This window comes from Micromonospora sp. NPDC007230, assembly GCF_042869115.1.
Classification (GTDB): Bacteria; Actinomycetota; Actinomycetes; order Mycobacteriales; family Micromonosporaceae; genus Micromonospora.
Map to the genome: position 1 here is coordinate 461,372 of NZ_JBIAFE010000002.1, position 43,018 is coordinate 504,389.

Annotated in this window: 43 protein-coding genes, 5 tRNA genes and 1 pseudogene (1 of these 49 only partly in view); 21 read left to right on the forward strand and 28 right to left on the reverse strand. The window is 74.1% G+C overall.

Annotated elements, in window-relative coordinates; all coding sequences use genetic code 11:
* The 4 genes in view from ACFYML_RS04945 to ACFYML_RS04960 are tightly spaced (each overlapping or abutting the next) and all read left to right on the forward strand, a layout consistent with a single transcriptional unit that may run on beyond the window.
* Positions 1–1,001, forward strand: partial view of an NAD-dependent epimerase/dehydratase family protein gene (locus tag ACFYML_RS04945; RefSeq protein WP_387419358.1) — the 3' portion only. It extends 43 nt beyond the left edge of the window; the window shows 1,001 of its 1,044 coding nt (coding positions 44–1,044); its start codon lies off the left edge, out of view; its stop codon occupies positions 999–1,001.
* Positions 1,001–1,954, forward strand: coding sequence for a UbiA prenyltransferase family protein (locus tag ACFYML_RS04950; protein WP_387419359.1), 954 nt, complete (start codon positions 1,001–1,003; stop codon positions 1,952–1,954). The genes ACFYML_RS04945 and ACFYML_RS04950 overlap by 1 nt, the downstream gene beginning before the upstream one ends.
* Positions 1,951–3,189, forward strand: a complete 1,239-nt coding sequence (locus ACFYML_RS04955; RefSeq protein WP_387419360.1) for an endonuclease/exonuclease/phosphatase family protein — start codon at positions 1,951–1,953, stop codon at positions 3,187–3,189. The genes ACFYML_RS04950 and ACFYML_RS04955 overlap by 4 nt, the downstream gene beginning before the upstream one ends.
* Positions 3,186–4,334, forward strand: coding sequence for a glycosyltransferase family 4 protein (locus tag ACFYML_RS04960; RefSeq protein ID WP_387419361.1), 1,149 nt, complete (start codon positions 3,186–3,188; stop codon positions 4,332–4,334). The genes ACFYML_RS04955 and ACFYML_RS04960 overlap by 4 nt, the downstream gene beginning before the upstream one ends.
* Before the next feature lie 27 nt (positions 4,335–4,361).
* On the opposite strand, the gene ACFYML_RS04965 is transcribed toward ACFYML_RS04960, so the two are convergent.
* Positions 4,362–6,602 (reverse strand): hypothetical protein, encoded by a 2,241-nt coding sequence (locus ACFYML_RS04965; protein ID WP_387419362.1) that lies wholly within the window; start codon positions 6,600–6,602, stop codon positions 4,362–4,364.
* Positions 6,603–6,792: 190 nt separating this feature from the next.
* Here ACFYML_RS04965 and ACFYML_RS04970 point away from each other — a divergent pair, with 190 nt between their 5' ends.
* A complete protein-coding gene (locus ACFYML_RS04970) occupies positions 6,793–8,037 on the forward strand; it encodes a PucR family transcriptional regulator (protein WP_387419363.1) in 1,245 nt (414 codons plus the stop codon).
* A 9-nt stretch (positions 8,038–8,046) separates the two neighbouring features.
* On the opposite strand, the gene ACFYML_RS04975 is transcribed toward ACFYML_RS04970, so the two are convergent.
* Together ACFYML_RS04975 and ACFYML_RS04980 are read right to left on the reverse strand one after the other, a co-directional pair.
* Complete coding sequence (locus ACFYML_RS04975; protein ID WP_387419364.1) at positions 8,047–8,295, reverse strand: potassium transporter TrkA; 249 nt, start codon at positions 8,293–8,295, stop codon at positions 8,047–8,049.
* A gap of 142 nt (positions 8,296–8,437) precedes the next feature.
* Complete coding sequence (locus ACFYML_RS04980) at positions 8,438–8,641, reverse strand: hypothetical protein (protein ID WP_387419365.1); 204 nt, start codon at positions 8,639–8,641, stop codon at positions 8,438–8,440.
* 542 nt (positions 8,642–9,183) lie between these two features.
* On the opposite strand from ACFYML_RS04980, the gene ACFYML_RS04985 reads away from it, so the two are divergent.
* The 3 genes from ACFYML_RS04985 to ACFYML_RS04995 all read left to right on the forward strand — a co-directional run bounded on the left by ACFYML_RS04985 (position 9,184) and on the right by ACFYML_RS04995 (position 11,063).
* Positions 9,184–9,999: a rod shape-determining protein gene (locus tag ACFYML_RS04985; protein WP_387419366.1), complete on the forward strand. Its 816-nt coding sequence runs from the start codon at positions 9,184–9,186 to the stop codon at positions 9,997–9,999.
* Between the two features lie 72 nt (positions 10,000–10,071).
* Entirely contained in the window at positions 10,072–10,392 is a 321-nt protein-coding gene (locus ACFYML_RS04990; protein WP_357435665.1) for a TraR/DksA family transcriptional regulator, read from the forward strand.
* A gap of 98 nt (positions 10,393–10,490) precedes the next feature.
* A complete protein-coding gene (locus ACFYML_RS04995; protein WP_387419367.1) occupies positions 10,491–11,063 on the forward strand; it encodes a hypothetical protein in 573 nt (190 codons plus the stop codon).
* 50 nt (positions 11,064–11,113) lie between these two features.
* Here ACFYML_RS04995 and ACFYML_RS05000 read toward each other — a convergent pair whose 3' ends face one another.
* On the reverse strand, positions 11,114–11,533 hold the full coding sequence (locus tag ACFYML_RS05000) for an NUDIX domain-containing protein (RefSeq protein ID WP_387419368.1): 420 nt from the start codon (positions 11,531–11,533) through the stop codon (positions 11,114–11,116).
* Positions 11,534–11,772: 239 nt separating this feature from the next.
* On the opposite strand from ACFYML_RS05000, the gene ACFYML_RS05005 reads away from it, so the two are divergent.
* From ACFYML_RS05005 to ACFYML_RS05020, 4 genes are all read left to right on the forward strand, one after another.
* Complete coding sequence (locus tag ACFYML_RS05005; protein WP_387419369.1) at positions 11,773–12,327, forward strand: hypothetical protein; 555 nt, start codon at positions 11,773–11,775, stop codon at positions 12,325–12,327.
* Between the two features lie 92 nt (positions 12,328–12,419).
* Entirely contained in the window at positions 12,420–13,100 is a 681-nt protein-coding gene (locus ACFYML_RS05010) for a response regulator (RefSeq protein WP_387419370.1), read from the forward strand.
* A 6-nt stretch (positions 13,101–13,106) separates the two neighbouring features.
* A complete protein-coding gene (locus tag ACFYML_RS05015; RefSeq protein WP_387419371.1) occupies positions 13,107–14,504 on the forward strand; it encodes an ATP-binding protein in 1,398 nt (465 codons plus the stop codon).
* Entirely contained in the window at positions 14,492–15,382 is an 891-nt protein-coding gene (locus tag ACFYML_RS05020) for a Gmad2 immunoglobulin-like domain-containing protein (RefSeq protein WP_387419372.1), read from the forward strand. The genes ACFYML_RS05015 and ACFYML_RS05020 overlap by 13 nt, the downstream gene beginning before the upstream one ends.
* A gap of 8 nt (positions 15,383–15,390) precedes the next feature.
* Here ACFYML_RS05020 and ACFYML_RS05025 read toward each other — a convergent pair whose 3' ends face one another.
* On the reverse strand, positions 15,391–15,609 hold the full coding sequence (locus tag ACFYML_RS05025; RefSeq protein ID WP_387419373.1) for a hypothetical protein: 219 nt from the start codon (positions 15,607–15,609) through the stop codon (positions 15,391–15,393).
* Between the two features lie 155 nt (positions 15,610–15,764).
* Between ACFYML_RS05025 and ACFYML_RS05030 the strand changes: the two genes are divergently transcribed.
* Both ACFYML_RS05030 and ACFYML_RS05035 read left to right on the forward strand, forming a co-directional pair.
* Positions 15,765–16,523, forward strand: coding sequence for a HipA family kinase (locus ACFYML_RS05030; protein ID WP_387419374.1), 759 nt, complete (start codon positions 15,765–15,767; stop codon positions 16,521–16,523).
* Positions 16,520–16,888, forward strand: a complete 369-nt coding sequence (locus ACFYML_RS05035; protein WP_357435682.1) for a DUF3037 domain-containing protein — start codon at positions 16,520–16,522, stop codon at positions 16,886–16,888. Before ACFYML_RS05030 ends, ACFYML_RS05035 begins: the two co-directional genes overlap by 4 nt.
* A 72-nt stretch (positions 16,889–16,960) precedes the next feature.
* Here ACFYML_RS05035 and ACFYML_RS05040 read toward each other — a convergent pair.
* The 8 genes from ACFYML_RS05040 to ACFYML_RS05075 form a co-directional block, all read right to left on the reverse strand.
* Positions 16,961–17,033: transfer RNA gene (locus tag ACFYML_RS05040), tRNA-Gln, on the reverse strand.
* A 24-nt stretch (positions 17,034–17,057) separates the two neighbouring features.
* Positions 17,058–17,130 (reverse strand) — tRNA-Arg (locus ACFYML_RS05045).
* Positions 17,131–17,169: 39 nt separating this feature from the next.
* Positions 17,170–18,369 carry an RtcB family protein gene (locus tag ACFYML_RS05050; protein WP_387419375.1) on the reverse strand — a complete coding sequence of 400 codons (1,200 nt, stop codon included), beginning with the start codon at positions 18,367–18,369 and terminating at the stop codon, positions 17,170–17,172.
* A 27-nt stretch (positions 18,370–18,396) separates the two neighbouring features.
* A tRNA-Gly gene (locus ACFYML_RS05055) sits at positions 18,397–18,470 on the reverse strand.
* Positions 18,471–18,497: 27 nt separating this feature from the next.
* A tRNA-Glu gene (locus tag ACFYML_RS05060) sits at positions 18,498–18,570 on the reverse strand.
* 208 nt (positions 18,571–18,778) lie between these two features.
* Positions 18,779–18,850, reverse strand: a tRNA-Trp gene (locus ACFYML_RS05065).
* Positions 18,851–18,922: 72 nt separating this feature from the next.
* Positions 18,923–19,045 (reverse strand): hypothetical protein, encoded by a 123-nt coding sequence (locus ACFYML_RS05070; RefSeq protein ID WP_387419376.1) that lies wholly within the window; start codon positions 19,043–19,045, stop codon positions 18,923–18,925.
* Between the two features lie 108 nt (positions 19,046–19,153).
* On the reverse strand, positions 19,154–19,315 hold the full coding sequence (locus ACFYML_RS05075) for a hypothetical protein (RefSeq protein WP_387419377.1): 162 nt from the start codon (positions 19,313–19,315) through the stop codon (positions 19,154–19,156).
* A gap of 160 nt (positions 19,316–19,475) precedes the next feature.
* Between ACFYML_RS05075 and ACFYML_RS05080 the strand changes: the two genes are divergently transcribed.
* A complete protein-coding gene (locus ACFYML_RS05080; RefSeq protein ID WP_387419378.1) occupies positions 19,476–20,087 on the forward strand; it encodes a DUF6058 family natural product biosynthesis protein in 612 nt (203 codons plus the stop codon).
* Between the two features lie 57 nt (positions 20,088–20,144).
* Here the strand turns inward: ACFYML_RS05080 and ACFYML_RS05085 are convergent, their stop codons facing one another.
* Positions 20,145–20,537 carry a hypothetical protein gene (locus ACFYML_RS05085; RefSeq protein ID WP_387419379.1) on the reverse strand — a complete coding sequence of 131 codons (393 nt, stop codon included), beginning with the start codon at positions 20,535–20,537 and terminating at the stop codon, positions 20,145–20,147.
* A gap of 259 nt (positions 20,538–20,796) precedes the next feature.
* On the opposite strand from ACFYML_RS05085, the gene ACFYML_RS05090 reads away from it, so the two are divergent.
* The gene (locus ACFYML_RS05090) at positions 20,797–21,582 is read left to right on the forward strand and encodes an alpha/beta hydrolase (protein WP_387419380.1); all 786 of its coding nucleotides are present in this window, start codon (positions 20,797–20,799) and stop codon (positions 21,580–21,582) included.
* Positions 21,583–21,629: 47 nt separating this feature from the next.
* On the opposite strand, the gene ACFYML_RS05095 is transcribed toward ACFYML_RS05090, so the two are convergent.
* On the reverse strand, positions 21,630–22,136 hold the full coding sequence (locus ACFYML_RS05095) for a DinB family protein (protein ID WP_387419381.1): 507 nt from the start codon (positions 22,134–22,136) through the stop codon (positions 21,630–21,632).
* Between the two features lie 103 nt (positions 22,137–22,239).
* On the opposite strand from ACFYML_RS05095, the gene ACFYML_RS05100 reads away from it, so the two are divergent.
* Entirely contained in the window at positions 22,240–23,277 is a 1,038-nt protein-coding gene (locus ACFYML_RS05100; protein ID WP_387419382.1) for a M36 family metallopeptidase, read from the forward strand.
* 37 nt (positions 23,278–23,314) lie between these two features.
* Here ACFYML_RS05100 and ACFYML_RS05105 read toward each other — a convergent pair whose 3' ends face one another.
* The 6 genes from ACFYML_RS05105 to ACFYML_RS05130 form a co-directional block, all read right to left on the reverse strand.
* Positions 23,315–24,151, reverse strand: coding sequence for a M15 family metallopeptidase (locus tag ACFYML_RS05105; RefSeq protein WP_387419383.1), 837 nt, complete (start codon positions 24,149–24,151; stop codon positions 23,315–23,317).
* Between the two features lie 65 nt (positions 24,152–24,216).
* Complete coding sequence (locus ACFYML_RS05110; protein WP_387419384.1) at positions 24,217–24,939, reverse strand: polysaccharide deacetylase family protein; 723 nt, start codon at positions 24,937–24,939, stop codon at positions 24,217–24,219.
* Positions 24,936–25,799, reverse strand: coding sequence for a UDP-N-acetylglucosamine--LPS N-acetylglucosamine transferase (locus ACFYML_RS05115; protein WP_387419385.1), 864 nt, complete (start codon positions 25,797–25,799; stop codon positions 24,936–24,938). Before ACFYML_RS05115 ends, ACFYML_RS05110 begins: the two co-directional genes overlap by 4 nt.
* 10 nt (positions 25,800–25,809) lie before the next feature.
* Complete coding sequence (locus ACFYML_RS05120; RefSeq protein ID WP_387419386.1) at positions 25,810–27,570, reverse strand: flippase-like domain-containing protein; 1,761 nt, start codon at positions 27,568–27,570, stop codon at positions 25,810–25,812.
* Between the two features lie 155 nt (positions 27,571–27,725).
* Positions 27,726–29,051 (reverse strand): D-alanyl-D-alanine carboxypeptidase family protein, encoded by a 1,326-nt coding sequence (locus tag ACFYML_RS05125; protein WP_387419387.1) that lies wholly within the window; start codon positions 29,049–29,051, stop codon positions 27,726–27,728.
* A 172-nt stretch (positions 29,052–29,223) separates the two neighbouring features.
* On the reverse strand, positions 29,224–29,946 hold the full coding sequence (locus tag ACFYML_RS05130; protein ID WP_387419388.1) for a MerR family transcriptional regulator: 723 nt from the start codon (positions 29,944–29,946) through the stop codon (positions 29,224–29,226).
* A gap of 176 nt (positions 29,947–30,122) precedes the next feature.
* Here ACFYML_RS05130 and ACFYML_RS05135 point away from each other — a divergent pair, with 176 nt between their 5' ends.
* Positions 30,123–32,396 carry an ATP-binding cassette domain-containing protein gene (locus ACFYML_RS05135; protein WP_387419389.1) on the forward strand — a complete coding sequence of 758 codons (2,274 nt, stop codon included), beginning with the start codon at positions 30,123–30,125 and terminating at the stop codon, positions 32,394–32,396.
* A gap of 41 nt (positions 32,397–32,437) precedes the next feature.
* On the opposite strand, the gene ACFYML_RS05140 is transcribed toward ACFYML_RS05135, so the two are convergent.
* The 4 genes from ACFYML_RS05140 to ACFYML_RS05155 form a co-directional block, all read right to left on the reverse strand.
* Positions 32,438–32,857: a protein-tyrosine phosphatase family protein gene (locus tag ACFYML_RS05140; RefSeq protein ID WP_387419390.1), complete on the reverse strand. Its 420-nt coding sequence runs from the start codon at positions 32,855–32,857 to the stop codon at positions 32,438–32,440.
* Positions 32,858–32,981: 124 nt separating this feature from the next.
* Positions 32,982–33,569, reverse strand: coding sequence for a hypothetical protein (locus ACFYML_RS05145; RefSeq protein WP_387419391.1), 588 nt, complete (start codon positions 33,567–33,569; stop codon positions 32,982–32,984).
* 57 nt (positions 33,570–33,626) lie between these two features.
* The gene (locus tag ACFYML_RS05150) at positions 33,627–35,396 is read right to left on the reverse strand and encodes a DUF4012 domain-containing protein (protein WP_387419392.1); all 1,770 of its coding nucleotides are present in this window, start codon (positions 35,394–35,396) and stop codon (positions 33,627–33,629) included.
* A 143-nt stretch (positions 35,397–35,539) separates the two neighbouring features.
* Positions 35,540–36,766: a glycosyltransferase family 4 protein gene (locus ACFYML_RS05155; RefSeq protein WP_387419393.1), complete on the reverse strand. Its 1,227-nt coding sequence runs from the start codon at positions 36,764–36,766 to the stop codon at positions 35,540–35,542.
* Positions 36,767–36,889: 123 nt separating this feature from the next.
* Here ACFYML_RS05155 and ACFYML_RS05160 point away from each other — a divergent pair, with 123 nt between their 5' ends.
* Complete coding sequence (locus ACFYML_RS05160) at positions 36,890–37,465, forward strand: low molecular weight phosphatase family protein (RefSeq protein WP_387419394.1); 576 nt, start codon at positions 36,890–36,892, stop codon at positions 37,463–37,465.
* Here ACFYML_RS05160 and ACFYML_RS05165 read toward each other — a convergent pair.
* Complete coding sequence (locus tag ACFYML_RS05165) at positions 37,446–38,903, reverse strand: polysaccharide biosynthesis tyrosine autokinase (RefSeq protein ID WP_387419395.1); 1,458 nt, start codon at positions 38,901–38,903, stop codon at positions 37,446–37,448. The two genes, ACFYML_RS05160 and ACFYML_RS05165, sit on opposite strands and share 20 nt — an antisense overlap.
* 187 nt (positions 38,904–39,090) lie before the next feature.
* Between ACFYML_RS05165 and ACFYML_RS05170 the strand changes: the two genes are divergently transcribed.
* A complete protein-coding gene (locus ACFYML_RS05170; protein WP_387419396.1) occupies positions 39,091–40,944 on the forward strand; it encodes a polysaccharide biosynthesis protein in 1,854 nt (617 codons plus the stop codon).
* A gap of 154 nt (positions 40,945–41,098) precedes the next feature.
* The gene (nhaA, locus tag ACFYML_RS05175; RefSeq protein WP_387419397.1) at positions 41,099–42,409 is read left to right on the forward strand and encodes a Na+/H+ antiporter NhaA; all 1,311 of its coding nucleotides are present in this window, start codon (positions 41,099–41,101) and stop codon (positions 42,407–42,409) included.
* A gap of 18 nt (positions 42,410–42,427) precedes the next feature.
* Here nhaA and ACFYML_RS05180 read toward each other — a convergent pair whose 3' ends face one another.
* Both ACFYML_RS05180 and ACFYML_RS05185 read right to left on the reverse strand, forming a co-directional pair.
* Positions 42,428–42,643 carry a hypothetical protein gene (locus ACFYML_RS05180; protein WP_387419398.1) on the reverse strand — a complete coding sequence of 72 codons (216 nt, stop codon included), beginning with the start codon at positions 42,641–42,643 and terminating at the stop codon, positions 42,428–42,430.
* 252 nt (positions 42,644–42,895) lie between these two features.
* Positions 42,896–43,018: pseudogene (locus ACFYML_RS05185) on the reverse strand (protein phosphatase); the annotation flags it as partial.

A 43,018-nucleotide genomic window follows, 5' to 3' on the forward strand; every position in this document is an offset into this window, starting at 1 on the left:
GCATGCTCGGCGGCTTCGTCGTCCGCCGATTGCGCGACGAGGGCGTACCCGTGCACGGGGTGGACCTGCGCGCCCCGGCCGAGGCCGAGGTGAGCGCCACGGTGGCCGACGTGCGGGACCGGGCCGCCATGACGGCGGCGTTCGCCGGAGCCGGCGCGGTCGTGCACTGCGCCGCCGCGCTGCCCAGCTATGCGCCGACCGAGATCCACTCGGTGATCGTGGACGGCACCCGCACCGTGCTGGCCGCCGCCCGGGACGCGGGCGTGCCCCGCGTGGTGCACATCTCCACCACCGCCGTGTACGGGCTCCCCCCGGTGGTGCCCACCCCCGAGACCCACCCCCGCCAGCCGGTGGACACCTACGGCCGGGCCAAGGCCGCCGCGGAACAGGTCGCCGAGGAGTTCCGCGGGCGCGGACTCTGCGTACCGGTGCTACGGCCGAAGACGTTCCTGGGCCCCGGGCGGATGGGCCTGTTCGCCATGCTCTTCGAATGGGCGCACGAGGGGCGTCACTTCCCCATCCTGGGCCGGGGCGACGTCCGCATCCAGATGTGCGCCGTCGAGGACCTCACCGAGTGCGTACTCATCGCCCTGCGGGCCGACCCGACCCAGGCCAACGACACCTTCAACGTGGCCGCCACCCGGTTCGGCACCCTACGCGAGGACTTCCAGGCGGTCCTCGACGCCGCCGGCCACGGCCGGCGGGTCATCTCCGTCCCGGCCCAGCCCGCCCTGCTCGCCCTCCAGTTGCTCGGCCGCGCTCGGCTGTCCCCGGTCTACGACCGGCTCCTGCACAAACTGCTCGCCGACTCCTACGTCAGCACCGACAAGGCCCGTCAACGGCTCGGATTCACTCCCCGGCACTCCAACCAGGACGCCCTCCTGCGCACGTTCCGGTGGTGGCAGGCCCAGCGGTCCCGAGGCGAGGCCCACCAGGCCGGCCGCACCAGCCGCGAACCGTGGTCGCAGGGCGCGCTCCGCGTCGCAAAGGTGTTCTTCTGATGAACCCGGTCATCCACACCGGTGCGGCGGTCCGGACAGCCGCACCACAGTCCACCGGCGCCAGCCGGGTCGGCACGCTGGCCGGCGCCCTGCTGCGGCTGGCCCGCCCCGGGCAGTGGCCGAAGAACTTCCTGGTCATCTGCGTACCGCTGCTCGACCCGCTGGCCTGGAACCACGCCGCACTGGCCAACCTGGGCGCGGCGGTCGTCGCGTTCACCCTCGCGTCCGTGCTCGTCTACGTCCTCAACGACCTCGTCGACCGGCGACGCGACGCGCACAACCCGGCCCGGTGGCACCGCCCGCTCGCCTCCGGCCGGCTGTCGCCACGGGCCGCGGCGCTGTTCGCCGCGACCGTTGCGGTGCTGCTCGTCGGCGTGCTTACCCTCCAGGCGGCGGCCACCGTGTGGCCGGTGGCCGGCTATCTGCTGCTCAACGTCGCCTACTCGCTCGGCCTCAAGCACGTCCCGCTGCTGGACGTCTTCCTCGTGGCCACCGGCTTCGTGCTCCGGCTCGTCTACGGCTACCTCGCCACCGGGGCCGCGATTCCCGGCTGGCTCCTCACCGCCGTGTTCACCCTGTGCCTGCTGCTCACCCTCGGCAAACGCCGCCAGGAACTGCACAGCACCGGCGGCGAGCACCGGCCCGCCCTACGCGGTTACACCGTCGCCCTCGCCGACCAGCTCATGCAGTTGTCCGCCACCCTCACCGCCGGCAGCTACCTGCTCTACCTGCGGAACGAGGCACCGCTGGGCGACTACGCGTCGACCGCGCTGGTCCTGCTGACCCCGATGGCCGTCTTCGGGCTGTTCCGCTACCTGCAACTCGTCCTGGTGCACAACGCGGGCGGAAGCCCGGTCCGGGTGCTCGTCCGGGATCCCGCCCTGGTGGCCAACACCGTCCTGTGGGCCGCCCTGTCCGGCGGGCTCCTGCTCGCCGCACGGGGGCAGTGGTGACGGCCGACCGGTCGGCGGTGGCCGATGGCACGCCAGACGTGGTGAGCCACTCCGACGCCGTCGAGGCGCCGGCGGGTACGACTGAGGGCGCGGGCGCCCCGCGGTCGCGGCAACGGCGGTGGATCACCTTGGTGGTGCTGGGCGCGGCCGGCTCGTGGCTGGTGTTCGTGGCGGCGCACCGGGTCCTGTCCGGCCGGGTCTGGTGGTGGAACCTGCCGGACCTGGCGCCACCGCTGCTGTTCCTCGCCGTCCCGATCCTGCTGCTCGCCGCGCTGCCGCTGGCCCGACCCGCCCGGATGGTCGGCGCGCCGCTGGCCGTGGCGGCGCTCGTGCTCGGTTGGCCCGGCGCGGGGGTCAACATCGCCGCCCTGTGGCACCGGCCCGCGCTGGCGCCGCCGGGCGCGATCACCGTCTTCTCCTGGAACACCTGGTACTGGGACCAGTTGGTCCGGACCGGACCGCGGGGCGAACCGATCCGCGACCCGGACCGGTTCTACCGGTTCCTGCGGGCGCAGGCCGCCGACGTCTACCTCCTGCAGGAGCATCTCTACATCGACGGACACGACTGGTCGCCGCTGCCGGTGACCGACCCGGAGCGGGTGCGCCGCGAATTCCCCGGCTTCCACGTCGCGGTCTCCGGTGAACTGGTGACGCTGTCCCGGTTCCCGATCGTCCTGGACCGCCCGGTCGACCTGCGCCCCTGGCTGGCCGGGCAGTGGCCGGACCTCCCGCCGGCCGACTCGCGGCTGCCCGCCTACCACACGGTCAAGACGCTCCGCACCGACCTGCTGGTCGCCGGCCAGGTGCTCTCCTTCTACAACGCCCACCTCTACGTACCGGTCGTCGGGCTGCCGGCCCGCGGCGGCGGCACCGCCGAGGACGGCGTGGCCCGCCAGGACCTGCGGGAGGCCAACTACCGCGCGGTGGCCGCCGACGTCGCCGGCAACCCACACCCGGTCGTGCTGGCCGGCGACCTCAACACCTCGCCGGCCATGCGGCTGCTGCGGACGCTGCCGGACCGGCTGGTCGACGCCAGCCCCGCGCTCGACTCGCTCTATCCGACCTCGTGGGCCCGCTACGGGCTGCCGCTCTGGCGGCTCGACTGGGTGTTCACCACCGACGACGTCGACGTGCACCGCTACCGGATGGTGCCCGCGGACGGCCTGTCGGACCACCGCGGGCAACTCGTCGTCGTGTCGCTCAGAGACTGTCGAGAAAGGACGCCGTGTCGATGAACCACCCGGAGCAGTGGTACGACCTCACCGTCGCCCTGACCTACTACACCCCGTACATGAGCGGCGTGACCCACACGGCCCGTACCGTCGCCGAGGGGATGGCGGCGCGCGGTTGGCGGGTGGCGGTGGTGGCCAGCCAGCATGACCCGGCCACCCCACGCCGCGAGACCCTCAACGGGGTGGACGTCTACCGGTCCCCCGTGCTCGGCCAGATCACCCGGGCGCAGATCAGCCCGGCGTATCCGATCGAGGCGGCCAGGATCGCCCGCCGGTCCGACGTGCTCTACCTCAACCTGCCGATGGCCGAGGCGGCGGTGCTGGCCCGGCTCGCCCGACCCACGCCGATCGTCAGCATGCTGCACATCGACCTCTACCTGCCGCCTGGCCTGCTCAACCGGTTCGCGGTCGCCGCGTCCGACGTCACGTCGCGGGCCGCGCTCCGCCGCTCCGCGGCCGTGGTCACCAACAGCGACGACCAGGCCCACGCGTCGAAGTTCTGGCCGCTGGTGGCGAGGCGGGAGTTCCGCCCCATCCCCGCGCCGTGCCTCGACCGCCGCGGCGGCCAGCCGCGCTACCGTCGGACTGACGGGCTGCACGTCGGCTTCCTGGGCCGCATCGTGGAGGACAAGGGGATCCCCTACCTCGTCCGGGCCTTCCGGCGGATCGCCGACCCCGACGCTCGGCTGCTGATCGGCGGCAACTACCGGACCGTGATGGGCGGCGACAACCTGGCGGACATCCGGGCGGAGATCGGCGCGGACAGCCGCATCCAGCTCCTCGGCGAGCTGCACGGCCAGGAGATCGCCGACTTCTACGCCTCGATCGACGTCTTCGCGCTGCCGTCCGTGGCGGAGTCGTTCGGCATCGTGCAGGCCGAGGCGATGATGTGCGGCGTCCCGTCGGTGACCACCGACCTCCCCGGCGGGCGTTATCCGGTGCTGGCGACGCAGTTCGGTACGCTGGTGCCGCCCCGGGACCCGGCGGCGCTGCACCGGGCGATCCTGGAGCTGGCGGCCACCCCGGCCGACTGGCGGGAGGCCAAGGCCCGCGAGGCGCGCAAGCTCTTCGCGGCCGAACGGAGCCTGGACGAGCACGAGGAGCTGTTCACGCTGGTGCGGGAGCGGGCTGCCAGACGGATACGGTGACCGGAGGCCCTGACCGGCTGGCAGCCGCTAGCGGCGATCCTCCCGGTCGAGGTAGTCGGCGAGCTCGATGACGACGTCCGTGTAATGCGGGTCGGTGTGGTACGGCCAGTGTGCCTCGATCGGCGGCGGGACGGTGTCCATGGGTGGGACGGTGACCGCGCGCGGGTCGCGCAGGCGCACGTCCACCTGCCCGGCCGGCCCGCCGACGGCGGGTTTCTGGCCCGGGTGGTGCGTGGAGAAGATGGCCCCGCTGATCGGGTCGGTGTTGCGCCAGAGGTTGCGCCACCGCCACCCGACGCGTTCGCCGACCTCCCCGAGGACGTCCGCGCCGAAGTAGGCCGGCATCAGGTGGCCGTAGAGCCGGCGCAGCGGTGAGCCGTAGGTGAGCAGGGCGACCCGGTGCAGGGTCTCCGGCGGCAGTTGCAGGATGGCCGCCGCCGCCAGCGCGGAGCCGTGGCTGTGCCCGGACAGCACCACCTTGTGCTCCCGGGTCAGGGCGCTCACCCGCCGGGCGAGCTCCGGCACCGCCCGCTCGGCATAACAGGGCGGCGCGAACGGATGCGTCGTCCGGGGGAAGAAGGTACCCAGGTCCCACAGCACCCCGGCCGCCCGCCGGACCTCCGGCGAGACGTACGCCAGGAGGCCGATCAGCACGAGCCCGATGATGATCAGCCCGAGCGAGATCGTCCCCGCGTCGGTGAGATAGGCCGCGAGCCCCACGAACGTCCCACGGTTGCCGCTGACCTGCTGCGCCAGCTGGGTCGGCCCGATCTCGATCAGGTCAAGCGCGGTGAACACGAGGCTGAGCAGGGAAAGCACGAAGTACACGATGAGCAGCGGGCTGAACTGCTCGGCGAGGCGTGACCTGCTGATCGCGCGGCGCACCGTCTGCACCTGCCCGGCGGCCTGCGGGGGCGCGTCGGGAAAGTCCTCCCGGCTGATCCGCTCCGCCAGCCGATCCCGCCGGCGCCGGCTGAACCGGCCCGCGTACAGGCCCACCACGGTGACCAGCAGCACGGTGAACAAGGCGCCCAACGCCTCCCACCGGTAGGCGATCGGCGGGTCCAACGGCGGGGAGCCGGGCGGCGGGGGATGCCCGGGACCCGGGATGTCGCCCCGGTCGAGGATGTCGGCCACCCGGTAGACGAGTCCCGCCGTGATGGTGGCCGCGAGACCGGCCGCGACCGCGCCGAACACCGGGGCGCCCAGGCCCCGGAAGAACGCCCGGGCCGCGGGCGGGGCGGCCCGCTGCTGCCACACGGTGATCACCGCGAGCGCCAGCAGCAGCGTGGCCTGTCCGAGGATCACCAAATTGACGCTGAGGGCGAAACCGGGCAGCGCGCCTCCCCGAGGTACGGGAGGACGCGGCAGGAGGGCGTACCCGGCGGTGAGAACGGTGATCGCGATGACCGCCACCCGCAGCGGCCGGATGACCGTCCTGGTCCAGTCCCAGCCGGTGTGCGGAGCGCTCAACGCGGGCAGGCAGAGCAGCACCACGCAGGCGGCCACGAGCAGCGCCGCCGCAGCGAGCAGCGCCACCCCGACCGGCCGGTGGTCCAGGGTGATGAGGGCGAAGAGGGCGCTCGCGTCGAGCGTGCCGTAGGCGATCGCCACGTGGATCGACCGGAGCCGCCCGACGATGGTCTCCCCGCTCCAGAAGCCAGGCGCGTCGAGGCGGTCCCCGGGCGGGGCGCCCGAGCTGCCGTAGCTGGACCGGAACGCCTCGTAGGAGCGCGCGGAGCGCTTACCGACCCACCAGATGACACGGATGGTGGCGGCCGGGAACACGGCGAGGACGACCATTCGCGGCCCGATCGGAAACTGGTCGAGCCAGGCCAGGTACCCCCGCCCGGCGGTGCACGGCCGGTACTGCACGCACTGCCAGCCGACGAGGTCCAGGGTGACGCCAATGATCGACAGCACGAAGATGGCGGTGATGGTGGCGCCCAGCACGCGGCAGAGGGCCTTCACCGTGTCGCCGTTGCCGCCCGGGGGCCGCAGCCACGCCGCCAGGTTGCTGAACATGAAGGGCAGCAGGAAGAGCAGCGACAGTGTCCGGGCCACCGTGCTCACGGTCAGGTTCCGCCACTGGTACGCCTCGATGACCACCCCGCCCGGCCCGGACGTGTCGCCGAAGCCCGGGCGCGGGCGGTAGAAGCCGGCGTTGCGGTCACCGGCGACCCGGACCACCACCGGGTGGTCCAGCAACTCCTCCGCCCGCACCCCGGTGACCCCGTGTATGCGCAGCTCCACCACATCTCGCGACATCTGCCCCTGACCACGCCGTCGGGTCGCCCCGGGCCGCCGCGGGCCCGCTCGAGCCTGCCGCGCGCGCATACCCCGGACCGGAAGCGCTATGCCCGGCGAAGCCGGCTCCGGCGGCCGCCGCTGCCCCCTCGCTAAGCTGGCCGGGTCCGGATCGTGGGGAACCGGCAACGTGCCAGGAGGAGCGGCGGCGATGACCGGTGGCGTCCGGCGGTCCGGCCAGGGCCCCGCGGCCGAGACCGACCGGGACGCGTGCCTGGCGGCGGTGGCCCGAGCCGCCAGCGCCGACGCCGGCGGGGTGCCCGTGGACCTGCTCGGCGACTACCTGTGGCTGCTCGCGGAGGCAGCGGTGACCGGGCGCCGGCCACGGCGGGCCGAGCTCGACGCCGTCGGCGTGCTCGGGCGGCGCGCCGCCGAGCAGGGCGTGTCGGCCGGGCGCGCGGTCCAGCTGTACCTGTCGGCGGCCCGCCGGCTGTGGCAGCAGCTGCCGCAGCTGACGACGCCCACCGACAGCACGGGGGTACGCGCGTCCGCCGAGGCTGTGCTGCACGTCGTCGACAGCGCGGTGGCGACCCTCGCCGAGGGCTACGCCGCGGCCCGCCGGGAGCTGGTCCGGCGGGAGGAGACGCTGCGCCGGGAACTCGTGGACGACCTGCTGCGCGGCGACTCCGACCTGGGCGGCCTGGTGGAGCGGGCCGAGCCGTTCGGGTTGGACCTGGCCCGGGTGCACCAGGTGGCGCTGGCCGCACCGAGCCGGCGCCTGCCGGACACCGACGCGGCGATCAGTGCCCTGGAGGCGGTCATCTTCGATCGTCTCGGGGACCGTGACGTGCTGGTGGCCACCAAGGAGGGGCTGCTGGTGGTGATCGCCCCCGCCGACGCGGTTGCCCCCGACCGGGGTGGCCGCGGACGGGGCGCGGTCGGCGACCTCGGGCGGCTGATGCACGCCGAGCTCGACCGGCTGCCGCGCGGCGGCCCGTGGCAGGTGGCGGTCGGCCGCCCGCACCCCGGCCTGTACGGCATCGCCCGTTCCTACGAGGAGGCCCGGGAGGCGCTGACGATGGCGCAGCGGCTGAACGCCGACACGCCCGTCATCGACGCCCACGACCTGCTCATCTACCGTGTCCTGCTGCGTGACCAGCCGGCCATCGTCGACCTGGTGCAGGCGGTGCTCAGCCCGCTGCGGCACGCCCGCGGTGGTGCCCAGCCGTTGCTGGACACCCTCAACGCGTACTTCGCCACCGGCGGCGTCGCCACCGAGGCCGCCCGCCGGCTGCACGTGTCGGTCCGCACGGTCACCTACCGGCTGAGCCGGATCAGGACGCTCAGCGGGTACGACCCGAACGACCCCAGCGACCGGTTCACCCTGCAGGCCGCCGTGTACGGCGCGCGGGCGCTGGACTGGCCACGTCACCCGCTGCCCGGCCCCGCGGCGTAGCCGGCGGCCTCACCCGCACCGGTCGCCGCCGGCGGCCACCTCGACCACCTCCAGCAGGCCCAGCAGGCCGGCCAGCGCCACCGCCTCGGAGCGGGTGAGGCGGAAGCCGCAGGTGCTGTCCGGATCGTGCAGGTCGTCGTGGATGACGTCCCGGCGATCCTGCCCCCGGTACTCGACCACACCGATTCGGCGACCCTGCTCGGTCGTGAATGTGTGCCGCACTCCGATGCCCGGCAACGGCGTACGTTCGATCTTCATGGGGTGCTCCGTACTGGAAGGGCTGGTGGGGGTGACCGCGATCCCGTGGCCGGCCGACGCCGACCGGTGGCGGCGCGCGGCGTGGCCGCGCCGCCGAGGGGCGGGGGTACGGGCCGGGACTGCGGGTGAGGTTCGGGTGGCGTCAGCTGACGGCGGGCCGGCCCGGCGGCGCCCGGTCAGCCGACCAGGCGGGCACACATCCCGGGATCGCCTTCGCCAGCCTGACCACGATGCACAGGCCCACGGCCGGGCGGGCGTGCCGGAACGCGGTGAGCACAGCGACCAGCACGAGCATCGCCAGGGCGCTGCGCTGGGCGACGTCGGACCGGTGCCGGTGGGGTGGCATGCGGTCACCATAGCCCTCCGGAACACGCCGCCGGTGCCGCCCGGTTGCGGGGTCTGCGGCGGCGGGCGGACGCCGCCACCCGCTCCGGGTGCGCCACCCCGCCGGGTGGCGCATCGGTTGCGCGGCCACCGGCGGTACCTCGCCGGTGGCCGGCAAGCAAGCCGCGGGATGTTGGCCGGCCGTAGGCCATGTCAGTCCGCCGCTTCCGGCCGACGCTGGAGGTCCGACAGGTCCTGACCGGCGAGGAGGTGGGTGATGACGACCAGCATGGTTGCGCTGCCATTTGTGCCGGCCGGTCGAGCCTCGGCTGCCCCGCCGACGTCTCCCGGCCGCCGCGACGGCGCCGCGACACCCTGGCGCTGCCGTCCCCGCCGCCGATCCGCGCTCCGCCGACCGGGGGCGCTGGGGGTTCCGGACACGGTCAGCGGCTGATCGCCGCGACCCACCGCGACCGCTGAGGTCAGCCCCTTCCGTTGGCTTTCCCGCCGCTGCCCACGCCGGGCGGCGGCATCGTCACATCCACCGTTGAAAAAGAGGTCGGCATGCCTGTCGTCCAAGCCCCAACCGGTCGCCAGCCGGACACCGTTGGCACCGGGTCCGTGCTCAGCGGCATCGTCGGGCCCGCCACCGCCCGCCCCAGCCCCATCGCCGTCGACCTCGGCAGCGGGCAGCTGCGCATCCGGGTGGGCAGCCACGCGACGCTCACCACGCTGGTCGGCGACCGGCGGATCCGGCCGCTGGTGCGGCGGGGCCAGATCGTCGACGGTCCCGGCTGCGCCACCGCGCTGACCCAGCTGCTGCGACAGCACCACGTCACGGTGCCGGCCCGGCCGCTGATCGTCGCCTGCCGCCCCTTGCTCGCGACCGCCGCCGACCACGACACCACCCGGCGGGTCCTCGACGCGGTGTTCGCGCCCGCGCGGCTGCTGTTCATCGACACCGTGCGCGCGGCCGCCATCGGTGCCGGCGCCGGCGCCGGCGCACTACTCGTCGCCGACATCGGCGCCCAGCTCACCGAGGTCGCGGTCCTGCGGGACAGCCAGGTCGTCGCCGGCCGGCGGGTGAACCTCGGCACCGGCGACCTCGCCCACGGCACCACGGTCGGGATGCTCGCCGACACGCTCGCCCGCCTCGTGCGGGAGCTGACCCTGGGCGCGCAGGCCGTGCCGTCGGCCGCCACCGCGCTGTCCCGCGGGATGGTCATCGTCGGGGACGGCGCCACCCGGCCCAACCTGAGAGACCGCCTCGCCGGGCTGACCGGGATCCCGGTGCACCGCGCCGCGGGACCCCGCACGGCCGCGCTGACCGGCGCGAGCCTGGCCGCGGCGGCCGCGGCCCGCCATCCGGCCGCGGACTGAGCCTGGCCCGCCCACCCTCCCCAACCTCGCGCTGGTCCCAGGCCAGTGCGTCCAGTGAAAGGTACCGACGCCATGACCGACACGCTGAGCGACCGCGCGAAGTCTCTGCGCGACATTCTCGAGCGGCAGTTCGAGGAGCACACCGGTCAACTCACCGCGCTCACCGCACACGCTCGGGAGCCCAACCACGGTGGTTACGACCCCGACACCCTGCGCGGGCTCATGGACACCGCGCGTCAGGGCATCGCGGACACCGCGGCGGCGCTGAAGCGCATGGCGGAGGGCAGCTACGGCAGCTGCGAGAGCTGCGGCGGTGAGATTCCGGTCGCCCGGCTGGAGATCCTGCCGTGGGCCCGCCACTGCGTCCCCTGCCAGCAACGACAGCGGGTCTGAGCACCCTCCTCCACCGCGGGCGCCGTCGCCGGAGGGCGGCGCCCGCGGCACTACTCCAGGGGACCGCCGGACAACCCTGAGGGCTCTAACCTGGATCGATGAGACCTCGGGGGTGCTGGCCGGTCGTGACGCTGCTGACGGTGGCGCTGAGCGGGTGTGGGTGGGCGGACGTGACCGGCGGGGCCCGAGCGCCGGGCTGCACGGTCCCGAACGACGAGGACGAACTGCTCGACGCGTACGCGAACGACCCGGTCCTCGCCGTGCGGCCGGAGGGCGCCCAGAGCGGCGGCGACGTCGTCCGCAGCACAGGGTGCCGCCAGCTGAACAAGGAGGACGTGTCGAACACCTCGGTCACCCTGACCTGGCGGCCCGAGCGCGACTACGACGACGCGACGCTGCGCCGCACCTTCGACTCCGTGGCCAGCGGCGACGGATGGCGTCCCGTGGTGGACACCAACGTCCCGCCGGACGTGCCCGACGAGTCGACCCTCACCTATTGCCGAGAGGTCCGGGGTGTACCCAGCCGGCTGCTCATCCGGGCCCAGGCGGCACAGCGCATGGACGTCCGACCGAGCACCGCGGACCGGCCGGCATCCCCGCAGTGGTCCGTCGTCGCACCGGCTCTCATCTACCTCACCATCTACGCCGACCCGAGCTGCCCGAAGCCGTGATCAACGCGCGCAGTCAGCTGGGCCGGCGGCGATGGACGAGGCGTCCGGGATCAGGTCAGGGGGTCCGGCAGCAGCGCCAGGGTGGGCGCGAGCTGCGAGTGCAGCGGCGTGGGCAGCGCGTCGCGGGTGTACCAACCGAGCCGGTCGAACTTGTGCGGCTCGCCGATGGCGACCGTGGCCGGGTCCACCAGGACCGCGAACACCACCGCCACCCAGTGCGAGGGCGGGTCGTCGCGCAGCACGTTGCGCACCCCGAGCAGGGTGATCGCCAGCGGTGACGTGGCGTACTCCTCGCCGACCTCGCGGGTGACGGCCGCCTCGAACGTCTCACCGAACTCGAGCGCGCCGGCGCCGGTGTCCCAGGTGCCCGGCTCGTCGCGCGCACCGGCACCGCGCCGGGCGAGCAGCAGCCGGCCGGCGCGGTCGTGGCAGACGAAGACGCAGGACACCGATGGGGTACGCGCGGACATCAGCTCATTCTGCGCGACCGGTCTGCCCGGCCGGCCCGGCCCCGGCCAGTAACGCCTCGGCGGAGCTGGTCCGGGCGTAGCGCAGGAACCGCACGGGCCGCCCTGGTCCGGTGGCCGGCGCTGTTACCTGGCGGTTACGCCGCTGCGAAGCCAGCGTGGCACGGCGGGTCGACCGTCGAGCGCACGGGACCACCGGAGACGGTCCGGTGCTCGTCCCGTGCATCGACAGGAGGACAGCGATGAGACTCAGGAGCGCACTGGTGGCCCTGGTCGTCGTGCTCGGCGGGCTGGTCGCCGGCGTCGGCGGCGCCGGGGCGGCCACGCCGTACTGCGGCATCACCTGGGGCAGCACGGCCAAGGCGGGCGGCAAGCTGAGCACCGCCCCGCTGGCCGAGGTCCGCACCGGCCAGCACGGCTGCTGGGACCGGGTGGTCTTCGAGTTCGCCGGCCCGGCCGACGGCTGGTCCGTCGCGTACGGGGAGACCTACACCGAGGGGCAGGGGCTGGCGCTGTCCCCGTACACCGCGGGCGGCGCGCTGCTGCGGGTCTCGCTGCGGGCCCCGGCCTACGACGGGAACCGCGTGGCCACCGTGCCGTACCGCACCGGTGAGCACGTCGCGAACCCGCTCGGCTACCGAACCCTGCGGGACGTGGTCTTCGGCGGCAGCTTCGAGGGCTACACCACCTTCGCCGTGGGCGTCCGCGCCCGGCTGCCGTACCGGGTCGTCGTGCTCGACGGCCCCGGTACGCACAGCCGGATCGTCCTCGACGTGGCCCACCGGTGGCAGGCCTGAGCCCGCCGGCGGTGATGGGGGCCGACCGGGTCCCCATCACCGACCGTTGCGCCAGCACCCCGCAACGTCGCACCCGGCTACCCTCGGTGGCCATGGAGGGCCGCGTGCTGGTCGTCGAGGACGATGCCTCCATCCGGGAGGTCACCGCCCTCGGTCTGCGGCGGGCCGGATTCCGGGTGGAGACCGCAGCGGACGGACGGGCGGCCCTCGCCGCGTGGCGGGCCCGGCCGGCCGACCTGATCGTGCTCGACGTGATGCTCCCCGGCCTCGACGGCTTCGAGGTCTGCCGGGAGATCCGGCGGACCAGCCAGGTGCCGATCCTGATGCTCACCGCCCGCACCGACACCATCGACGTGGTCGTCGGGCTGGAATGCGGCGCCGACGACTACCTGCGCAAACCGTTCGACCTCCCGGAACTGGTCGCCCGGGTCCGCGCCGTGCTCCGCCGCACCGTCGCCCCGGTCACCGACACCACCGTGACCGCCGGGCCGCTGGAGATCGACCCAGCCCGGTTCGTGGCCCGCAAGGCCGGCCGTGAACTGCCCCTCACCGCGACCGAGTTCCGGCTGCTGCTGGAGCTGGCCCGCCGGCCCGGGCAGGTGTTCACCCGCGAACTGCTGCTCGACCGGGTGTGGGGGCACAGCTACCTCGGCGACTCCCGGCTCGTGGACGTGGCGGTGCAACGGCTGCGCGCCAAGGTGGAGGACGACCCCGGCGCCCCGACGCTGATCAGGACGGTCCGCGGCGCCGGCTACAAACTGTCGACGGGGTGACGGGCGATGACGGCGGGCAGGGTCACCCCCGGGCGCTTACGGCGCCGGCTCGTCATCGCGTTCGTGCTCGTCGCCGGGGTCTCCGCCGGCGCGCTCGCCGGCGGGTCGTACCTGATGCTGCGGCAGGCCCGGTTCGACGGCTCGCTGCAACGCGCCGCCGCCGACGCCCGCTACCAACTCGTCCTCGCCGCCCAGTTCCTGCCGCTGACCGACACCCGCCGGGCGGACCTGCTGGCCAGCTTCGAGCAGAACGGACGGCACGTGCTGCTGGTCGCCGGCGACACCCAGGCGTCGAACCCCCGGTACGCGCCGGCGCCCGGCCCGGCCCTGCGGGACGCGGTCGCCGCCGGGCAACTCGGCTTCCAACGCTCCCCCGGCAGCGCCCGGCCGCACCTGCTCGTGGTTGGCGGCCGGATCCCCGGCTCCACCGCCGAGCTGTACGTGGTGACCGTCGAGGACGACCTCGCCGACGGCCTCAACCAGCTCCGCACCGCGTTGGCGGTCGGCTGGATCGCGGTGGTGCTGCTCGCCGCCGCAGTCGGCAACACCCTCGCCCGGCGCACCCTGGAACCGGTGGGCCGGGCCAGCCGGGCCGCCCGCGCCGTGGCCGAAGGGCTGCTGGACACCCGGCTGCCGGTACGCGGCCGCGACGAGTTCTCCGCGTGGGCCGCGTCGTTCAACGAGATGGCCGAGGCCCTGGAGACGAAGATCGAGGCGCTGTCCCGGGCCCAGGCCCGGGAGCGGCGGTTCACCGCCGACGTGGCGCACGAACTGCGTACCCCGGTCACCGCCCTGGTGGCCGCGGCGTCGCTGCTCGCCGACCAGCTCGACGCGCTCCCCGCCGACGCCCGCCGCGCCGCCGAACTCCTCGTCACCGACGTGGTCCGGCTCCGCCGGCTCGTCGAGGAACTGATGGAGATCTCCCGCCTCGACGCCGGGCGGGAACCCGTGTCGATTCGGCCGGTGGACACCGTCGCGGTGCTCCGCGGGATCGTCGACGCGCGGGGCTGGACCGACCGGGTGACCGTCGCCGGGGAGGCACCCCCCACCGGCACCGACCCGCGTCGGCTGGAACGGGTGCTGGCCAACCTGGTGTCCAACGCGGTCGAGCACGGCGGCGGCGAGGTCCGGGCCGAGGTACGGCACACCGGCGAGACGGTCGTCGTCGAGGTCACCGACCAGGGCCCCGGCATCCCCGCCGAGCACCTGCCACACCTGTTCGACCGCTTCTACAAGGTCGACCCGGCCCGCACCGGACCCGGCAGCGGCCTCGGCCTGGCCATCGCCCAGGAGAACACCAGACTGCTCGGCGGACGGCTGACGGCACACAGCGAGATCGGCCGCGGCACCCGTTTCCGCCTCGAACTGCCCCTCACCGGAGGAGGTGAACCGTGCGACGCCTGATCGCCCCGCTCACCGCGCTGCTGCTGCTCACCGCCGGCTGCGCGCCCGCCCGCACCGGCACCCTCGGCCCGGCCCCCGCCGGCGCCTCCCGGACCGCCGGCGCCACGCCGACAGGCGCGGAACGCACACCCGCCACCGTCTCCCCCACGACCCGCCCGTCGACGCCCACGGCCACGACCCGCGTCGAGGAGCCGAGCCCGGACGGAATGGTCACCCTGCAGCTCTGGTTCACCCGAGGCGGCAAGCTCGTGCCGACCCGGCGTACGCTGCCCGCCACCCCGGCCACCTCCCGGTTGGCACTCACCGAACTGGCCGCCGGCCCGTCCCTCGCCGAGACGGCCACCGGCATGACCACCCTGGTCCCGGCCGGCACGCAGGTGAGCCGCATCGCCGGCGGGGTGGCCACGCTGGTGTCGCCGGCCGGCTTCGACGGCGACGACGCGGCGACCGTCCGGCTGCGCCGAGCCCAGGTGGTCTGGACGCTGACCCAGTTCCCCACCGTGCGCCGGGTGGCCTTCGCCGCGAACGACACCGCGCCGGCCGCCCGCGGCGACTTCGCCGACCTGCTGCCGCCGATCGTGGTGACCGGACCGGCGATCGGCGACCGGATCACCAGCCCGGTGACGGTGACCGGGACCGCCGACGTCTTCGAGGCGACGGTGAGCGTCCGGGTCCTGGACGCCGCCGGCCGGGAGGTGGGCACCGCGTTCACCACCGCGACGTGCGGTTCCGGCTGTCGGGGCGACTACCGGGTACGGGTCGGCTACCGTCTCGACCGCACCGGACCGGGCACCATCGAGGTGTACGAGGTGTCGGCCCGGGACGGTTCCCGGATCAACGTCGTGGCGGTTCCCGTCGTTCTGACCGCCGGCGGATAGAGCTCGCCCTACCCGGTGGTGGCCGAAGGTGTCTCGTAGACCCACGACTCGGCCGCGGCCTCCGGCGCCCGCTCCACTCGGCGATACTCGACGGTCTCCGTGGCTTCATGGGGTCCGTGCAGCTTGAGCTGGTACGTCGTCGGCGGATCATCCGCATCCGGCACGTCCCAGTCCACGCTCATCCCGTCGTACGGCCCGCCCCGCAGGCGCAGCTTCGCGATCGCCACGCTACTCACCGTAGCGAAGCCGACGGCCGGGCGGGCGCGTTAGCGGCCTGAGACCCAGGTCGTCGCCCACCTCCCGCGGACGGGCGATCACGCACGGTGGACCGCGCCGCGTCCCATCCGCCGAACGCCGAAGGCCGCGGCGTTAGGGTGGGCTCGTGCTCCGCCAGGTCACCGGAATCCGATACGTCACCCCGCTGCGCGAGGGCGGCTCGCTGCCCGGCGTGGTCGAAGCCGACGACCTCGGCACCTACGTGGCGAAGTTCCGCGGCGCGGGACAGGGCCCCAAGGCCCTCGTCGCCGAGGTGATCTGCGGGGAACTGGCCCGCCGGCTCGGGCTGGCGGTGCCCCGCCTGGTCGTGCTCGACATCGACCCGGTGATCGGCCGGGCCGAACCGGACGAGGAGGTGCAGGAACTGCTGCGCGGCAGCGGCGGCGCCAACCTGGGGATGGACTTCCTGCCCGGCGCGCTCGGCTACGACCCCATGGCGCACCCCGTCGACCCGGTCCTCGCCTCCCGGGTGCTCTGGTTGGACGCGTTCACCGAGAACGTCGACCGCAGCTGGCGCAACCCCAACCTGCTGATCTGGCACCGGCAGCTCTGGCTGATCGACCACGGCGCCTGCCTGTACTTCCACCACAACTGGCCGCGTGCCGAGGCGGCCGTGCACCGGCCGTACCGGGCCGACGACCACGTGCTCGCCCCGTACGCCACCCGGCTCGCCGAGGCGGACGCCGACCTGGTACCACGGGTCACCCCCGCACTGCTGGCCGAGGTGCTGGCCCTGGTCCCCGACGAATGGCTGACCGGCCCCGACTTCGACTCCGCCGACGCGGCCCGGGCCGCGTACGTCGACCACCTCACCCGGCGGGTCACGCGCACCGCCGACTGGCTGCCGCAGGAGAGCCTCGCATGAGGCAGCCCTTCGAGTACGCGGTGATCCGGCTGGTGCCCCGGATCGAGCGCGGCGAGCAGATCAACGTCGGGGTGATCCTCTACTGCCAGGCCCTCGACTTCCTCGGCGCGCGTACCCACCTGGACGCCGACCGGGCCCGGGCGCTCGCGCCCGACGTGGACCTGGCCGAGGTCGCGGCGGCGCTGGACTCGTGGGACCGGACCTGCGTGGGGGCAGGCCCGTCGGCGGGGATGCGGCACGGCGAGCGGTTCCGCTGGCTGGTCGCGCCGCGCAGCACGATGATCCAGGCCGGGCCGGTGCACACCGGCCTCACCGCCGACCCGGCGGCAGAGCTGGACCGGCTGCTGGAGACGCTGGTGCGCTGAGCGGGCGGCGGGACGATCAACTGCACAGTGGACGGCATATCGAGACCAAGGTGGGGCTCGAACCCAAATGCGCTGCGAGCGGAGGACTCGAACCTCCACCTTCCCTTCCAGAGAGGGATGTGCTGCCCACTTGCACCAGCTCGCATGGTGTCCGCCGAGCGGCGGCCCGTGCCCCGGCCAGGATTCGAACCTGGGTCCTCCGAATTCGTAGTTCGGCGCGCTCTCCGCTGCGCCACCGGGGCGGGTGACCGGCGCCCTCCCCCCGAGGGGCGCCGGTCTGGTCAACCCTTCACGCAGACCACCTGCTTGAGGTGTGCCACCACCTCGACCAGGTCCTCCTGCTGCGCCATCACCTGGGTGATGTCCTTGTACGCGCCGGGAATCTCGTCCACCACCCCGGCGTCCTTGCGGCACTCCACGCCGGCCGTCTGCGCCGCCAGGTCCGCGGTGCTGTAGGTCCGCTTCGCCTGGCCGCGCGACATCCGGCGCCCGGCGCCGTGCGACGCCGAGCAGTACGCGTCCAGGTTGCCCTTGCCACGCACGATGTACGAGCCGGTACCCATCGACCCCGGGATGATGCCGAGGTCGCCCTTGCCGGCCCGGATGGCGCCCTTGCGGGTCACCAGCACGTCCACCCCGTCGTACGTCTCCTCCGCCACGTAGTTGTGGTGACAGCTGGTCGGCTCGCCGAACGTCACGTGTGGAAACTCGTCGCGCACCACCCCGCAGAGCAGGGCGAGCATGACGGCCCGGTTGCGGCGCGCGTACTCCTGCGCCCACCAGAGGTCCCGCCGGTAGGCGTCCATCTCGGGGGTGCCGGCGAGGAACACCGCGAGGTCCCGGTCGGGCAGGTCGACGTTGTGCGACAGCCCGCGGGCCACCGCCATGTGCCGCTCGGCGAGTTCCTTGCCGATGTTGCGGGACCCGGAGTGCAGCATCAGCCAGACCTGACCGTCGTCGGGGCCGCTCTGCTCCAGGCAGACCTCGATGAAGTGGTTGCCGCCGCCGAGGGTGCCCAGCTGGCGCTGGGCCCGGGTCTCCAGCTGCGCCACCTTCCGGTCGAGGGTGCCGAAGCGCCGCCAGAAGTCGTCCCAGCCGCGCTGCTCCAGGCCGCGGACCCGGCGCGGGTCGACCGCGTCGTCCCGCATGGCGAAGCCGACCGGGATTGCCGCCTCGATCGCGGTACGCAGCGGGGCGAGGTCGTCGGGCAGGTCGGCCGCGGTGAGCGAGGTACGTACCGCCGACATGCCGCAGCCGATGTCGACGCCGACCGCCGCCGGCGAGACGGCCTGGCGCATCGCGATGACCGAGCCGACGGTGGCACCCTTGCCGAAGTGCACGTCCGGCATGACGGCGACCCCCTGTACCCAGGGCAGGGCGCCGATGTTGCGCAGCTGCTTGGCCGCCTGCGCCTCGATGCTGTAGGGGTCGGTCCAGACCCGGACCGGCGCCCGGGTGCCGGCCAGCGGGGTGTAACCCATCGTGTCTCCTTGGTCGAGGGATGTCCGAGCGGCTGGCCGGATTCGAACCGGCGATCTTCACCATGGCAAGGTGACGCGCTGCCTGACTGCGCTACAACCGCGAGGTGGTCCCGGAGGTGGGACCGGCGTAGGCCGTACGGGACTCGAACCCGTGACCTCCCGGGTGAGAACCGGGTGAGCTGCCAATTGCTCCAACGGCCCGTGCGGGACGGCGGGTTGCCGTCCGCGAAAGTCCGGGACCGCGGAATCGAACCGCGTGTCTCTCGCACCCAAGGCGAGCGGGTCAGCCAGCTCCCTCGTCCCGGAGGCCCGGCCGGCGTCGGGAGGGACGCCGGGCCGGGACAGTTGCCGTCCACTGTGGAGTTGAGAAGATGCAACGTCACCGGCCGGCGGCCGGGACGGGATGAAGCAGGGGCGACAGGATTCGAACCTGCAACCGTCGGGTTTGGAATCCGGTGCTCTTCCGTTGAGCTACGCCCCTTGGATCAGGGTGACGAAAAGCCGCCCGGTCCCTGGTCGCGGGGCGGGCGGCTGCGCGGGTGTCACGCTGGCGCTAGGCGCGCCACCACCCTGGTTGCCACCGCTGCCGTCGGCAGGGGCCCAGGCCGAGTTTCGGCAGCAGGGCACCGCCGCGCGGCGTGGGCCGCTCGGCCTGGGTGCGGTTCTGCTGCGACACGGTGTGCTCCCTGCGTGGTGGTACCGGTTGATGTTGCCCGCTCACGGTAGGCGGGCCGGCGGGCGGAACGCAATCAATATTCGTGCGTCAGGCGTCAGCCGGCACGGGTCATGCGCCCTTAAAACCGAGGGACAGGACCAGCGCCGAGGTCACCGCCAGCTCACGATCGAGGACCTCGTCCCGGGGAACGAACACCACGGCACGTCCCTCGCCGAGCACCACGTCCTCCTGGCACGCCCTGGTGGTGCCGTGAAAGACGTGGACCGTCACGGTATGGGGGAAGCCTTCCTCATATGGACGCGGACCACCATCGCGAGATCGTGCCATGCCGTTACCCGCAGCAGGACCCTCACCGAGCCACTACACGGTTCGGCGGGCACCGAAGGGTGCGGGCCCTAGCCTGACGCCGGGCAGGGAGAAAGGGGCCGGGATGGAGTTGCGGCGGCGGGTGGCGGAGCGGTTCCGCGAGGTCAACGGGGAGCACCCGATGACAGCCGCGGACGACGCGTACGTCAGCGGGCAGTTCGTGGTGCTCGGGGAGCTGTGCGCGGCGACCGGGCGGGACGCGGACGGCGTACGCCGGTTGATGCTGGACCGGCGGCTGCCGTTGCCGGGCTATCTGCGCTCGGACGGCGCGGAGATGGTGCCGGCCGATCTGTTCGCGCTGGCGGAGCGGGCGGGCGGCCCGGAGCTGCTGGCGGAGTGGTTCGTCGGGCACTGGGCCGACCCGGCGCAGGGCGCGGCCGAGTGGGATGCCTACCTGAGCGGGCGGTACGTGTGCCTGCGCTCGGTGACGCCGGGGAACATCCGGCGCAAGGATGAGCTGGTCGCGGCGATCGGGGCGGCGCCGGCCGGGCCGGACGCGGGGTCGGCGGGCTGGCTGGACCGGCTGCACGCGCTGGTCGACGAGCTGGACGCGCTGGAGCCGCAGTTCACCGGGTACGACCGGCTCCGGTTCGGCGGCCCGACCTCGCGGGACACCTACATCGACGCGGTGCGGTCCCGGTACCCGCGCCGGGGCACCGCTCCGCGCGGGCGGTGACCCGGCGGAGCCGAAGCCGCGAACGCCTAGAGAGCTGCCGCAGCCGGCGGCGGCGCACTAGCTGGCCTGGGCGACCGGGTGGCGCCTCATCTCCTCCATGAAGGGGAACCGCGCGGTGAGTTCGGCGAGCGTGGTCCCGGCCCGCCAGGCGTCGGCCACCTGCGCCACCTGGAGCAGGTCGGTGGCGTCGCCGCGGGCCTGGACGTCGCCGGACACCCGGAGGTCGATCATGAAGTAGCGGGCCTGGGAGCCGAGCCCGACGCAGACGACGCCGCGGTCGGAGGTCAGCTCGGCGCAGGTGAACCGGGCCCGCCCGTGGTCGGGGGCGCTCACCTGGCCGAGGTCGAGCTGGTGCCGGGCGGCCGTGTCGGCGAGCGCGGGGGCGAGTCCGCCCCGCTCGACCAGGTCCGGGTAGAGGCGCACACCCAGCGCCGTCGACACGTCGCTCATGAACTGACTCCCACTTCCTCGTGACAGAGACCAGCAGCACGCGGTTACGGGAATGTTTCCGGCGCGCCTTGGTCATCCTGTCCCCCCTGGAGGCCCCACGGCAATAGGAACGGTTGATTCGGCCCCTGTCCGGGTGACATCGCTGCACCGGCTCGAGCGCGCCGGCGTGGTGGCCAGCGCCCGGCGCGACGGGGCGGGCGCCGCCGCCGCTACGCGCGCACCGGCGGCCGGCCGGCGGCGCCGCGTACGATCCAGGCCCATGGCGCGGATCCGGTGTGACTTCTTCTCCGAGGCGCTCGGCATGGGCACGTCGATGACCGTGCTGCTGCCGGAACGGACCTCCGGACAGATCGGCCTGGCCGGCAGCGCCGCCGTCGGCGACCCGCCGGTGCTCTACCTGCTCCACGGCCTGAGCGACGACGACACCATCTGGACCCGGCGCACCTCGATCGAGCGGTACGTGGCCCCGCTCGGGCTGGCGGTGGTGATGCCGCAGGCCGGGCGGAGCTTCTACGCCGACGAGGCGCACGGCAACCGCTACTGGACCTTCCTCAGCGAGGAACTGCCCGAGATCTGCCACTCGTTCTTCCGCCTGTCCGACCGCCGGGCGGACACCTTCGTCGCCGGCCTGTCGATGGGCGGTTACGGGGCGGTGAAGTGGGCGCTGCGCGACCCGGGCCGGTTCGCGGCGGCGGCCAGCCTCTCCGGCGCGCTGGACGTCACCCGGCGGCGGGACCACCCGACCAGCCCGGTCAACCCGGCGGTGTGGCACACGGTGTGGGGCGGCCGGGAGGTGCCGGGCACCGACGACGACACGGTGGCGCTACTGGAGCGTGCGGGCTCCGACCTGCCCGCGCTCTACGTCGCCTGCGGCACCGAGGACTTCCTGTACGAGGACAACATCCGCTTCGTCGAGGCGGCCCGGCGCCGCGGGGTGCCGGTCACCGTGGAGTTCTCCCCCGGCGACCACGACTGGGCGTACTGGGACGCGAAGATCCAGGACGTGCTGGCCTGGCTGCCGCTGCGCCGCGAGGTCATCGGCTGAGCCGCAGCCACCGTCTCGGTCGGACCCGAGGCTCTGCAGACTGTGGCTCAGACGCCGACGGAGCCGTCGATGGCCTCGCGGAGGAAGTCCGCGTGCCCGTTGTGCCGGGCGTACTCGTGCATCATGTGCAGCATCACCAGGCGCAACGAGACCTCCTCTGCCCAGCGTGCGTTGTAGGCGGTGACGTCGAGGGACGCCGCCTCCCGCTCGATGCGGCGGGCGTGCTCGACCTCCCGCTGCCACGCCTCGAACGCTTCCGACCGGTCGGCGGCGCTCGCGTCGTACGCCTCCTGGAAGTCGCCGGTCTCCGACCAGACCAGCGGGATGTCCTCACCGTTGATCACCCGGCGGAACCAGGTGCGCTCCACCTCGGCCATGTGCCGGACCAGGCCGAGCAGCGACAGCGTCGACGGCGGCGAGGACCGCCGGCGCAACTCCTCGTCGGTGAGCCCCTCGCACTTCATGGCCAGGGTGGCCCGGTGGAAGTCGAGGAATGCGCGAAGCGTCTCCCGCTCGCCGGCCAGCAGCGGCGGGCCGATCCGTTCGGTCTCCACGAGGGTCCTTCCGCGCAGGCGGCGGGCCTGCTCGTCGAGGCTTGGCAGTGGTACCGGGCGAGCTTAGTCTCAGCGCATCCGTCCACCTCCGAAGGGATCATGGATGAACCCCCACCTCCGACGTTCCGCGCTGATCGCCTCGGCGGTCACCGCGGCGCTCGCCGCCGGCGGCACGACCGTCCAGGCGGCCGCCGATCCCTACGGCCACACCGCCACCGCGACGGTCTTCGCCCCGAACCCCGTGCAGCAACTCGGCGACCAGTCGCTGACCGACCAGAAGGACGCGGACTACCCAGCGCTGGCCGGGGCGTACCGGTCGGCGCTGCTGACCAACCTGGACGGTTCCGGCACGCTGACCGGGAAGTACGTCGTGGTCAAGAGCAGCACCGGCACGCCGGCCCGGGCGGTCGACGGCGCGTTCCCGGCGTGGCACCGCGACGTCGACCAGTTCGAGCAGGTCATGGGCTACCACTGGGTGAACACCGCCCAGGCGTACCTGCAGTCGCTGGGCTTCGGCAGCCCGCTACGCCCGGTCAACCAGCGGCAGATCGAGCTGCGCATCGGCCAGTACGGCGGCGACAACTCGTTCTTCCGCGAGGACAAGGCCAACATCACCCTGGGCAAGGGCGGGGTGGACGACGCCGAGGACGCCGAGGTGATCGTCCACGAGTACGGCCACTCGGTGCAGGACGGCCAGGTGCCCGGCTTCGGCACCACGCTCGAGTCCGGCGCGATCGGCGAGGCGTTCGGCGACTACCTGGCGGTCGCGGTGACCAGTTGGGCAACCGGGGCGCCGACCCGGACGCCGGAGGCCTGCGTGGCCGACTGGGACTCCGTCTCGTACACCCGGACCGCCCCGCACTGCCTGCGCCGCCTCGACGGCACCAAGGTCTACCCCGCCGACCTGCGGGGCGAGGTGCACGCCGACGGGGAGATCTGGTCGCGGGCGCTGTGGGACATCCGCACCGCCCTCGGCGACCGCACGGCGACCACGCTGATCGTGGACGCGCAGTTCGACTTCGCCAAGGACACCACCTTCCGGGACGCGGCGCTGGCGACCGTGGCCGCCGCGCAGCGGCTCTACGGCGCCCAGGCTGCGAACGCGACCCGCGCCGCGTTCGCCGCCCGCGGCATCCTGTGACCGCCGCGGTGGGCGCCGCCTCCCGCCGGGGCGGCGCTCACCGCAGCGACGACCGGGCCACCGGGAAGTCGAAGTACGTGTCCGGGTACGGCTCGTCGCGGTAGCGGTAGTGCCACCACTCCCGGGGATAGTTCTCGAAGCCCTGCGCGGTCATCAGCCGCTTGAGCAGCTGCCGCTCGGCCCGCGCCGGACCGGTGATCCGGGCGTCGGCGGTGTGGGCGCGCGGGTCGAAGCAGTCGAACCCGGTGCCCATGTCGACCGAGTTGTCCGGGAAGCGGCGCCCCGCGGGCGCGGTGCAGGGTTGCAGCGGCTGCCCCGGCACGTACGCCGGCTGGTCCGGGGTCGGCACCGGGACCAGGGTCAGGTCGAGGGTGCTGCCCCGGCTGTGCGCGGTCGGCGCACCGATGTAGCCGTCGGCGAAGAGCCTGGTCTTGGGCACGTCGGGATAGAACTCGGCCTTCATCTGCTGCTCCCCGGGGGTCCTCGCCCAGGCGACGAAGTCGTCCACCGCCCGCTGCGGGCGGTAGCAGTCGTACACCTTGAGGCTGCGGCCCTCGGCGAGGGCGGCGGCGTGGACCCGGTGCAGCGCCTCGGCGGCCGTCCGGGTGAGCAGGCACAGCGGTTCGGCATAGCCGGTGATCGGCCGGCCGACGAAGTTGTGCGCGGTGACGTACCGGATATCGGTGCGGATGCCCGGGTCCACGGCGGCGAGGTCGACGAAGTCGGCCGGCGCGCGTGGTCCGGCCGACGGGGTCGGCGACGGGGTGGGTGCCGGGGTGGGCTGCGGCGCGGGGCGCTGGCAGGCGGTGAGCGCGGCGACCAGCACCACCGCGATCGCCCCCACGCGAACGCCGCCGCTTCGTCTCTTCCCCACCTCGCCCTGTCTACCAGCGTCGCCGCCTGGAGCCGGGTGCGAAATCCTGGAAAGGGTGGCCAGGGTCACCGCGTCGCGTCCCGGTGTGCCCCCAGCGGCCCGACCGTCCAGCCCTGGCGGTGGCACTCCGTCAGTAACCGGGGCAGGGCGGCCAGCGCGGCCCGCCAGGCGCCCGGCGCGGCGGAGCACGAGGAGTCGTGCAGCAGGATCGTGCCTCCGCCGGAGAGTCCGGAGCGGACGGTGGCGTACACGGTGTCGCCGGTGGCCTTACGGGTCCAGTCCCGGCCCCAGCAGCTCCACAGCACCGGCTCCAGCCGCAGCCGGCGCGCCGCCAGCAGGGTCGCGCCGGTCAGCACGCCGTACGGCGGGCGCAGGAAGCGGGGCGTCCGGCCGGTCACGCCGGCGATCAGCGCCTGGGCGCGCGCCAGGTCGCGTACGGTCGCGGCGGGCCCGCGCAGCAGCAGGTTGTGGTGCGCCCACCCGTGCACCGCCACCTCGTGACCCGCGGCGACGATCTCCCGGCCGAGCTCGGGGGCCCGCTGGAGCATCACTCCGAGCAGGAAGAAGGTGGCCCGCACCCCGTGCGCGGCCAGCACCTCCAGGAACCGCGGGGTGGACTCCGGGTCGGGCCCGTCGTCGAAGGTCAGCGCCACCCGGTCCGGCGGACCCACCCCGTGCAGGCCGGGCAGGAACCGCCGCCGGACGGCCGGCAGCGCGGTCACGACCGGCGCCACCTGCACCGCCGGCAGCGCTGCCGCCGCGGCCCAGGCGACGGGTCGGGCGCTCACCGGAGACCGCCGGTGGACTGCAGCAGCGCGGCCACCACGGCGACCGCGTCGCCGACCGAGTCGACCAGCCGGTGGCTGCGGTCGTCCACTCCGGCGCTCCCGGCCCGGCTCGCCACCTCGGCGACCAGGCTCGCCGGATCGTCCCGCTCGGCCGCGGCGACCTCCGCCCTGCTGGTGCCCTCCACCTCCCCCGCTCCCCCGGCGTCCGCCACGGTCAGGGCCAGCCGGTCGTCCGGCGGCAGGCCGGAGCGTTGCCGGGCCGGCCGCTGGCCGACGGCGGTCGAGCTGGCGAAGGCCCGCGACACGAGCGGCTGGACCAGCGTGAGGTCGACGTCGTCCGCGGGCTGCAGCTCGGTGTGCCGTACCGCGCAGTAGACGTCCACGCCCTCGCACAGCCAGCTGGGATGGACGACGAAATCGGTCACATAGGTGAGGAGCGGGACGGCCAGCCGCCCGTGCCGGCGCAGCGGTCCGAGGAGTTGGTTGGCGAACGGGTAGGTCGTCACCACCACCCGGGTGTCCGGCGGGATCGACCGGCGCATCCGGCCCCGGAGCGGCCGGAGCAGCCCGCGGAGCACCGAAACGGACAGCCGGGACCGGCTGGTGAGGGCGAAGAGCGCGTCGTACCCCCACGGCAGCCAGCGCAGGATGCCCCGGTAGGCCTCCCGGACGACCCAGCGCGTCGGGCGGGGCAGCGCCTCCAGGAAGTTCAGCCGGTCCACCACGAAGCCCCGGCGGCGCAGCCGCCGCGTCAGCTCGGCGGCGGCCGTGTCGTGGCCCGCGCCGATGTCCGCGGAGACCACCACGATCCGTCCGGCGCTCTCCATGTCGCCGCGCATACCCAGGGCCACGACGTCCACGCGTCCGCCCTCAGATGGCCCGTCGCCGGACCAACAGGCGCAGGGCCACGTACCCGGGCAGCACCGGCAGCCAGAAGGTGGCCAGCCGGTAGATCAGCACCCCGGCGACCGCGGTGTGCACCGGCACCCCGTAGAGCAGCAGCCCGGAAACCAGGGCCGCCTCGGTGGCGCCCAGCCCGCTGGGCGTCGGCGCGACGGAGGCAACGCCCTCGCCGAGCGCGGAGACCAGCACCACGGGCGCGATCAGCGCCGGAGCGGAGGGCAGCCCGACGGCGAGCAACGCGAGCCAGAGCGCGGCCCCGTAGGCCAGGGTGAGCGCCGCGCCGACCGGCAGCAGCCGCAGCATCCGCCCGCTGCGGACGAGCAGGCGGAGGGCCTCGAGCGCCTGCCGCCGGGCCTGCCGCACGCGGGCCCGCCACCGGCGTACGCCGAACGCCACCACGGCCAGCGCGAGCAGCGCGAGCACCACGAGCAGGAGGATCCGGCCCCGACCGACGGCCGCACTGCCCAGGTGCTGCGCGGAACCCGGAACGAACGGCACCAGGACGGGCAGCATCAGCGCGAAGGCGACCGCGCCCGCGGCCCGGTCCACGGCGATCGCGGTGGCCGCGACCGGCAGCGGCAGGCGCTGCCGCCGCAGGTAGCGGAGGCTGAGCGCGACCCCGCCGACGGCGCCCGGCGCGAGCCGGTTGACGAACGCCGACGCCACCTGCACCGCCACGGTGGCACCGAAGGGAATCCGGCCGGGCGCGGCGAGGCGCAGCGCCAGGGCGCTGATCGGGTAGGTCGCGGCGGCGGCGAGCAGCGAGCTGGCCACCGCCCACGGGATCGCGTGCCGCAGCGCCCCCAGCGCCATGGCCACCTGGGCGGACTGGGCGAACACGAGGTAGCCCAGGACGGCGAGCATGACGACCAGGAGCAGGCCCCGGCCGGTGAACCGGACCACCCGGGCCGGCCGGGCGGAGCGCCCCGGACAGCGGTGGACGATCTCGTCGCGGAGTTCGTCGAGCAGGCCGGGCTGCGCGCCCAGCGCGTGCCGCCCGGCCCGGGACAGCAGCACGGGTTGCAGCCAGGGCAGGCAGTCGGCCACCGCGGCTTCATCCAGGTGGGCGGTCGCGGCCGCGACGGTGGGGCGTACGCCGGCCAGGGCGGCGAGCATGACCAGCGGCTCGACCAGATCCCGGGCGCGCTGGTCGGGGCGGGCCCGGTCGGTGGCGGCGGCCAGCCCGACCAGCCGGGCCGCGGAGTCGGTCACCAGCACGCAGCCCCCGCGCAGGTCCTGGTGGGCCAGCCCGGCGCGGTGCAGCAGCGCCACCTGGCGCCAGACGTCGGCGAGCGCGTCCGCGCCCAACTCGCCGGGGCGGAGCGTGTCCAGCGGCCGCCCGGGCGCGAACTCCTCGACCAGCAGGCTCTCCCCGGCCGGGTCGGTGGTCACGTCCACCGGGCGCGGCACCCGCACCCCGGCGCGCAGGGCCCGGCGGAGCAGCTCCGCCTCGTGCTCGGCCTTCTGCGCCGCAGTGCTGTACGGCGGGCCGTCGGGGAGCTGGCGGTACCGCAGCCGCCGGTACCAGCGGCGCAGGCGGCCCGCGTCCCGCTGCCGGCCGGCGGTCAGCTTCACGAAGAGGCAGCGCCCGTCGTCGGTGGTGACCCGCCAGGGGCGGGAGCCCCGGCGGTCGCCGGGCAGTGGCTCGAGGGCCCGCACCGCGACACCCCGGTCGGCGAGGAGTTGGCGGACCCGCACGGCGGAGCCGGCCCCGCCGCTGTCCCGCATGCTCCGACCATAAGGGCCCGGCGACGTACGTCGGGCGACAAAGCCGCCGATCCGTCCGGCGGCTGCCAGCGCCTCGGCTCGCCCGGGCGAGCCTTGTGCAGCAGGTCGTCGGGCTCGCTCTCGGCCTGCTCGCCGGCCGTCCCGAAGCCCGAGTCCTAGGCGCGGCGGCGGCCGACCCGGCGGGAGCGGCCCCGACGGGCGACCAGCGCGGCCACAAGACCGCCGATCGTCAGCGCGAGGATGCCGGCGACCGGCACGATGACCCGCCAGTCACCGTCGGCCATCCGCGCCAGCGCGGTCCCGGCCGGCCCCCGCCAGGGCGCCGGCGTGACCGTGGTCGACGGGGCCGGGGAGCCGCTCGGGGCCGCCTCCGCCGCGTCCAGCTCGCCGGGTTCGACCAGCCGGCCGACCGAGGCGTCCCGGGGCAGGGCGAATCCCCAGTCGAGCAGCTGGGCCCCCTGCTGCCAGCCGCGTACCGGGCGGGCCTCGGCGCCGAGCAGGGTGACCACCAGCCGCCGGCCGTCGCGCTCGGCGGCGCCCACGTAGCTGTGCCGGGCCAGCTGGGTGAAGCCGGTCTTACCGCCGAGGGCGCCCCGGTAGCGGTAGATGAGCTGGTTCTCGTTCTGGATCTGGAAGCCGCCCTTCTTCAGGGCCGGCTGAGCCGGGATCTTGGTGCGCTCGGTGAGCGCGTACCGGCGGAACAGCGGGTTGGCGAAGCAGGCCCGCGCGATGAGCGCCAGGTCGTACGCGCTGGTGAACTGTCCCTTGCCGTCGAGCCCGGACGGGGTGACGGCATGGGTCTGCCGGGCGCCGAGGCGGTGGGCCTCCTCGTTCATCGCCCGCACCCCGCCGGGTACGCCGTCGTCGCCACCGCCGAGCCGGGCGAGCACATTGGCGGCCTCGTTGCCGGAGTTGAGCAGCAGTCCGAGCCACACCGTCTCGACAAGGTACTTTCCGCCGACGAGCAGGCCGACGGCGGAGCTGCCCGGTTCGATCTTCAGGTCGTCACGCGTCACGGTGACCACCTGCTTCGGGTCGAGCTTCGGCAGCATGGTGGCCGCGAGCAGCAGCTTCTGGGTGCTGGCCGGGGTGGCGTACTCGTGCGGCCCGCAGGCGCCGAGCACGGCGCCGCTGTCCAGGTCGGCGACCAGCCAGGAGGTGGCGGTGACCGCCGGCGGCGCGGCCGCCCCGTCCGGCACGACCAGCCCGGGCGTGTCCAACCGCTCGCCACCCACCACCCGGTCCGCCGGCACCTTCGGCGGCGGCACCGGTCGGGGCGGGCGGGACGCCTTCGGCGCCGGCGCCTTCGGGCACGGCACGGGCGCCCGGGCGGCCGCCGCGGCGGGAGCGAGCTGCGCGGCCGCTCCGGCCGGCGCGACCTGCCCGCCGGGTCTCGACGGCGCGGCGTGCGCGGCGGGCACGGCCGTCCCGGTGCCCAGGAGGACGGCGGCGGTGAGGGCGGCCAGGACCCGAGCTCTCATGACCAGGGAGACTAACCGCAAGATCGCTTCGCGGTGACACCCGTCGGGGTCCGCCACGCCATGTCCTGCCACCGTCGCGTCGGGTCACCGGCGCATGTGCCCCACCGGACCGTCCGCCGACGGCGTGGCGGCGGCCGGCCGACCCCGCGTCGGGCCGGATCCAGCCGGCCGGTCAGCGGGGCGCCAGGCCCAGGTCCGCCAGGTAGCCGTGGAGCGCGGCGGAGGAGCGCAGCCGGCGCAGGCTGCGCCGGTGCAGGTCCTGCTCACGCCGGGCCAGCTCGGCGCGGACCCGCTGCGGGCTGCCCGTGGAACGCAGCTCGCCGAGGACCGCCTCGACGATCTCGTAGGGGTAGCCGCCGCGGCGCAGCAACGCCACGACCTGTGCGGCGCGTACCTCGGCGGCGTCGTACACCCGGTAGCCGGTGCCCCGCTGCCGCGCCGGGCGCAGCAGGCCGCGCTCCTCCCACAGCCGCAGGCGGGAGGTGCGGACGCCGGCCAGTTCGGCGACCGCGCCGATGCGCAACGGGCGCCGGGGCGCCGGGCCGGCGCTGCCGGCCACCGTGTCGAAGGCGGCGACCACGCGGCCGATCTCGGCCCGCTCCCGCTCCAGCTCGGCGTGCCCGGCGTCCACCGCCGCCAACGCCGCCGACACGTCGCCGCGGTGGACGGCGGCCATCGCCTGGCGGGTACGGGCCCAGCCGTGCCCATCGGCCAGCCGGCGGGCCACCGCCAGCGCCCGCGCGTGTGCCTCAGTGAAGATCCGGTAGCCGCTCTCGGTACGCGAGACCGGCGGCAGCACTCCGAGGTCGACGTAGTTGCGGACCTGCTGCACGGAGATGCCGGCCCCGGCCGCGAGGTCGACCGCGCGCAGTCTCCGCTCCGGGTGGGTCGCCACGGCCGGCAGCCTATCGCTTCCACCCCGGTTGAGACTTTTGGGAGGAAGCCGGGCGCAGGTCGCGCTCAATGTACGGCCGAACTCTCCACGGGTACGTTAATGGGAGAATTGAGACGGCCAGGCCGCCCAGGAACCGGGCAGGGCTCCGCCCTGCCCCCGAGCGCTGAAGGGTCCCCATGCCACCGTCCGCACCGTCCGCCGCCGACAGTCACGACATGATCGAGGTACGCGGCGCCCGGGAGAACAACCTTGCCGACGTCTCGGTCGACATCCCCAAGCGACGCCTCACCGTCTTCACCGGGGTCTCCGGCTCCGGCAAGTCCTCCCTGGTGTTCGGCACCATCGCCGCCGAGTCCCGCCGCCTGATCAACGAGACCTACAGCGCCTTCCTCCAGTCGTTCATGCCCAGCTTGTCCCGGCCGGACGTCGACTCGCTGCGCAACCTCACCCCCGCCATCGCGGTGGACCAGGAGCGGATGGGGGCGAACTCCCGCTCCACCGTGGGCACCGCGACGGACGCGTACGCGATGCTGCGGATCGTGTTCAGCCGGCTCGGCACGCCGCACATCGGCGGTGCGGGGGCGTTCAGCTTCAACCTGGCCGAGGGCATGTGCCCCACCTGCGAGGGCCTGGGCCGGGTCTCCGACCTGGACGTGTCCGCCATGGTCGACGTGGAGCGCTCGCTCAACGACGGGGCGATCCTGGTGCCCAACTTCGCCGTCGACTCCTGGTACTGGCAGACCATCGTGGGCTCCGGCCTGTTCGACCCGGATGTCAAGCTCCAGGACTACACGCCGGAGCAGTGGCAGGACTTCCTGCACAAGCCGGCCACGAAGATCAAGATGGGCAGCAACAACTGGACGTACGAGGGCCTCGCGGTCAAGGTGCGCCGGCTCTACCTCAGCAAGGACCGGGAGTCGATGCAGCCGCACATCCGGGCCTTCGTCGACCGGGCGGTCACCTTCACCACCTGCGGCGACTGCGCCGGCAGCCGGCTCAACGCCGCGGCCCGCTCGGTGCGGGTCGCCGGCCGGACCATCGTCGAGTGCGCGGCGATGCAGATCAGTGACCTGGCCGAGTTCCTCCACGGGCTGGACGATCCGGCGGTGGCACCGCTGGTCGGCAACCTACGCGAGACGGTGGACTCGCTGGTCGAGATCGGGCTCGGCTACCTAAGCCTGGACCGGGAGTCCGGCACGCTCTCCGGCGGCGAGGCGCAACGGGTGAAGATGGTGCGCCATCTCGGCTCCAGCCTCTCCGACGTCACGTACGTCTTCGACGAGCCCACCGTCGGCCTGCACCCGCACGACATCGCCCGGATGAACGACCTGCTGCTGCGGCTGCGCGAGAAGGGCAACACGGTCCTGGTGGTCGAGCACAAGCCGGAGACCATCGCCATCGCGGACCACGTGGTCGATCTCGGCCCGGGCGCCGGGACGGCCGGCGGGCGGATCTGCTACGCGGGTGACGTCGCCGGGCTGCGCCGGGCCGACACCCGCACCGGCCGGCACCTGGACCACCGGGTCGCCCTGCGCGAGCGGGTCCGCCGGCCCACCGGCCACCTGCCCATCCGCGGTGCCGACCTGCACAACCTGCGCAACGTCGACGTGGACCTCCCGCTGGGCGTGCTGACCGTGGTGACCGGCGTGGCCGGCTCCGGCAAGAGTTCGCTGATCCACGGCTCGCTGTCCGGGCGGGCCGGGGTGATCGTGGTGGACCAGTCCGCTATCCGGGGCTCGCGGCGCAGCAACCCCGCCACCTGGACCGGGCTGCTCGACCCGATCCGCACCGCCTTCGCCAAGGCCAACGGGGTGAAGGCGGCGCTGTTCAGCGCGAACTCCGAGGGCGCCTGCCCCACCTGCAAGGGGATCGGGCTGGTCTACACGGATCTGGCGATGATGGCCGGGGTCGCCTCGGTCTGCGAGGACTGCGAGGGCCGCCGCTACACCGCCGAGGTGCTGACCTACCGGCTGCGCGGCAGGAACATCAGCGAGGTGCTGGCCATGTCGGTCACCGAGGCCCGCGAGTTCTTTCCCACCGGCACCGCCCGGGCGGTGCTCGACCGGCTCACGGACGTCGGCCTGGGCTACCTGGGTCTCGGCCAACCGCTGACCACCCTGTCCGGGGGCGAGCGGCAGCGGCTGAAGCTGGCCACCCACCTGGCCGGTGACGCCGCCACGTACGTGCTGGACGAGCCGACCACCGGGCTGCACCTGGCCGACGTGGACCAGTTGCTGGCCCTGCTGGACCGGCTGGTCGACGCCGGCAACACGGTCATCGTCATCGAGCACCACCAGGCCGTGATGGCGCACGCCGACTGGATCGTGGACCTGGGGCCGGGTGCCGGCCACGACGGCGGGCGGGTGGTGTTCACCGGCATCCCCGCCGACCTCGTCGCGCACGGTGACACCCTCACCGCCCGCCACCTGCGCGGCTACGTGAACCGCTGACCGGGGCGGTGGATCGGCTGGACCGGCTCGGGACCGGCGGCTCAGGGCAGCCGGTGCAGCCACCACCGCTGCCACGGGGTCTCCACGGCGCGCGGGTGGTGGTGGGCGCGGACCCAGGCCACCGCCCGCGCGGGGGCGAGCCCGTCGAGGACGGCGAGCGCGGCGAGGGCGGTGCCGGTCCGCCCGACGCCGCCCCGGCAGGCGACCTCCACCCGCTCCCCCGCGTACGCCCGGCGCCACGCCTCCCGCAGCGCGTCCCGCGCGTCGGCGGAGTCGAGCGGCACCCAGAAGTCGGGCCAGCGGACCCGGCGGTACGGCCAGGCCGGTGTCGGACCGTCGGCCAGCAGCAGGGCGAAGTCGGCCGGCGCGGCGGGCGCGCCGATCCGACGGCCGCGTACGGAGGCGCCGCCGGGCAGCACGACCAGCCCGGCGCGGTCGGTCCAGCGCTCGCCCGTGTTCATCGGGCCATTGTGCCGGCTGCCGCCCGGCCCGTGCCGGCCCGTTGGCCCCGCACGCCTGGGTGCCCGCCGGACGTGGTCCGGCGGGCACCCAGTCGAGGTCCGGGCTCTGCCCGGTGCGCCTCGGTCAGCGCGAGCCCATCCCGAGGCGGCCGCGACGACGCCAGGCCAGGGAGAGCAGCAGCAGGACGACACCCGCACCGGCCATGCCACCGCCGAGCTTCATCGGTGTGCTGAGGCTGGAACCGGTCACCGGGAGGTTCTCATCCTTGTGCGGCGGTCGATGCGGCTTCGGCGGGAGGACCGTACCCGTTGCGGTGGCAACCCGGTCGGAGGTCTCACCCGTGGCGGTGAAGGTGTACCGCCCCGGCCGGTTCGGCCGGTAGGTGACAGTGAAGTTGCCAGCGCCGTCGGCGGTCACCGTGAACTCCAGCGGTGCCGGCTGCGGCTGCGCCTGCGCGTAGGACACGTTCGCCAGCGCCACGGTGGTGCCGTCGCTGCGCCGCGCCGTTCCGTGGGCGGGCGCGGCCTGCGGCAACGCCGAGATGGCGACACGATGGTCCACTCTCTCGTTGGGCGCGAAGCCAGTGCCTTTGAGCGTGAAGGTTTCGCCGAGCCTGATGGTGGGCGGGTTGACCGTCAGCTTGGTGACGGGCGGCGGATAGACCGGTGGCTGCGGCTGCGCCGCCCCGGCCGCGGTCGGCGCGGCCGCCACGGTCAGGCCGACCGTGAGCGCCATGATGATGCGGGATAGCCGCATGTGGATTCCCTCCTACTGGTCACAGCTTGGTGCGGTAACAACTTGGGTGGTCCATGGGGTGACGGTGGGGGTGACTACCAGCTCGGCCGTGCCGGCGCCGGTCTGCCCGGTGAGCAGCGTGGCGTCGAGGGTCCGGGTCTGTCCCGGCTTGACCTCGACGTTCGCCACGGTGACCTGGCGGCGACGGTCGGTCCCGCTGCCCATCGCGGTGTCCCGCCCGTCGAGCCGGCCGCCGAGCACGGCCCCGCCGGTCGGGCTGTACACCGACACGAAGGTGCGGGCCGTGTAGGGGTCGCCGGCGAGGGCGGCGCCGGTGACCGACTTGTCCAGGCCCGACCGCGGCGCGGTGGAGTGCACCGTGACGCGCAGCCGGAGCTCTCGACGCCCGTCGGACTGGCAGTCGCCGACCGTCAGGTTGGCCGAGAACCTCAGGTAGTAGCCGAGCTTCGCGCCGCTGCCGTCGTTGAGGAAGACGCCGACCGTCGGCACGGTGTCCTTCTCGGGGAGGCTCCCGGTCAACGGGCTGTCGCCCAGGACGCGCTGCTCCTCGGGATGGACACTCCAGAACAATATCCGACGTTCGGCAATAGAACGGGTGAAAACGGTCAAAACTTCGCGGGGATTGGGCGCCTTGGTGAAGAGGGTGTCGAACACCGCCGACGCCGCCTGCGCGTAGTACGCGTCCTGGGCCTGCACGTCCAGGTCCCGATAGGAGTCGCTGAGCAGCGTCCGGACCACGGTGTTCGCCGCCAGGGACGGGCGGCCGGGCACCGCCACCGGCCCGATGACGCCGAGCAGGTACGACAGCACCACCGGATCCACCGCCAGCACCCCGTCCACCGTGGTCCCGGTGCGCCGGCGGACCATCTCCCGGTAGAGCGCCGCCGCGGTCGGGAAGTCGGGACTGAGGTTGACGTCCGCCGGAAAGGTCCCCGGCAGGTCGGACCAGAGCCGGCGCATCTCCGCGTCCACCCGCAACGGCGGGTCGAAGTACTGCATGCTGGCGGAGGCGCCCTGCCCGGTCATCCGGATCTTGCCGCCGTCGGCGCTGATCACGGCGTACGCGCCGAACATCCCGCCGGTGGCGCGCAACTCCGCGGGGTTCTGCGACACCAGCAGGTAGCGGCGGGGGCCGTCGGCGCCGAGCAGCGGCGGCAGCAGCCGGGCTCCCTGGTCCGCGGCGGAGGTCAGGCCGGCGAGCCGGTCGAGTTCGGCACGCAGCCCGGTCAACGCGTCGCGCACCTGCCCGACGAGCTCGTCGGTCGGCACCGCCCGCAGCCGCTCGGTCGTCTCCCGCACCGCTCGATCCGCCGCGGACACCTCGGCGGACACGGCGCGCAGCCGGGCCAGGTCGAGCCGCCCCTCCTTCGGCACCAGCGAGGCGAGGTCGATCCGGAGCAGGGTCGGGAAGGCGAGTCGGGCGAGGTCGTCCACCGTCACCGCGATCCGGCGTACGGCGGCGAGGTTGTCCCCGGCGTACGGCGTCTGCCGGCCGAGCCACCAGCCCGGGTCACCGGTGGCGCTCTTGGCGGCGGCCGCCTGCGCCTGGAGCGCGGCGAGGGTCCGCTGGGCCCGGGCGGCATCCCCACCCACCACCTGGGCGCTGAGTTCCTTGGCCAACCGGGCGGCGTTGAGCAGGTGGGCTCGGGCCTGCCAGCCCCGGAATCCGACCCAACCACCCAGCGTCAGCAGCAGCGAGACGACCACCAGCCCGATGAGCAGGACGCGCCGGACCCGGGCCCGGGTCCGCCGTCGGGACCTTGGCCGCCGACCACGCGACACACCGCTCTCCCCCACACCACTCTCCCAGGACCGAATCGGACAGACTTGTCGATGCATCGCTTTCTAGCACGAAACAGCACAGAATCGGCCAGATATCAGGCAGTTTGCTGCTTCGCGTCCTGGTTTGTGATATCGGTTCGCCTCTATCGGCGGGCGCGCGCCGGCGCCGAGACGTCCTGGAGCATCTGCTCGATCCGGTCGACGCCGGCCCGCAGCGACATCTCCCGCAGGTAGGCGTCCCGTCCCCGGCGGCCCATGTCGACCCGGGCGGGCGGCGGGATCGTCGACGCCAGCCAGAACCGGTCCGCCAGCGCGGCCCAGTCCTCCGGCGGGCAGGACAACCCGGCCCGGGCCCGCTCCACGAGCGCCACCGTGTCGCCACCGGCCGAAGCCACCACCGGAGAGGCACAGGAGAGGGCGGCCTGGAGCTTGCCGGGCACCATCCCGCGCAACTCGGGCAGGTCGCGCAGCATGACGAGCTGGTAGTCGGCCGCCGCGTACAGCGCCGGCATGTCCAGCGGCGAGCGTCGCTCCACGAAGCGGACGTTGTTCGCCCGGAGCTCGGCGGCGAGCCCCCGCACCCGCCGCTCCTCCGCTCCGGAACCCACCAGGACCAGATCCATCCGGTCGTCCAGCGCGGCCGCCGCCCGCACCGCGGTCTCCAGGCCCTGCCGTACGCCGATCGTCCCCGCGTGCATCACCACGCACCGGCCGTCGCGGCGGATCAGCTCCCGGGCGGCGGGGCTGGGCTCGGTCGGCCGGAAGATCCGTTCGTCGGTCCAGTTGAGCACCACCCGCACCCGGTCCGGGTCGGCGCCGGCGGAGACGACCAGGTCCCGCATGGACGGCGCGGTGACGGCGATGCCGCCGGCCTCCTGATAGATCCGCCGCAGGGTGGCGCCGAGCCGCCCCGACCACCGGCGGCCCTCGTCGGGCCGGGCCGAGTCCTCCTCCGGCCAGACGTCCTGCACGTGCAGCACGGTCGGTACCCGGCCGAGCAGCCGGACCAGGGCGGCCGCGGCGAAGGTGGCCGCCGGCAGCTGGAAGACGTACAGGGCGTCGACGTCACCGAGGTAGCGGCGGCCGGTCAGCGCCACACTGCCGGCGAAGGAGAGCCAACTGGCCATCCGCGCCCCGGCTGAGCCGTCGCCGCCGGCGTACCGGGGCACCCGGCGGACGGTCAGCCGCTCGCTGTGCGTCTGGTGCCGCCACCGCTGCCGCCAGCCCGGATAGACGTGACCGCCCGGGTAGTCCGGGAAACCGGTGAGCACGCGTACCTCGTGCCCCCGGGCGGCCAACTCCTCGGCGAGGCTGCCCGGGATGAACGCCGGCTCCGGCGGGAAGTGGTAGGACAGAATGCCGATCTTCATGGCCGCGCTCCCGGTGCGGTATCCCGGCGCCCGACCCGACGCACCCCGTACCATGCACGCATCCCCTCTGCGTCCGGCCGCGATCGCCGGAATTCCGCCGTCGCGGCGTTCAGCCGCGCCACCGTGCCGACGAGAGGGGTGCAGATGGTCGACGGGGTGCTCTTCGTCTGCCACGCCAACCTGTGCCGGTCCCCCATGGCCGAGTTCCTCGCCCGGCGGCTGCTCCGCGATCTCCCGGTCACCGTGACCAGTGCGGGCACCGACGCCGTCGACGGCGGGACCATGCACCCGTACGCCGGCGCGGTCGCGGCCGGGACCGGCGCGGACCCGGCGGCGTTCCGCACCCGGCGGCTGCGCCCGGAGCATCTGACCCGGGCCACGCTGGTGCTGACCGCCACCCGGCGACAGCGTTCCGTCTGCACCGCGCTGGCCCCGGCGGCGCTGCACCGGACCTTCACCCTTCGCCAGTTCGCCCGGCTGGCCGCCGCGGCCGAGGCCCCCGCCGGGGCCAGCGGATCCCCGCTCCGCGTGGCGGTGGCGGCGGCCGCCCGCGCCCGGGGGCGGCTGCAACCCGCCACCCTCGACGCGGACGACCTGGGCGACCCGATCGGTGGCTCACCCGCCGACTTCCGGCGCTGCGCGGAGGAGATCGAGCGGTCGATCCGACCCGTGCTGGCACTCATCGGGACAGCCGGGTGAGTTCCTGGGTGCGGTCGCCCAGCGGCGCCCCGGGCTCGCCGCGCCGGGCGACACCCGCCCGGTCGGTGGGTACGGACGACGCGGCCGGCGGAACGACCACCTTGTACGCCTCGTACTGGTAGGCGTCCGCCCGGGCCACCTTGGCCATGTTCAGCACGCAGCCGAGCAGGCGCACCGACACCGAGTGCAGTGCCCGGGACGCGGCGGCCACCTGGCTGCGCGAGGTCCGCCCCTGCTGGGTGACCAGCAGCGCGCCGTCCGCCTGCACGGCCACCACCACGCCGTCGGTGACGGCGAGCAGCGGCGCGGTGTCGATGACCACGATGTCCGCCGACTCCCGCAGGGCGACCAGCAGGTCCGCCATCGCCTTGGAGCCGAGCAGCTCACTGGGGTTGGGCGGGGTGGCGCCGCTCGGGAGCACGAGCAACGACTTGTCGCCCCACCGCTGCACCACGTCGCCCACCTGGACGTCACCCACCAGCACGTCGGTGAGGCCCACCCCACCGTCGACGCCGAGGTAGTCGGCGACCTTGGGACGGCGCAGGTCGGCGTCGATGAGCAGCACCCGCCAGCCCGCCTCGGCCAGCGCGATCGCCGTGTTGCAGGCCATGGTGGTCTTCCCCTCGCCCTGCAGGGCGCTGGTGACCGCGATGACCCGGGCCGGCTCGTGCACGTCCACGAAGCGCAGGTTGGTGCGGAGTTTGCGGACCGCCTCGGCGCGGGGCGAGTTGGCCGCCTCGCCCACGATCAGTGGAGCCGCCTTGGCCCCGGACTCGAACGGGATCTCGCCCAGCAGCGGGCTGCCGGTCACCCGCTGGAGCGCGGCCGCGTCCCGCATCCGGACGTCGGCGACGCCCCGCAGCACGGCCAGCCCCGCGCCGAGCAGCAGGCCCAGCAGTCCGCCGATGACCAGGTTGCGCGCCGGCTGCGGCGCCACCGGGCTGGAGGTCACCCGGGGGCCGCTCACGATCTCGATCTTGACTGGTGGCGACTTGCCGTCCGGGGGCGTCTCCACCTTCCGCACCAGCTCCACGAACTTGGCGGAGAGCGCCTCGGTGGTCTGCAGCGTCCGGGTCTGGTCGGTGTCGGTGAAGGTGGCCTTCAGCAGCACCGTGCCGGCCTCGGTGGAGGTGCTGATCCGGCGCTGCACCTGGTCGGCGGTGAGCCCGAGCGGGCTCTCCGTCACCACGCTCTGCGCCAGCCGGTCGCTGGTCAGCAGGTCGGCGTAGGACTTCACCCGCTGCTGGAGGAAGAGGCCGCCCTGGTAGGCGTCGGTGACCCCCTGGCTGGGCGTGGTGACGAAGAAGGTCACCGAGCCCTGATAGCTGGGTGGGGTGCGGACCGTGATCAGAGCGGCCGCCCCCACGGCGACCATCACGGTGACCAGAACGATCCACCAGTGGCGTCGGACCAGCCGCAGGTAGCTGAGAACGTCCATCACGCTCCCCCTCGCGACACGCCGATCAGCCGATGAAACTGCACGAAAGCCCCCTAAAGCGCCCAGTTGCCATGCCAGGATCGAAAACGCGTATACATCACAGTAAGCGACCGGACGAATGTAAACGACTAGAAGCGCTCATACGGTCTAAATCCTTCCATTCCCGGTTCGGACGCAGAGGACATCCATGGATCGCGAAGCAACCGCCGCCGCCCGGCCCCGCGACTGGGTCACCCGCCGCACGGCCACCCTGTCTCTGTTAACGCTGGACACCGCCGCGTGGTGCGGCGGATTTCTCGGCGCGGCGTGGACCCGTTACGAGTTCGAGCTGACCGCCGTCCGCGGCGTCCGGGTGCTGACCGTGGCGCTCGGCTGCGCCGCGCTGTACGCGGTGCTCACCCTGCTTCGCTTCCGGCTGTACGGGCGGCACCCGATCGGCAGTGCCGGCGAGGCCCGCGGGCTGGCCGGCCGGGCCGCGACCGCCGCGCTGGCCACACTGGCCTGCCTGCTGCTGCTGCCGTGGACCGAACGGCCGACACCGGCCACCACCCCGCTGCTCGGCGGCGCGGTCGCCCTGGTGCTGATGGCCGCCGGCCGCGCCGCCTGGCGGACCCGGCAGGAACGACACCGCCGGCCGGTCCGCGCCGCGGAACGGTGCCTGGTCTACGGCGTGGACGCGGCCAGCGAGCGCCTGGTCCGGGTGCTCCTCAGCGATCCGCAGGGCCGGTACCAACCGGTGGGCCTGCTCGACGACGACCCCGCCAACCGGGGGCTGCGCCTGGAGGGGCTGCGGGTGCTGGGCGGCCGGGAGCAGATCGGCTCGGCGGTGCGGGCGACCCGGGCCGGCACCGTGATCTTCTCGATGAGCGGCTCGGACGCGGCGTTGCTGCGGGACGTGCGCGCCGGCACGCTCCAGGCCGGCGCCGCGTTCAAGGTGCTGCCCCCGGTCCGCGAGCTGCTCGACCGCCCGGTCGCGGTCACCGACGTCCGGGACATGCAGCTCACCGACCTGCTCGGACGGGCGCAGCGGGTGGCCGAACTGACCGTGGAACGCAGCGGCCTGGCCGGGCGGCGGATCCTGGTCACCGGCGCCGGCGGCTCCATCGGCTCCGAGCTGTGCCGGCAGATCGCCCGCTGCGAGCCGGGCGAGTTGATGATGCTCGACCGGGACGAGTCAGCCCTGCACGCCCTGCAGATGTCCCTGCACGGGCGGGCGCTGCTGGACGGCCCGGAGCTGATCCTGGCCGACATCCGCGACGCCGAGGGCATCGCCCGGATCATCGCCGACCGGCAGCCGGACGTGGTCTTCCACGCGGCGGCCCTCAAGCACCTCACCATGCTCCAGCGGCACCCCGGCGAGGCGATCAAGACCAACGTCTTGGGCACCCTCAACGTCCTGGAGGCGTGCCGGGACATCGCGGAGTTCGTCAACATCTCCACCGACAAGGCGGCCAACCCGACCAGCGTGCTCGGCTACTCGAAGCGGATCACCGAGCGGCTCACCGCCCACTTCGCCGACCAGCTCGGCGGGGCGTACCTGAGCGTCCGCTTCGGCAACGTGCTCAGCAGCCGCGGCTCCGTGCTCACCGCGTTCCAGGCGCAGATCCGGGCCGGGGTGCCGATCACCGTCACGCACCCGGAGGTGACCCGCTATTTCATGACCGTGCAGGAGGCGGTGCACCTGGTGCTCCAGGCGGCCACCATCGGCCGCGGCGGTGAGGCGCTGGTGCTCGACATGGGCGAGCCGGTACGCATCGCCGACGTCGCCCGCCGGCTCGCCGCCGAGGCGGACCACCCGGTCGACATCGTCTACACCGGGCTGCGGCCGGGCGAGAAGCTGCACGAGCACCTGTTCGGCGCCGACGAGGCGGACAGCCGGCCGCTGCACCCGCTCATCTCACACGTGGCGGTGCCGTCGCTCGCCCCCGAGGAGGTACGCGGGCTGGACCCGTACGCCGACCCGGACGAGTTGGTCAAGCGGCTGGCGGCGCTCTGCGACCACGTCCACGCGTCGCTGCCGGTGCTGCCCGGGCAGCGCTGAGCCGGGCGTGGTGGGCGCTACCGCCCGGCTGAGCGAAGCGTCCCACCGGCCCGGATCGGCACTGCCGCCGCCGCCGGGATAGGGTCGAACCCGGTGTGCCGGGAAGTCTGGTCGGCGAGTTCCTTGCCGTCGACGAGCCGGAGTTGGACACCGCATGACCAACCGCACCCCGCACACCCGCCTGCCCGAACGCCTCCTCTCCCGTCGTTCCTGGCCGGAGGCACGCTTCCTGGCCGACGTGCTGCGTACCGAGACGGTGGGCGGCGGGTTGCTGCTGCTCGGTGCGGTGATCGCGCTGGCCTGGGCCAACTCCCCCTGGCGGTCCGCGTACGCGGAACTGGGCCGCTGGGTGCCGTGGCCCGGCGGCGGGGCGCTGCACCTGGACCTCGACCTCGCCGCGTGGGCCGCGGACGGCCTGCTGGCGATCTTCTTCTTCGTGGTGGGCCTGGAGCTCAAACGCGAGTTCGTGGCCGGGGACCTGCGGGACCCACGGCGGGCGACCGTGCCGGTGGTCGCCGCGATCGGGGGCATGCTGGTGCCCGCCCTCTGCTACGTCGCGGTGGTCCTCTCCACCGGCGGGGCGGGACTGCGCGGCTGGGCCATTCCCACCGCCACCGACATCGCCTTCGCCCTCGCCGTGCTGGCAGTGGTCAGCTCACACCTGCCGCAGGGGCTGCGCGCCTTCCTGCTCACCCTCGCGGTGGTCGACGACCTCTTCGCGATCATCATCATCGCCGTCTTCTACACCGCCGACTTCCGCCCGTTGCCGCTGCTCGCGGCGCTGGCGCCGATCGCCGTCTTCGCGCTGCTGGTGCAGCGGCGGCGGACCTGGTGGTGGGCGCTCATCCCGCTCGCCGGGCTCGCCTGGGCCCTGGTGCACGCCTCCGGGGTGCACGCCACGGTCGCCGGGGTGCTGCTCGGCTTCACCGTGCCCGTGCTGCCCTCGCGGGCCGGCGGACCGGGGCTGGCGGAGCGGCTGGAGCACAGGTGGCGGCCGGTGTCGGCGGGCCTGGCGGTGCCGGTCTTCGCGTTCTTCGCGGCCGGCGTGTCGCTGGTCGACGTCGACCTGGGCGCGGTGCTCACCGACCCGGTCGTGCTCGGGGTCGCCGCCGGTCTGGTGCTCGGCAAGACGGTCGGCGTGTTCGGCTCGACGTTCCTGCTCGCCCGGTTCACCCGGGCCGAACTCGACGAGGAGATCACCTGGGCGGACCTGCTCGGGCTGGCGCTGCTGGCCGGCATCGGCTTCACCGTCTCGCTGCTCATCGGTGAGCTGGCCTTCGGCGCCGGCAGCCCGGAGGACGACCGGGTGAAGACGGCCGTGCTGCTCGGCTCGCTGATCGCGGCCACGCTGGCCTCGACCGTGCTGCTGCGCCGCAACCGGGTGTACCGGCGGATCTCGGAGCGGGAGAGCCGGGACGCCGACGGCGACGGCATCCCGGACGTCTACCAGGAGCGGACCACGTAGCGCGGGCGGCGTGGCCGATCAGCGCCGGCGGTCGGCCGTACGCTCCTCCTCGGGCTCTCCCCGCTCCTCGGTCTCCTCCTCGACCGCCTCGGCGTACGGCTCCATGAGGTCGTCAGCCGGCACCGCGACCGCCTCGGCCCGGTCCTGCTCGTCGGGGCGCGCGCCGGGCGGTGGCTCGGGAGCGGTGGTCTCCCCGGCGAAGCCGTACTCGTTGGGCTCGTCGTGCCTGGCCATGCGCTGACCTCCCGGTCGTCCGAAGGTTCGCCTCTCCTGTCGCCCACGCTAGGCGTCGGTCGTCTCCGCCGCAGGACGGCGCAGATCTTCGTACCCAGGGCGACCTCGACGATCACTTCGGGCGGGGGGGGGGGGGGGGGCCCCCCCGCGCCCGCCGGGGCCCCCCCCCCCCCCCCGCGGGCCGCCCGGGGCGGCCCCCCCCCCCGCCCCCCCCCCCCGCCCGGGGGGGGGGGGGCGCCCCCCGCCCCCCCCCCGCCCGGGGGCGAGCCCGTCGAGGACGGCGAGCGCGGCGAGCGCGGTGCCGGTCCGCCCGACGCCGCCCCGGCAGGCGACCTCCACCCGCTCCCCCGCGTACGCCCGGCGCCACGCCTCCCG

Coding starts and splice junctions, on each gene's coding strand:
- ACFYML_RS05010 (WP_387419370.1), top strand. CDS start 12,420: ATGGAGGGCCGCGTGCTGGTCGTCGAGGACGATGCCTCCATCCGGGAG.
- ACFYML_RS05085 (WP_387419379.1), bottom strand. CDS start 20,537: ATGAGCGACGTGTCGACGGCGCTGGGTGTGCGCCTCTACCCGGACCTG.
- ACFYML_RS04990 (WP_357435665.1), top strand. CDS start 10,072: ATGACCGACACGCTGAGCGACCGCGCGAAGTCTCTGCGCGACATTCTC.
- ACFYML_RS04960 (WP_387419361.1), top strand. CDS start 3,186: ATGAACCACCCGGAGCAGTGGTACGACCTCACCGTCGCCCTGACCTAC.
- ACFYML_RS05050 (WP_387419375.1), bottom strand. CDS start 18,369: ATGGGTTACACCCCGCTGGCCGGCACCCGGGCGCCGGTCCGGGTCTGG.
- ACFYML_RS04965 (WP_387419362.1), bottom strand. CDS start 6,602: ATGTCGCGAGATGTGGTGGAGCTGCGCATACACGGGGTCACCGGGGTG.
- ACFYML_RS05155 (WP_387419393.1), bottom strand. CDS start 36,766: ATGAAGATCGGCATTCTGTCCTACCACTTCCCGCCGGAGCCGGCGTTC.
- ACFYML_RS04985 (WP_387419366.1), top strand. CDS start 9,184: ATGCCTGTCGTCCAAGCCCCAACCGGTCGCCAGCCGGACACCGTTGGC.
- ACFYML_RS05005 (WP_387419369.1), top strand. CDS start 11,773: ATGAGACTCAGGAGCGCACTGGTGGCCCTGGTCGTCGTGCTCGGCGGG.
- ACFYML_RS05135 (WP_387419389.1), top strand. CDS start 30,123: ATGCCACCGTCCGCACCGTCCGCCGCCGACAGTCACGACATGATCGAG.
- ACFYML_RS05170 (WP_387419396.1), top strand. CDS start 39,091: ATGGATCGCGAAGCAACCGCCGCCGCCCGGCCCCGCGACTGGGTCACC.
- ACFYML_RS05180 (WP_387419398.1), bottom strand. CDS start 42,643: ATGGCCAGGCACGACGAGCCCAACGAGTACGGCTTCGCCGGGGAGACC.
- ACFYML_RS05140 (WP_387419390.1), bottom strand. CDS start 32,857: ATGAACACGGGCGAGCGCTGGACCGACCGCGCCGGGCTGGTCGTGCTG.
- ACFYML_RS05165 (WP_387419395.1), bottom strand. CDS start 38,903: ATGGACGTTCTCAGCTACCTGCGGCTGGTCCGACGCCACTGGTGGATC.
- ACFYML_RS04970 (WP_387419363.1), top strand. CDS start 6,793: ATGACCGGTGGCGTCCGGCGGTCCGGCCAGGGCCCCGCGGCCGAGACC.
- ACFYML_RS05015 (WP_387419371.1), top strand. CDS start 13,107: ATGACGGCGGGCAGGGTCACCCCCGGGCGCTTACGGCGCCGGCTCGTC.
- ACFYML_RS05120 (WP_387419386.1), bottom strand. CDS start 27,570: ATGCGGGACAGCGGCGGGGCCGGCTCCGCCGTGCGGGTCCGCCAACTC.
- ACFYML_RS05080 (WP_387419378.1), top strand. CDS start 19,476: ATGGAGTTGCGGCGGCGGGTGGCGGAGCGGTTCCGCGAGGTCAACGGG.
- nhaA (WP_387419397.1), top strand. CDS start 41,099: ATGACCAACCGCACCCCGCACACCCGCCTGCCCGAACGCCTCCTCTCC.
- ACFYML_RS05090 (WP_387419380.1), top strand. CDS start 20,797: ATGGCGCGGATCCGGTGTGACTTCTTCTCCGAGGCGCTCGGCATGGGC.
- ACFYML_RS04980 (WP_387419365.1), bottom strand. CDS start 8,641: ATGCCACCCCACCGGCACCGGTCCGACGTCGCCCAGCGCAGCGCCCTG.
- ACFYML_RS05000 (WP_387419368.1), bottom strand. CDS start 11,533: ATGTCCGCGCGTACCCCATCGGTGTCCTGCGTCTTCGTCTGCCACGAC.
- ACFYML_RS04950 (WP_387419359.1), top strand. CDS start 1,001: ATGAACCCGGTCATCCACACCGGTGCGGCGGTCCGGACAGCCGCACCA.
- ACFYML_RS05100 (WP_387419382.1), top strand. CDS start 22,240: ATGAACCCCCACCTCCGACGTTCCGCGCTGATCGCCTCGGCGGTCACC.
- ACFYML_RS04975 (WP_387419364.1), bottom strand. CDS start 8,295: ATGAAGATCGAACGTACGCCGTTGCCGGGCATCGGAGTGCGGCACACA.
- ACFYML_RS05125 (WP_387419387.1), bottom strand. CDS start 29,051: ATGAGAGCTCGGGTCCTGGCCGCCCTCACCGCCGCCGTCCTCCTGGGC.
- ACFYML_RS05035 (WP_357435682.1), top strand. CDS start 16,520: ATGAGGCAGCCCTTCGAGTACGCGGTGATCCGGCTGGTGCCCCGGATC.
- ACFYML_RS04995 (WP_387419367.1), top strand. CDS start 10,491: ATGAGACCTCGGGGGTGCTGGCCGGTCGTGACGCTGCTGACGGTGGCG.